Below are 48,856 nucleotides of genomic sequence, written 5' to 3' on the forward strand. Positions count from 1 at the left end.
GTCCGTGATTTCGGGGTAGAACCCGCCCTAGAGGCAAAGCTGCCTGCCGCTCCTGATGGATCTACCTACAAGTACCTTAATCCATTTCGCTGTCCTCATTGCTCCGAGCCATTTATTGATTTCGAGGCAAATCCTGGCTCCCGATCGGCTGAGTACTACGGCAACTACCTAGCTAGCTCCGAGTTGCTGCGGTATGAACCGGCTGAGGGGTGAATTCAACCACCAAGTGCGACAACGCTGATCAGCCGAACAGGTGTTGTTGTGGCCTGTTCTTTCAGCTCCCAACAACCACTTCGCAGGGGCGCTTTGCGGCGCGGCCCGAGCCGGCCGATAGCGCTGATGCTGGCATCTCAAATCGGCTGCTTCAAACGAGAAGCAGCCAGGTAGCTCGTCTAGAGCTTGAACAACGGCTGCAACTGGCGCGCTACCCAGCCCGAGAACCGCAGCGGCGCATTCAAGGCCGACACGCAGATGCAGGCGGTGCCCGGCACGGTCACCGGCTGGTGTTCGACGCTGCTGTCCAGGTCGGCCACGTCGCCCGGCGCGAAGTGCCCCAGTGCGTCGTGGTAGGCGCCACGCAGGATCTGGGTCAGTTCGGCGCCGCCGTGGCTGTGCACCGGCATGCTGCGCCCAGGGCCAATCTTCAGCAGTAGCAGCGTACCGGTGCGGGTGCCAGAGGCGCGGATGCAATGCACGCCCGGAGCCATCCAACGCCACTTCAGGGCGCGGTACGACGTGCCGAAGTACGGATGCAGCGGCGCGGGCAGGCGGTCCTCTTCCTCGTATGGGGTGCTGCGTGCAGGTGCTGGAGGGAGGGCAGGGGTCGCGTCGTCCAGTTGTCGCAGCATCGCGTCGCGCAGCTGTGCTTGCCGCTGTTCGGGCAAGGGGGAGGGCACCGGCTGTTGTTGTTCGAGCAGGCAGCCGCCGATTCGCTCGGCTTCCTGCAGCCGCTCGCGGCAGTGGGCGCAGGTCGCAAGGTGGGTGGCGGCCACTACAGCCATTTCCACGGCCAGCGCTCCCGCCGCGTAGCTGACCAGGGTGGACAGGTCGAGGTGATGGTGCGGGTTCACGGTGCACCTCGCAGTTGTCCCTGCAGGCGCTGGAACGCGCGGCGCAGGTGTGATTTCACAGTGCCCAAGGGCATGGCCAGTTCGTCGGCAATTTCCTGGTGGCTCTTCGCCTCGAAGTAGGACATCCGCATCAGCCGTGCCTGCGTTGCGGGCAGGTCGTCGATGCGGCCCTTGAGGTGGGCGTGCTCGGCATAGTCCTCGGCGCTGGTAAAAGGCCGCACCGCATCGTCATCGGTCTCGGCATGGCCGTCTTCCAGCACGTGCGCCCAGTGGGGCTCGCGGCGGATGCGATCGATGTGCAGGTTGCGGGCGATGCGGAACAGCCAGGTCGACACCGCGGCCTGTTGCGGGTCGTACAGCGCGGCCCGCTGCCAGAGGCGCAGCAGGGACTCCTGCGCCAGGTCCTCCGCCACGGCTTCCGGGTTGCCCAGGCCACGCAGGTAGAGGCACAGGCGCGGCATGAAGTGGTCGTAGATGCGCATGAAGCTGCCACGGTCGCGCAGGCGCGCCACCGCGACCAGTTCGCCGGACCAGTCGTGGGTGTCCTTGGCGGAAGCCGTGGGCGTGGACATGGGCCGTCTCGCCCCGGGGGGCGCAGCACTCCTGGTGAACCTGACCGGCATGGTAAGCCACGTCTCTGCTGGTGACCGTGATTGCCTGTGCATACGCAGCGACGGGCGGTTTGGATGCAGCGGCTGGTGCGATCTGGCGCGCGGCAGCTGCATCCGTCCGGCCTTTGGCTGCGTACACCGGTTGATCCTGGCCCGAGGGACAGCGCATGTACCCAAGCACCCGCCCATCCGCCCTGTTCGTGGGCTTGCTCGTGATGCTGTGCGCCGCTCCCGTGGGTGCGCGCGCCTCCGTCCACCTGCAGGACGCGCTGGCCCACGCCCGTGACGGTGGGGCGCTGCTGTACCGCGAGTCGCATTGGCAATATCGCCAAGGGGACATGGTGCGGCGCCTGGTGCTGTACCGCTGCCCCGACGGCCGCGCGTTCGCCCGCAAGACGGTGGTGGAGCGGGGGGCGCCGCACGCCCCTGACTTCGACTTCGAGGACGCGCGCGATGGCTACCGGGAGGGGGTGCGCAGCACGCCGGCCGGCCGTTGGGTGTATGTGCGCCCGCGGGCCGGGGCCCCGATGCGCGAGCGGCGGGTGGATGTGCCCCCCAATGGGGTGATCGATGCCGGATTTGACGCCAGCGTGCGGCAGCACTGGGGCCGGCTGAGGGCGGGACGCGAGCTGGCGCAACCTTTCCTGGTGCCCAGTCGGATGGATTTCATCCCGGTGCGGGTGCGGCCCGGTGCGGCAGTGGATTGGCGCGGCATGCCGGCGCAACGCATGACCATGCGCCTTGACCGCTGGTACGGCTTCGCCGCCCCGGCGATGGAGCTGACGTACGCCCTGGCGGACCGCCGGCTACTCGAATTTGCCGGCATCGCCAGCATCCGCGACGCAAAGGGTGACCATCAGGACGTGCGCATCACGTTTCCCCAGGCGCCGGTACTGGCCGATGCAGGCAAATTGCAGCAGGCGCTGGCGGCCCCGCTGGTGCGTGACTGCGGCGCGTGAGCCTTCGTTGCATCCAAACCGCCTCCGGGCGCGTATGGGGCATCAACGCAATGGAGAGATGCGCGATGCCTGCCCCGATGCCACACCCAGCCTCGCCCGCCACGCGCGCATGGAACGCTGCCGCGCGGTGGTTCGATACGCAGGCGCCAGTCGGTGACGATCCCGCACTGGCCAGCCGCATCGACTGGCTGCGCGCACTGCCATTCATCGGCATGCATCTGGCTTGCGTGGGGGTGCTTTGGGTGGGCGTGTCGTCCACCGCCGTGGCCGTGGCGGTGGTGCTGTACGCAGTGCGCATGTTCGCCATCACCGGGTTCTACCATCGCTACTTCTCGCACCGCACCTTCCGCACGTCGCGGGTGGTGCAGTTCGCGTTCGCACTGATTGGCGCGTCCAGCGTTCAGCGCGGGCCGCTGTGGTGGGCGGCGCATCACCGCAACCACCATCGGCACGCGGACACGCCGGGTGACCCGCACTCACCCACCCAGCGCGGCTTCTGGTGGAGCCACGTCGGCTGGTTCCTGACCTGCGAGGGCTTCCGGACCGACTGGGCGCGCATTCCCGACCTGATTCGCTATCCAGAACTGCGCTGGCTGGACCGCTACGACACCGTGGTGCCTGTGCTGCTGGCCGTCGCGCTATACGCCGTTGGGGAAGTGCTGCAGCAGGTGGCACCGCAACTGGGCACCAACGGACCACAGCTTCTGGTGTGGGGCTTCTTCGTCTCCACCATGGTGCTGTTCCACGTGACGGTCACCATCAACTCCCTGGCCCACCGCTTCGGCCGACGCCGCTTCGATACCCGCGACGACAGCCGCAACAACGTCTGGCTGGCGCTACTGACCTTTGGCGAGGGCTGGCACAACAACCACCACTTCTTCCCGGGTACGGCGCGACAGGGCTTTCGCTGGTGGGAGGTGGACATCACCTGGTACGGGCTGCGGTTGATGGCGGCGCTGGGGCTGGTGCACGAACTCAAACCGATCCCAGCCTGGGTGCTGGCCAAGGCGAGGGACTGAGCATGCGCATAGCAGTTGTAGGCTCGGGCATCGCGGGGCTGGCGTCGGCGTGGTGGCTGTCGCGACGCCACGAGGTGGTGTTGTTTGAAGGCAACGATTACCTCGGCGGCCACACCCACACCCACGACGTGGAGTTGGCGGGGCAGCGCTACGCCATCGACAGCGGCTTCATCGTGTTCAATCCGGACCACTATCCGTTGCTGAGTGCGTTGTTCGAGACGCTGGGCGTGGCGTCGCAGCCGACCACGATGAGCTTCTCGGTGCATAGCGAGCGAAGTGGCGTGGAGTACAACGCCACTTCGCTGGATGGCCTTTTCTGCCAGCGCCGCAACCTGCTTTCGCCGCGCTTCCTGGGCATGCTGGCGGACCTGGCGCGGTTCTACAGGCAGGCGCCCGCGCTGCTGGAGGTCGAAGGCCACGGGCCCACGCTGGGCGAATATTTGCGGGCGGGCGGCTATGGCAGCGCCTTCCGCGATGAGCACCTTGTGCCGATGGCTTCAGCGCTGTGGTCGTCGCCGCCGCAGCAGATCCTCGACTTCCCTGCACGCTACCTGGTGCAGTTCATGGCGCATCACCAGATGCTGTCGTTGGGGCGTCGTGCGCCTTGGCGGGTGGTGCAGGGCGGGTCGGCCAGTTACGTCATGGCGCTACGCGGACGCTGGGGCGTGCAGGAGCGCCTGCGCTGCCCGGTGCAGGCGGTGTGCCGCGACGAAGGCGGGGCCTGGGTGCAGACGCCTGATGGCCGCGAACGTTTCGATCAGGTGGTGCTTGCATGCCACAGCGACGACGCGTTGCGATTGCTTCACGATGCGGACGACCGCGAGCGGGCCATCCTCGGCGCGATCCGCTACCAGTCCAACGACACCGTGCTGCATACGGATGCGCGCCTGCTGCCGCGGCAGCGCAAGGCGTGGGCGGCGTGGAATGCCCACGTGCCCCGTGACCCCGAGGCGCCATGCACGGTCAGCTACTGCATGAACCTGCTGCAGGGGGTGGAGTCACCGGAGCCGTTCGTGGTGACGCTCAACCGCAGCGAGGCAATCGATCCGGCGCGGGTGCTCCGGCGCATGCATTACCGGCACCCGGTGTACGACCACGGCATGGTCGCCGCGCAGCGACGCCGAGGCGAGATCCAGGGCATGCGCCGCACGTGGTTTGCAGGTGCTTACTGGGGCTGGGGCTTCCATGAGGACGGGATCCGCAGCGCCCACGACGTCGTCGCCGCGCTGGATCGCCAATGCAACGCGCCTGCGCCCGTTCGTCGGGAAACGGCGGTGGCGCTGCCGGTGCTGGCATGAGCGCGCCCATCGCCAGCGCCATGTACGAGGGGGTGGTGCAGCACCGTCGCCACGCGCCGCGACCGCACGCATTCCAGTACCGGATGGCGCAGCTGTACCTGGACCTGGACGAGATCGAGTCAGTGTTTGCAACTCGCTGGTTCTGGTCGGTCAACCGGCGCAACATCGCCGAGTTCCGCCGCAGCGATTACCTCGGACCGGATGCACAGCCGCTGGCCGACGCAGTCCGCGACCGGGTGGCTGCCGACCTGGGGCACCGACCGGACGGCCCGATCCGCCTGCTCACGCACCTGCGTTACGCCGGTTACGTGTTCAATCCGGTGAGCTTCTATTACTGCTTCCAACGCGATGGCGCCACGCTGGAGGCGGTGCTGGCCGAGATCACCAACACCCCGTGGCGCGAGCGCCACAGCTACGTCTTGCCTGTGCGCGACGCCATTGCGCGGGGGGGCAGCTGGGAGTGGGGATTCGACAAGGCCTTCCACGTCTCGCCGTTCCTGCCCATGGCCTGCCGCTACCGCTGGCGCTTCAACACGCCCGATGAGGCGCTGCGTGTGCACATGCAGGTGGCCCATAACGACGGGTGCGAATTCGACGCGACCCTGTCCATGCAGCGTCACCTGCTGGACGGCGCGGCGCTTGCGCGCGTGCTTTGGCGTTACCCGTTGATGACCGCGCAGGTCATCGGCGGCATCCACTGGCAGGCGTTACGCCTGTGGCTCAAGCGTACGCCGGTCCACGATCACCCTCCCATTGCACGCGAGCGGCCATGAACGAGATTGCACATCCCACCACCACGATGGCCTCCTACGGCTCGCTGGAGCGCTGGCTGCGCGGCCAGCTGCTGGCGCGCTTTTCCGACCTCCGCGGCGGCGTGCTGGTGGTACACGACGCGCTGGGTGAACAACGCTTCGGTACGCCGGGGCAGGGCGGGCTGCCGGCTGTGCGCGTGCACGTGGATGACGGGGCGTTCTACCGGCTGGTCGCCGCGCAGGGCAGCGTGGGCGCAGGCGAGGCCTATCTGCAGGGCCATTGGCGCTGCGACGACCTGGTGTCCTTGGTGCGCCTGCTGGTGCGCAACCGTGCGTTGCTGGACGGCATGGAGGGCGGGCTAGCGCGCATGGGAGGGTGGGCCTTGCGCGGCTGGAATGCGCTGCGGCGGAACACCCGCGCCGGCAGTCGGCGCAACATCGCCGCGCATTACGACCTTGGCAATGACTTCTTCTCGCTGTTCCTCTCGCCAGACCTCATGTACTCCGCCGCCATGTACGAAGCGGAGGGCGACGCGTTGGAGGCGGCGTCGCGGCGCAAGCTCGACGCGGTGTGCACGAAGCTGGCATTGGGGCCGGGCGACCGGGTGGTCGAGATCGGTACCGGTTGGGGGGGCTTCGCGCTGCATGCGGCGCGGCACTACGGTTGCCACGTCACCACCACCACCATCTCGCGCGAGCAGCATGCGCTGGCCTGCCAGCGTGTGGCCGAGGCCGGTTTGCAGGATCGCGTGACGCTATTGTTGCAGGACTACCGTGACCTGCGCGGCGAGTACGACAAGCTGGTTTCCATCGAGATGGTCGAGGCGATCGGTGCGCACTACCTGGACACCTACTTTGGCCAACTGGGGAGGCTGGTGCGTCCGGGGGGGCGCGCGCTGCTGCAGGCGATCACCATCGAGGACCACCGCTATGAACAGGCGCGTGATTCGGTCGATTTCATCAAGCGCTTCGTGTTCCCGGGCAGTTTCATTCCGTCGCTGAACGCGCTTTACCAGGCCAAGACGCGCGCCAGCGACCTGCAGGTGCTGCACCAGGAGGATTTTGGCCTGTCCTATGCCTACACCTTGCGTGCGTGGCGGCACCGGTTCATGGCGCATTTGCCAGAGGTTCGAGCTCAGGGTTTCGATGAGCGCTTTGTCCGCCTCTGGGAGTTCTACCTGGCGTATTGCGAGGGTGGTTTCCTGGAGCGCTCGATCGGCGTGTCGCACCTGCTCATGGCGAGGCCGGAGCACGGCGTTGGAGCGGCCGGATGAGCCCGTATTTGGCGCTCGCGACCATTGGCGCGCTCACGCTTCTGGTTATGGCGTGGGGTTGGCAGTGGCAGCGCCGGCACGCGAACGCCGGCATCGTGGATGTGCTTTGGGCGGCCTGCGTCGGGGCCAGCGCGGTGTGGCTGGCAGCATGGGGCGACGGGGCCGTGGCCGCGCGGCTGGCGTTGGCGGCGCTCGGTGGGCTATGGGGCCTGCGCTTGGCGCTGCACCTCTGGCAGCGTGTGCGCCATGAGCCGGAGGACGGCCGCTACCGCCACCTGCGCGCCCACTGGCAGGGCAACCAAGGCAAGTTCCTGGCGTTCTTCGTCGGTCAGGCGCTGCTGGTGGTGCTCTTCGCGTTGCCGTTCGCTGCCGCCGCACGCAGTCCGGTGGCCACGTTCTGGCCTTGGATCGCCCTGGCGCTCGCCATCGGCGCGATGAGTCTGATTGGCGAAGCCATCGCCGACCGCCAGCTGGCGCGCTTCCGCGCCGACCCGGCCAACCGCGGCCGCACTTGCCGCGACGGACTGTGGCGCTACTCGCGACATCCCAACTACTTCTTTGAGTGGCTGCACTGGTTCGCCTACGCCGCTCTCTCGGTGGGCTCGCCGTGGGCCTGGATGGCGTGGCTGGGTCCGTTGCTGATGTACGTGTTCCTGCGCTGGATCAGTGGCATCCCCTACACCGAGGCACAAGCGCTGCGCACCCGCGGCGACGATTACCGCGCCTACCAGCGCTCCACCCCGATGCTGTTCCCGTGGCTCCCGCGGCCGCGCGCGAAGGACAAGACACCATGAACACGATGCACGCCGAATTGCCCCTCGACCGACCTGCCGACGGCCCAATGGGGCTTGCCGAACGCGGCCTGTTGCACGATGCCGTGGTGCGTGCCGGCATCCGCCGCCTGTGCGCCCGCCGCCTACAGGAGGAATACGCCGGCGGCGTGTCGGTGCAGTCAGGGCGTCTGAGCATGCGCCTGCATGAGCTGCGCCGGGGCGTGCTGGCGTTGCATACCGACGCGGCCAACCGCCAGCACTACGAGCTGCCGCCTGCGTTCTTCCAACACTGCCTGGGGCCCAACCTCAAGTACAGCAGTTGCCTGTACCCCACCGGCCGGGAGTCGCTGGAGCAGGCCGAGCAGGCGATGCTGGCGCTTTATTGCGAGCGTGCCTGGTTGGCTGATGGCCAGGACATCCTCGAGCTGGGCTGCGGCTGGGGCTCGCTGACGCTGTGGATGGCCGAGCGGTATCCCAATGCGCGCATCACCGCGGTGTCGAACTCACACTCGCAGCGCGCCTTCATCCAGGCCCGCTGCGCCGAGCGCGGCTTGGGCAACGTCCAGGTCATTACCTGCGATGTCAACGACCTGCAGTTCGAGGCGCAGCGCTTCGACCGCTGTGTATCGGTGGAAATGTTCGAACACGTGCACAATCACGCTGCCCTGATGCAGCGTATTCACCACGCACTGCGCCCGGGAGGCGTTCTGTTCGTCCACGTCTTCGCGCACCGCGTGCTGATGTATCCGTTCGAGACCGACGGCGACGACAACTGGATGGGTCGGCACTTCTTCACTGGCGGGATGATGCCGTCTGCCGACCTGCTGCTGTTCTTCCAGGAGCACCTGCAGTTGGAGCAGCGTTGGCTCATTGATGGCACGCATTACGAGCGCACGGCCAACCATTGGCTGGCGCGGCACGACCAGCAGCGCGACGCGATCATGGCGATCCTTCGCAAGGCTTACGGGACCGCGGCGCCGTTGTGGAACCAGCGTTGGCGCATGTTCTGGATGGCTTGCGCCGAACTGTTCGGTTATCGCGAGGGCCAGGAGTGGCTGGTTGCGCACTACCGCTTCGTTCGCCCGTGACCGGAGGGTTGCCATGACCCCGCTTCGACTGACCGTGCTGGTAGCCGTGATGATCGCCCTTGTCGCCTGTCGCTCCGGCAGCGTGAAACCCACGATTCCGCCGGTGGCCAACGTGGACATTCCCCGCTTCATGGGCGACTGGTACGTGATCGCGCATATCCCGTCGTACCCGGAACGGGAGGCGTACGCTGCAGTGGAATCGTACGCACTGCGCCCGGACGGGCGCATCCAGACCACGTTCCGCTACCGCAAGGGCGCGCTGGATGGCCCGCTGAAGGCGATGCACCCGATCGGAACCGTACGCGAGGGCAGCCAAGGTGCGGTTTGGGACATGCAGTTCGTCTGGCCGATCCAGGCCGAGTACGTCATCGTCTACCTGGGCGATGATTACCAGCAAACCATCGTGGGCCGCAGCAAGCGGGACTACGTATGGCTGATGGCTCGCACCCCGCGGATTCCGACAGCCGACTACGAGGCGCGGATCCGTCAGATCGCGGCATTGGGCTATGACGTGTCGCGTATCCGGAAGGTGCCGCACTGACGGCTCGGGTGTAAGGTTGACCTGCCCAGGAGGCGCATTGACCAAGCGGTGTGATCGCTGGCGGTTCATCCGAGCCGAACCCGATTCGCGGCTGGGATTTGACCAGCGCCATCCAGCCGGCCATCCACATGGAACGAGACGGAAGGCACGGCGCAAGTTCCACGCGCGCCGGCTACTTTCTCGCAGCCCCCACCGGTAATGCGCTCACACGGTGCATCTCATCACTGCCGAGTAGGTCAGGGTCGGCCAGATACGCATTCATGAAATCGGTGGCGTCAGCGCCCCAGAACAGTTGGCCGTCGACCAGGCACGTGGGCACGCCGAACACGCCGAGCTCCAGCGCACGCTCAGTTTCCCGCCGCAGTTGGAGCTTCACATCGTCGGACGTGAGTTCCGTGGGGTCCACGCCCAGCGAGTTTGCCAGCGCCGCCAGTACGTTGGGGTCGGCAGGGTCGGCGCCCGTCGTCCACAGCGCCTCGAAGATGCGACCGATGGCCTGTGGCGTGTTGCCCGCTGCGATGGCCAGCCGCAGGTACGGCAGCGGGTTGAACGGGTGCGCCGCCGGGAAGCGGAAGGGCACGCCATGCTGTGCCGCCCACCAAACGCACGCGCGGTAGGTCCATGTGCGTTTGGAGGGGATTTCCGCTGGCCCTTTGTGCCCATGGCGTTTCAGCAGCTCGGCGAGCAGCACGGGGTGGTAGCTGACGTTCACGTCGCCCAACTCGCGCAGGCGAAGGAAGCCGAAGTAGGCGAACGGCGAGATGAAGTCGTAGTACCAGTCGATGTGGTGCACGGGCGGCTGGCTCATCCGACCGCAGCCTTCAGCAATGCCACGATCCGCGCTTCCTCCGCTTTGCCCAGCGCGGTCAACGCAAACCCAGTGGGCCACAGGTGCCCATCATCCAGTCGCGCCTGGTCGCTGAAGCCCAGCGTGGCGTAGCGTGAGCCGAACTTGCCCGCGTCCTGGAAGAAACACACCACCTTGCCATCGCGGGCATAGGCAGGCATGCCGTACCAGGTCTTGGGGCTCAGCGTGGGGGCGTTGGCCTTGACCAGTTCGTGCAGGCGCTGGGCCAGCTTGCGGTCGGGCTCCGCCATCTCCCCGATCTTGGCCAGCACGTCCGCTTCGCCGGCAGCCTTGTCCTTGGCCAGGCGCGCTTCGGCCTTCAGCTCCCGCGCGCGCTCCTTCATGGCGGCGCGCTCCTCTGCAGTGAACCCATCAGTCGCCTTGGGGGAGGACGAGGTGGGGGCGATGGACTTCTTGGCGGATCGCTTTGTCGTTGCAGCCATGGGCATTCCTTTGGTTTTGGCACGTCAAAGGGGCAAGGTACACCCATGCCCGAGGCCACAGCTACCGCGGTCCGGAGGTTTCAATATGGCGCAGGCCAGCACGGGCACGGCCAGCCTTTGTCGCAGCCGCGACGGGGGCCATCGGTTCGCGTGGATGGATCGGGCCTCAGGGGGTCGCTATCCTGACCGCGTGCACGAAGCATCCACCGACGCAGGAAGTCTGGGGGCCGCGCTGCGGGACTACGGCGTTGCCGAGTTGACCCTGGCGCAGGAGCATCTGGCATTGCGGGGCGGCAGCGTGCACGACGGCATCCATCAGGCACGCAAGGCCATTCGGCGTGCGCGCGCCATGCTCGCCCTGGCCGGCGCTGCGCTGGGTCCTGGGAGCGACTTCGTGGATCGCGGATTGCGGCGCGCGAACCGTCGCTTGTCTCCGCTGCGTGATGCGCAGGCGCTGGTGGAGGTGCTCGATCGGTTGGATACCAAGGCGCGGAACGATGAAACCCGGGCCCTGTTGGCGCATGCGCGCCATGTGGCGGTGCGGCGCAGGGCCGCATTTGCCCGCGAGGCCGCATTCAAGCTGATATTGCATGAGCAGTGCAGCGTGTTGGCCGTGTTGCAGGCAGCTTTGCAGGGCCTGCCATGGGAGGCTGTCACCGCACCGGGGTTGACCGCCGCCATGGGGCGCACGTCGCACCGGGCGGACGCCCTGCGCGAGCGTGCGATGACGCACGACCATGCGGAGGATTGGCACCGCTGGCGCCGCTGCATGCGCCGGCTCTCGCAACAGCACCGGGCGGCTGTCGCGGCAGGCCTGGTGGTCCCGCAGTCGGAGTTCGACAAACACCTGACCGAGCAGCTTGGCGTGTTACAGGACTTGAGCCTGCTGATCGCGCATTGCCAAGGGGAATCGCCGTTCTCAAGCGCTACGCGCGTGGCTTTGCGGGCGTTCGCCGAGCGGTCGCTGGCACGCCAGCGCAAGCGCATCCGCTCGGTGTTGCCGCGTGACTGAAACTCGGAGACGCGGCCGGCGTGCGCCGGCCAGCGTCCGATAGCGGGTGGGTTACTTGTTGTTGGCGCTGTAGCTGCCTGGGCCCAGCAGTGCGACGCCCAACGCGCCCGCCAGGAACATGCCCTGCAGTTCCAGGGCCCAGCCGCCCTGTTCATTGAGTTGACCCAGCTGGCCCATGTGCGCCAGCCAGATGGCGACCAGCATGTTGATGGCAATGATGATGCCGCCGATGCGTGCATAGGCGCCGATCAGCACCATCACCGGCGCCAGCACTTCGCCGATGAGCACGCCGTAGCCGAACCAGCCCGGCAAGCCCTGCGCTTCCACCATGCCGACGATGCCGGATACGCCGCCCTTCAGTTTGGCGATGCCGTGCAGCAGGATCAGCACGCCCAGTGCAATGCGCAGGATGAGTTTGCCGAGGTCGGCCTGGGTGTTCGGATTCATGGTGCGAAGTCCCCTTGGTGGATGTTGGCGAGTGTGTGGGTTAACGAGGCGCGGTGTTGTGCCCTTGGATCAGCGTACCGGCACGCGCAGCCGGATGCCGTTCCACGCCAGCACCACACCGTCCTGATCGATGGCGGCGACCACGGCGTCGCCCACGCGGTCGCCTTCGCCCACGCGGTTGCCATCGATGATGGCGAAGCGTTTGCCGGCTTCCGCCCCCCACATATGCAAGCTCATCTTCAGCGGGGGCAGTTGTTGACGATCGGCGGTACTCAGGTCGGACAGGCGCAGCGGGCTGCTGGCGGAGTAGGGCGAGGACGGCGCGGGCGCAGCCGGCTCACGCGGTGGCGCCGCGGCCGTCTCACCGTCGTGGGACGGCGCCTGGCTCGGCACCGGGACTGCCATGGCGGGCGATGGGGTGCGCACGGCAACAGGCGGGGCGGCGAGCACCTGTGTCGTCGCTGCGTGGGCCGGCAGGGTCGCGGCCGCCGGTATCGCCGCCGCCGGTGCCCTGGGCGCCGAGGATGGTGCGGCCACCTGCGTCGCTGCGGGCACGTTGGCCGCAACCACGGGGGTAGCGGAGCCAGTGGTCGTGGCAGAGGGCGTGATCGTCTGGGGTGCGACTGATGGGGGCGCATCGCCGGCAGCCGCCGTAGGCAGGCCGAGCGCGGCGTCCGATGCATTGGCGCCGGGGAGCGTCGGGTCGCCGGTGTTGCCTTCGCCCACGCCGACGTCTGCAGGGGGCGCAGGGGGTGAAGCACCCGTTCCGGCGGGGCGCCCCAGCCACAACCAGGCCGTCAGCGCGACCGCGACCAGCGCCACGGTCGGCCACGCCCAAGCCGGCACGTCGCTCAGCGGGGAAGAGGGGGCACGCGTTACTTCGGCCAGCGCATCGCTGGCGACCTGCGCCTTGCGACGTTCGGCTTCCGACTTGCGCAGCGCGTCGAGGATCAGGGACATCGGCTACTCCAGCACGGTGCGCAGTCGCGGGCCACGATCGCGTGCGGCCAGGGCCATCAGGGTCTCCGGGCCGACGACCCCATCGGTGGCGATGCCGCGCGTGGCCTGGAAGTGGCGGATCGCGCCGAGCATGGCGGCGTCGAGCACTTCCGGGCCGGCGTACGCGGGTTGCAGCCGAGCGTGGATCCACTCCACGGCGGGTCCGTACTGCCCCACCACGAAGGGCGGCTGCACGTGTGCCGGCGCGCGCCAGAGCGCGGCGTACTCGCCCTGCCACACGCGCGCCAAGGCAATGCGGTCGATGTCCACGGTCTGGGGGCCCAGCTGCAGCCGCAGGCGGACCGCGTCGGCACCGAGCAGCAGCGCCCAGGCCGTATGCCCATCGGTGCGCAGCTTGAGCAGCACCGGCCGCCCCAGTGCGACCAGCGCATCCAGCTGCGATTGGCCCTGCAGGCAGCGCAGGCCATCGGACACCTGCGCGGGGCAAGCAGAGGCGGTCGCGGCGGCCGCGGCGTTGGACGGCTGCGACCAGGCCTGCAGCAGGTGTTGCCAAGCCAACGTCGGCGAGGAGGCTGCCGTGGCGATCGCGCCCTGGAGCCCGGTGGCGTCGAGTTGCGGAATCCTGCTGGCGGCGCGGGGCGCAGTGCCGGAGTTGGCGGTGTTGGAGATGGCCGCACCGCTGCCCGCGTCATCGGCAAGACCGGCTGTGGCTGCGGCATTCGCGCCAGACGCTGTGCCGGTGCCGCGATCCTGCGGCATCGTGGCGACAGACGCATCCCGGGCTACCGCATCCTGCCCACGCGGCCACCACCACAGCGTGGCAGCGAGCGCCACGACCGCGACCCCCGTGGCTGCCGCCATCGGCCAATGCCGCGCGTGACGCGGGGTGGGAGCGAGCGCCTCGCGGGCTGCTTCGTCCACCCACTTCGGGCCGATCATGCTCTCGTCGTGCGCATAGCCGGCCAGCAGCGCGCGCTCGGCAATGACATTGGTCAGCCGCGGCACGCCGCGCGACCAGGTATGGATGCGCCGCGTGGCGGTGTCGGTGAACGGAAAACGCTGCCCGCCGGCCACTTTGTATCGGTGGCGCAGGTAGGCGTCGGTCTCGGCGGTGCTGAGCGGGGTGAGGTGGAAGCGCGCGGTGATGCGTTGCGCCAGCTGCCGCAAGTCTTCGCGGGCCAGGATGGTGCGCAGTTCGGGCTGGCCGAGCAGGATGATCTGCAGCAGCTTCTGCGTGTCGGTCTCGAGGTTGGTCAGCAGGCGCACCTGTTCCAGCGCGTCCACCGACAGGTTCTGCGCCTCGTCGATGATCAGCACCACGCGCAGGCCCTGCGAATATGCGTCGAGCAGGTAGTGGTTGAGCAGGTCGACCAGTTGCTTGACGCTGCCGCGCCTGCCCTCCAGGTCGAGGTGCAATTCCTCGCAGATGGTTTCCAGCAGCTCGACCGGGCTCAGCCTTGGGTTCAGCACCAAAGCCACGCGGGCGTTGTCCGGCACCTGCTCCAGCAGCAGGCGTGAGACGGTGGTCTTGCCGGTGCCGACCTCGCCGGTCAGCTGCACGAAGCCGCCGCCGCCGCCTTGGCCGATACCGTACAGCAGGTGCGCCAACGCGTCCCGATGGCGCTCGCTGAGGAACACGAAGCGCGGATCGGGCGTGATCGAGAACGGCGGTTCCCTGAGGCCGTAATACTCGAGGTACATGCGAGCCAGCGTGGCGGCGGTGGCACTAGCCTGCCACGAAATGGCTCAGTCGGCGATGTGCTTGGCCTCGGCCGTGCCCAGCACCTCCGGATGGTCCACGGGGTGGCGGTTGGCGAGGCGGTTGAGCAGCGGCTGGGCGAACACCGCGGCCAGGATGATGACCACGCCCAGGTAGAATTGCGTGGTCAGCTCGTGCTGCTCGCCCAGCAGCACGATGGCCAGCAGGATGGCGTACACCGGCTCCATGTTCACCGCCATCTGTGCGGCGAAGGCGTTCATGTGCCGCAGCGCCACCAGCGACAGGGTGAAGGGCAGCAGCGTGCAGGCCATCGCCAACGCCAGCAGGTAGAGGGCGTCGCTGGTGGATGGCATGACGAACAGATCGCCGGCAAAAGTGGGGAAGATCGCCGGCATCAGCGGCGCCAGCAGGGTCAGGGTCAAGGCGCCGGCGCCGAGCTCCAGCGCGGTGACGGTCAGTGCGTCACCGTGCTCGACCATGCGCTTGTTGAGTGAACCGAACAGCGCCACGAACAGGGCCGACAGCGCGCCCACCGCGATGCCCAGCCGCATGTCCGCCGGTACGCCGCCCACTACCAGCGCCACGCCCGGCAGCACCGCGATGCCGAGGATCAGTTCGCGCTTGTAGAAGCGGGTACCCGCCAGCCACGGCTCCACCAGCGCGGTGAACACCGTGGCCAGCGCCATGCAGGTGGCGCCGACCGAGGCGTTGGACAGCTTGATCGAGCCGTAGAAGGTCAGCCAGTGCAGGGCTACCAGCGCGCCGATGCCGGAGTAGGCCAGGATCACCCGCGGCGGCATCGCGCGCAGGCCGCGCCATACGCGCGGCACCAGTGCCAACGCCGCCACCACCAGCGCCATGCGCCACCAGACCAGCGGCAATGCGGGCAGGGTAATGAGCTTGCCGAGGATGGCGGTGAAGCCCCACAGCAGCACGCAGAAGTGGATCTGGAACTGGGCTTTGGCGGCGGGGGTCATGGGCATGCGCCGATTATCCGGATGCGTGCCTACAATGCGAGTCATTCCATCGTCGGACGGATGCATGGACGGGGCAATGGGCAAGTGGCGTGGCGACAGGTGGGGGGCGATGGCCGTGGCCCTGGTGTCGGCCGCTTCGCTGGTGCTGCAGTACGTGATCCTGGTGCGCGCCACGGCGGACACCATCGGCCCGACGCTGGCCACGGTGCGCTTCTTCAGCTACTTCACCATCCTCAGCAACCTGCTGGTCACGGCGGTGGCCATGGCCGCCGTAGTGCAGGCCGATGGTCGTGCCGGACGCTGGCTGCGCCGGGCGCGCGTGCGTGGCGCGGCGGCGCTGTACATCGGCATGACCGGGCTGGTGTACGTGCTGATCCTGCGGCACCTGTGGCAACCGCAGGGCCTGCAATGGTGGGCCGATAGCGGGCTGCATTACGTCACGCCCGCGCTGTACCTGCTGTGGTGGCTGCTCACGCCGGGGCATGGGCGCCTGGGCTGGCGCGATGCCGTGGCCTGGTTGGCGTTTCCCGCGCTCTACGCCACATGGGTGGCGGCGCGTGGCGCGGTGGTACAGGAGTACCCGTACCCCTTCATCGACGTCGGCGCCCTGGGGTGGGCGAAGGCGGGCGGCAACGCCGGCCTGATGCTGCTGTTGTTCTGCATGGCCAGTGGCGTGCTGGTCGAAATCGACCGCCGGCTGGGCGCGCGCCTCGCACCGGCATGGCGGCGGGAGCCTGCGCGCGGCGAGTGACCCGCACGTGCGGCCGCGACGTGGTGGGCTGACCGGAAGCCGTGGCTCGCTCCGGCTAGTCCTTGGGCAGCGCCATCAGCCAATCCAGGAAGGTGCGTGCCGCCGGCCGTAGTCGCCGGTGCGAGGGGTACACCACGTAGTAGTTCCAGCGTGCCGGCAGCACCGGGCCGGGCAGTTGCACCAACCGGCCGCTGGCGAGGTAGTCGGTGGTGATGCGGTTGCGTGCGAGCATGGCGCCCAGTCCGCGCGCGGCTGCTTCCAGCGCATCGGTGGAGTCGCTGAAGACGTAGCGCGCATCGGTATCCACGCCGTGCACGCCGGCGGCGCGGAACCAGTCGGGCCAGCCTTGCCGCGCCAGGTCGGAGACCAGCGGCAGGCGGGCGATGTGTGCCGGCGCGGTGACGTCGGCCAGGCCGGGCAGGGTGGGCGACGCCACCGGGAACAGCGATTCGTCCATCAGCGGATGCGCGGTCAGGCCGGGCCAGTGGCCGGCGCCGTGGCGGATGCCCAGATCGGGGCCGCCTTCGTCGAAGCGGGTGAGGGCGATCTCGGTATCGACGTTGATCCGCAGCTCCGGGTGCGCTGCGGCGAAGTCCGGCAGGCGCGGCAGCAGCCAGGTGTAGGCCCAGGAATGCAGGGTGGTGATACGCACCCGCTCCTGCTCGTGGCGGGCGGTACGCAGGTGGCGCAGCGCTTCTTCCATGTCAGCCAGCGCGCTGCCGGCGGCGTCGGCCAGTTCGCGGCCTTCGGCGGTGAGCGACACGCCACGCGCGTGGCGCTGGAACAGCACCACGCCCAGCCGGCCTTCGAGTTTGCGTACGTGGTGGCTGACCGCGCTGGCGGTCAGATGCAGCTCTTCGGCGGCGTGGGCAAAGTTCTGGTGGCGGGCCGCCGATTCGAACGCCGCCAGGGCCGGGAGCCAGTCCGAGCGCAGGGCCATATGAGCCTCAAATATAGTTTGTGTCTGGCCGCGAAAGTATGCGCTTGTGCCCGGCCACGCGGGTAGCAGAATGTGCGCTCGGCAAGAGCCAGATTGGAGCCTTCCCCCATGAACAGCGTCGCGGTCCCCACCCTCGACACCCCCTCCAGCCACGCGTGGCTGACACCCGTGGAACTGGGCCTGCTCGGTGCCATCTGGGGTGCATCGTTCCTGTTCATGCGTGTGGCCGCACCGCACTTCGGCGCGATGCCGCTGGTTGAAGTGCGCCTGGCATTGGGCTCGTTGGTGCTGCTGCCGTTCCTGTGGCGCGCGCGGGCACAGTTTCCGGCACGGTTGTGGCCCAAGCTGGCGATCATCGGGGCGATCAACTCGGCGGTGCCGTTCATGCTGTTCGCCTGGGCGGCGCAGCGCGCGCCAGCCGGTGTCGGCGCAATCGCCAATGCGATGACGGTGCTGTTCACCGCGCTGGTGGGCTTCCTGTTCTTCGGCGAGAAGATTGGCACGCGCCGCGCGACGGCGTTGCTGGTGGGGTTTGCGGGTGTGGTGGTGCTGGCCAGCGGCAAGGCCGCGGGCGCCAGCATCTCGTGGGCCGTGGCGGCCGGCGCGGGCGCGGCTTTCCTGTACGGCATCGGCATCAACCTGGTGCGTCGCCACCTGACCGGGTTGCCGCCGGCGGCGGTGGCCTCGGCCACGCTGGGCGTGTCGGCGCTGCTGACCCTGCCGTTCGCGGTGGCCGCGTGGCCGCAGGCGCCGATTCCGGCGTCATCGTGGTTCTCGGCCGCGATGCTGGGCGTGGTCTGCACCGGCGCGGCCTTCGTCATGTACTACCGGTTGATCGCGCGCATCGGCGCCAGCCGCGCCTCCACGGTGACCTACCTGATCCCGGTGTTCGGCGTGGCGTGGGCGTGGATGCTGCTGGACGAGCCGCTGACCCTGACTATGGGCATCGCGGGTGCGCTGATCCTGGGCAGCGTGGCGTTGAGCCAGAAGAGCGCGTGAGCCCCGTGGAACACCGCGTCGTGTTCGACTTCGATATCCATTTCAGCAACGGTGGCGGTCTGCAGGGACAGGATTTCCGCCTGGATATCGAAGGCGACGAGATCGACGACGCGGCGTTGGCGGACTACATCGTCCGCGACCTGCGGTTGCTGATGGTCGGCGAGGTGCGCATCCTGAAGAAGCGCATCATCGTCGAGGCGCATAAGCGGCTGCCCGCGCGGCAGGCGTGAGCGGTCAGCCGGCGAGGCGCTGCAGCAGCGCCATCGCCGCCGCCGGGTTGCGTTCCTTGGCGGCACTGATGAAGTACACGAATACCTCGCGCGGCATGACCGGGGCCGCGTCCGCACCGACGTAGGGCAGGCCCTCGGGTTGCCTGCCACTGGCCCAGGTGCGGGCATGTCGCGCCCAGCGCTCCAGTTCATCCGCCGGGTAGCCGGTGGTGACCTCTGCGCGCGATCGCATCAGCCGCGCATAGACGAAGTCCGCGGTGACATCGGCGAAGGACGGATGCTCGTCGGAATCGGTGAACACCGTGGCCATGCCATGACGACGGGCGAGCGCGATGAAATCCGCGTCCACGAAGTCGCGGTCGCGCACGTCCAGCACGTGGCGCAGGCGGTGGCCGTTGGCGGTAGTGGGCAGCAGCGCAAGGAACGCGCTGAAGTCCTCGCGCTGCAGCCTGGAACCCTTGTCGAACTGCCACACGAGGGGCCCGAGGCGATCGCCCAGCGACGCGATACCGCCGACGAAGTCCTGCACCTGCGGCCCGGTCCTGGCCAGCACCTTGGATTGCATGATCCGCATCGGCGCCTTGGCGGAGAACACGAAGCCTTCTGGCGTTTCCGCGGCCCACTTGGCATAGGTTTCCGGCTTCTGCGTGCCGTAGTAGGTGCCGTTGATCTCGATGGCGGTGACGTGGCGGCTGGCGAATTCCAGTTCGCGACGCTGCACCAGCCCCTTGGGGTAGAAGTTGTCGCGCCACGGCGCATACACCCAGCCGCCGATGCCCACGCGGATCCCCGACGTGGGCATGGAGGCGCGATCGGGGGCGCCGGTGGACGGGGTGGCGAACAGGTCGCCGCCCGCGTCAGCACCAGTCTTGCGCGCCCTGCCGGTCACTTGATCGGCTCGTCCAGCAGCATCTGCCGCACGAAGCGCACCGGCGGCGCGCCGTAGGACAGCACGGCGTCGTGGTAGCGCTTGGCGTTGAAGCTGGCGCCTTCCTTCGCCTCCACGGCCTTGCGCATGTCGAAGTGCTCCTGTGCGCCGACGAAGTAGGTCGGCAACTGCGCGCTGGTCAGCTGCGCGCGCACCCACTTGCCCGCGGCCTCGCGCTCCTGCTGGAACGCGCCCTTGGTCATCAGCTCCATGGCCTGTTCGCGGGTCCAGTTGTCGACGTGCACGCCCTGGTCGAGGATCGCGTTGGAGATGGTGCGCAGGTAGAACTTCAGCTGCACCAGGCGGAACAGCGGGTCGTTGTCGAGGTAGCCGGCGTCGGCCATCACGTCCTCGGTGTACACCGCCCAACCTTCGGCGAACAGACCCGAACGCAGCACCGCGCGCAGCGTCGATTTGTTCTGCACCGAGTGCGCGCCTTCGAGGTAATGGCCCGGCATTGCTTCGTGGATCGACAGCAGGTGGATCATGCGGTCGTTGTATTCGCGCAGGAACGAGTCCACCTGCTCCTGCGACCAGTCATCCGGGATCGGCGAGATGGCGTAGTAGGTGTCCAGGCCCTTGTCGAGCGGGCCGGGCGAATCGCAGTAGGCCACCGCCACGCCGCGCTGGAACTCGGGCATGAGGATGATCTTGACCGGGTCGGCCGGCACGGTGACCAGGTCCTTGGCCTTGGTGAACGCGGTGGCGTCGGCCAGCGTCTGCTTGGCGAAGTCGACCACCTTGTCGCGCGCCGGGCGCTCGGCGTAGGCCAGTTCCAGCGCCGCTTCGATGGCGGCCTGTTGCTGCTCGGGATTGGGCCTGGCGGGCATCTCTGGCGCACCCGGCTTGTCCTTCAGCACCTGCTGGGCGATGGCGTACATCTCGGTGCGCACGCGGGTCATCTCGGCTTCGGAACGCTGCTTGATCTCGGCGCGCGACAGCGACGAGTTCAGCGAGAACTTCAGCTTCTCGTCGTACAGCGTCTGGCCCAGGCGGAAGTCGCCCTTGGCGGCCGGCACCAGGGTCTTGTCCAGCCACTCCTGCTGCTCGGCCACCGCCTTGCGCAGCGTGGAGACAGCGGCGTCCAGGCGCTTGCGCTCGGCGCCCTTGAGCTGGCCGGCGTTGGGCGTGATGAACGTGTCGATCAGGCTCAGCACGCCGGCATTCTGCTTGGCCACGGTCTCGGCGTGGATCTTGGGCACGCGCGCCGGATCCAGGTTCTCGCGCATCTGCTGGAACAGTGCCGGGATCTTCTCCATGCGCGCGGCGGCGGCATTCAGGCGCTGGGGCATCGGTGCGAAGTCTCGCGCCATCAGGTTGTAGATCGCGCCACCGGCCAAGCCGCTGTATGCCTGCGGGTCCCAAGCCCACGACTGCAGCGTCTCCATGCCCCAGAGATCGGCCTGCAGCTGGTTGCGCAGGATGGCCGCGTCGATCTGGTTTTCGCGCGAGAGGTGGTTGGTGTCCAGCGCATCCAGTTCGGCCAGCAGCTTCTTGCTGAAGTCCATGGCCTTCTGCCGGCCGGCGGCACTCAGGTCATCCAGCTGGTCGTCGAAACGGTGGTCGCCGATCTGGGTGGCCGCCACCGGGTTGAGCGGCAGCCAGCCGTCCAGCCAGCGCTTGGACAGCGCGGCGAACTGCTCGTCGGCCTGGGCATTGGGCGCCGTCACGGCCTTGGTGTCCGTGGCCGGGGCGGGCGGGGTGGAGGGCTGGCAGGCGGTGGCAATGGCGGCGGTCAGCACGGCCGCGGTCAGGGGCAGGAGCGAGGTGCGCATGGAGGGCTCGGGCAGGCGGCAGGGCCGCGACCGCCCGAGGATAGCCGCACCGCCGACGCGCCGCATGCGCCGGAGGTTGGGGACTACTCGTCCTCTTCCTCGAACTCCACCAGTACGTCCAGTTCGAAGGCCAACGCCTCCACCGCCTCGCGCACCTTGTGGGCAGTGGACGGGTTGGGGGCGTCGATCTCGATCTCGTGCATGTCCGGGCCGCTGGTGTCGCTGAGCCCGGCCGAGCTGGAATCGAAGTCGTCCATGTGCGGCATCAGGTCGCCGACCTCCTCGACATGCTCGATGCCATCCAGGCTGGTGAGCAGGTTGCCGATGGCGCGGACGTCGTCCTCGCTGCCGGTGACACGCAGGCGGAGCAGGGGCATGGGAAGGCTCGGTGGCGTGGGAAAGGTCAGGCTAGGCAGCCGCTGGCTAAGGCCGCGTGATGGCGTGGGCGCCTTCTGTCGAGGCGCTCCGGCGCGCGGGTCGACACCGGGAAAACGGCGTGCAGCCGCTGTACGGGCGTCGATGTGGCGTCAACCCGGCAGCGTGCGGCCGGTGTAGGCTGGCGCCATGGAAACGCCAACGCCCGCCCTGACCCTGCGGCCGCTCGAGCGCGGTGACCTGCATTTCGTGCACGTGCTCAACAACAACCGCAGCGTGATGGGCTACTGGTTCGAGGAGCCCTACGAATCGTTCGTGGAGTTGGAGGAGCTGTACCGCAAGCACATCCACGACCAGTCCGAGCGTCGCTTCATCATCCAGGACGCCGCCGGCGAACGGGTGGGACTGGTGGAACTGGTGGAGATCGACCACCTGCACCGGCGCGCCGAATTCCTGATCATGGTATCGCCCGAGCACCAGGGGCGGGGTTACGCGCGCATCGCCACGCGGCTGGCGATCAATTACGCCTTCCGCATGCTCAACCTCTACAAGCTCTACCTGCTGGTGGACGTGGACAATGCCCGCGCCATCCGCGTGTACGAGGGCGCCGGGTTCCGCCGCGAAGGCGTGCTGGTGGACGAATTCTTCAGCGACGGGCGCTACCACGACGTGCTGCGCATGTGCCTGTTCCAGCACGAGGTGCTGGGACGCTCGCGGAGTGGATGAAGTCGATCAAGTCCTAAGCAGGGGCGTTTTCGTCCGGCTGGGGCGCGCGCACCACGGTCACGGTGCACGTCGCCTCGGCCACCACGCGCGCCGATACGCTCCCCAGCAATCGGCGCACGCCGGTGATCCCGCGTGCGCCCATCACCAGGTGGTCCACGCGGTTGTTGCGCGCGAATTCGATCAGCGCTTCGGCCGGGTCGCTGTGCTCCAGCACGTGTACGGTCAGCGGGCGGTCGCCCAGCTTGAGCGCGCGCGCCCAGTGACGCAGCGCCAGCAGCCGCTTGACGTGGCGGTTGCGGCCCTCGGCGTCGATGTTGCTGTCCAGGCCGATGCGCGGCGTGCGCATCACGGTGACGCAGGCCAGCCGCGCCTTCGGGAAGGCCAGCAGCACGCGCTGCACCGCCAACTGCAACGCATCGGTGAGGCGCGAGTCGTGCTGCTTCAGGTCGACCGCGACCATCAGCAGTGGGGCTTCATGCAGTTGCTCGTCGGGGCGGCCGCGCGGGTCGTGCTCATGGCCCTTGCTGCGCCACCAGCGCTGCATCCGCGTCCAGCGGCCGGCGCGGTGCTCGCGTTCGGCGCGTTCGGTCAGTGGCACCTGGTCGGGGTGCTGCAGGTCGTTTGCCACCTGGGCGGCGGTGGTGTACCGCTGGTCGGGGTCGACTTCCAGGCAGTGCAGGATGATTTCCTGTAGCCAGCGCGGGATGTCCTTGCGCAGCGCGCGCGGCGGCACCGGGTCCTGGTACAGCCGGCGGCGCAGCCCCGCCGGGCTGGTCGGGTTGCCGAACGGCCGCTCGCCGGTGGCCATGTGGTAGAGCGTCACGCCCAGCGCGAACAGGTCGCTGCGCGGATCGTTGCGTACGCCCAGTACCTGTTCCGGCGCGATGTAAGGGGCGGTGCCGATGGGAATGTTGAACTGTTCGGCCAGCAGGTCAGGCAGTTGCGCGTGGTGCGAAAGGCCGAAGTCGATCAGGGCGATGCTGCCGTCGGCCCGGCGCAGCAGGTTGCTGGGCTTGATGTCCAGGTGCACCACCTGTTGGCGGTGCAGCGCATGAATGGCGGTGGCAGCTGCGGCACCCAGTTCGGCCACCTGCGCGGGCGGTAGCGGCGCGCGGTCAAGCAAGGGGCGCAGCGTTTCGCCGTGCAGGTGCTCCATCACCAGCCAAGGCTGGTCCTCGAAATCGCCGCTGGCAATGAAGCGTGGCACATGCGGGCCGTCGAGCGCGGGCAGGATCATCCGCTCAACCTCGAAGCCGACGATGTGCGTGGCGACCTCGCCATAGCCGATGCGCGGCAGCTTCATCAACAGCTCGTCGGCGTGGTCGGGGTGGCGCACGCGCCACAGCGTGGCCATGCCGCCTTCGTGCAGCGGGCCCAGCAACTCGAAGCCGCCGATCTGCATCCCTGCGTGCACGTGGACCGGCATGTCAGCGTCCTTCGCCCAGGCGCGCGGCAAAGCCGGGGGGCAGGCCGGCGCGCAGGATACGCGCGCTGGCGGCCTCGTGGTCGTACGGGACGCGCAGGCAGGTGAGAGTGTTGCGTTCGGTGTCCATCCAGCCGCAGCAGGCGGCGGGATTGCCGTCGCGTGGCTGGCCCACGGAACCGGGGATGGCGAGCCAACGCAGCGTGGGCGCCAGTGGAATCGGAAAGTCGCTGCGCGGGGTGAAGTGGCCGGCATCCAGCCCGCCCGGGCGGGTGTGGTACAGCGCCGGCTCGTGCATGTGCCCGCAGAAGGTTACGCGCTGGCGCGTGGCGGCCAGGCTCTGCGTGGCGGCACGCGCGCCGGTGATGTAACCCCAGTTGCCCGGTGCCCACGCATTGGCGTGCACGTACAGGCGGTCCTCGTCTTCCACGGTCAGCGGCAGGCCGGCAAGGAAGGCGCGCTGCGCGTCATCCAGTTGGTGGTGGGTCCATTCGATGGCGGCCCGCGCCTGGGCATGCATGTGCCCGGTGCCGCCGCGTAGGGCGGCTTCGTCATGGTTGCCCAGCACGGCCACGCCGCCGTCATCGACGAGGCGTTGCACGGTGTCCACCGTCCACGACGGATCGGCGCCGTAGCCGACCAGATCGCCCAGCACCACCGCGCGGTCGAAGCCGATCTTGCGCAGCCGCTTCAGGCAGGCTTCGAAGGCCTGGCGGTTGGCATGCAGGTCGGCGAAGAAGGCCAGGCGCATCAGTTGGGGTGGGCGATCGTGTCGACGTCGATGGTATGCAACCACCGAAGCCGACGCGATGCGGCTTTGGTCGCGCCGCTCAGCCGGCCGGCGGCGCCCGCGTGGGCAGCGGCACATTGCACACGTTGATGTGGCCGGCCGGGCGCTTGTAGAAGTCGTCACGGCGGTTGCGGCGCGCTTCGACCAGTTCGTCAAACAGTGCGGTGTCGGTGCGCAGCACCTGCAGCGGGGTGCGCTCGGCGGCGGGCACGTCCTGCGCCAGGCGGATGGCCTGGATGCCCACGTACTGTTCGGGCTTCTCGTAAAACCCCAGTGGGCCAGTGCCGCGCGGCAGTGCCGACAGCAGCTCCATACCCTTCACCACGCGGCCGACCGTGGTGATGTTGCGGTCCAGCTGGCGCGGCGATTGGCCGGTGACCACATACAGCTCCGCGCCAGTGCTGGAGTCCTCGTCATTGTTGCGGCCGGCACCGACCGCGCCGTAACAGTGCGCCAGCCACGCGCGGCCCGCCGTGGGGTCGCGGCCCACCGGGAAACCATCGACGAAGCCGGCCTGTGGCGCCCAGCCATCAGTGTCGGGCAGGGCGCGGAATGCCAGCCCCTTGGAAGTGCGTTCGAACTCGGCCGGCAGCTTCGGCTTCGCAGTGCCCATCGGTTTCTTCTTGGCCGCGTCGTCGGCATTGGGGTCGCCCCACTGCACCACGAAGTTGTCCTGCGAACGGATGATCGCCAGGCCGTTCCAGTAGCCCTCGTGCGCCAGCGTGGTGATGTTGGCCGCGTGCGCGGGGGCGAAGTCGGGCGCCAGTTCAATAATCACGCGGCCGCTGGCCAGCTCCATGTACAGGGTGCGCGCCGGGTCCAGCGTGCGCCAGTCCGAGGGCTGGCTGGCATCGAGGATCTCCTGCGTGCTGCGGGTCTTGGCCGGCGGGGTGGTGGCGAGCGCCAGCGGAGCCACCGCGCACGCGAGCAGGGCGGACAGGGCGAGCTTGGACAGGGTGGGCGGCGTCAGGCGCATCGGGTCGTTCCTTGGCGGAGTGCGTGGGCGATAGCCGTCGAGTGTAGACGCGGCCTCGCACGCAGACGAGGTCGACTGGCCGGCATGACTTTCGACCCGGATGACTAATGACAGGGGCGCTATATCGAAGTTGGTACTAGTATCTACTTCAAGCTAGTGGACTCCGCCATGACTGATCTCGACGCCCAACTCAGGAAGTTCCAGAAGGAGCTGAGCACCGGCACGGTCTCGCTGGCGCTGCTCGCGGTGCTGGCCGAAGCCGGTGAGCCGATGTATGGCTACCAGATCGCCAAGCGCCTGGAGCGCGATGGCGGCGGCGTGCTGACCGGCAAGCAGAGCGCGCTGTACCCGGTGCTGCGCAACCTGGAAGGGGCCGGGTTGCTGGGCAGCCATGTCGAACCGTCCGTGGCGGGGCCGCCGCGGCGTTACTACCAACTCACCGACGCGGGCCGCCTGGCCCTGCGTGACTGGGCCGCCGCGTGGCGCGCGACCCGCGATTCCGTCGATTCCGTACTCAAGGGGATACCGCAATGAATGCCTCCAGCACCTTTCCCGGTGGCCTGCCCACCACCATCCCCGAGTACCTGGACCGCCTGCGCGTGGCGCTGGCGGGTGCCGATCCGGCGCTGGTGCAGGACGCCCTGTACGACGCCGAGGAATACCTGCGTTCTGAACTGGCCGAGAACCCCGGCAAGAACGAGGCCGAGGTGATCGCCGCAGTGGCCGGCAGCTATGGCGCCCCCGACGAGGTCGCCGACATCTACCGCGACACCGAGGTCAAGGTGCAGGCCGCACTGCGCACGCCGATGTCCCCACCGCGCCGCTCGGCGCTGGGCCGATTCTTCGGCGTGGTGGTGGACCCAAGGGCGTATGCCGCGCTGTTCTACATGCTGCTGTCGCTGGCCACCGGCATCTTCTACTTCACCTGGGTGGTGGCCGGCGCGTCGGTGTCGCTGAGCATGCTGGTGCTGATCATCGGCATACCGCTGCTGCTGCTGTTCCTGGGTTCGGTGCGGGTGCTGTCGCTGGTCGAAGGTCGCCTGATTGAAGTGATGCTGGGCGAGCGCATGCCGCGCCGGCCGCTGTACGCCAATCGCGGCCGGCCGTGGCAGCAGCGCATTGCCGAGTTGTTCACCGATCCGCGTACCTGGGGCACGCTGCTGTACTTCGTGGCCATGCTGCCGCTGGGCGTGGGCTACTTCACCATCGCGGTGACCTTGTTGGCGCTGTCGCTGGCCTTCATTGCCGCGCCCATCGCGGTGTGGACCGGCCTGGCCACGGCCAATGTGGATTACGCGGGCTGGCAGGTGGTGGGCCTCGACGGCACCGCCTGGGGCACCTCGGCGGAGGCCTGGATGCTGCCGCTGATGCTGCTCGGTGGCGTGCTGTTGCTCTTCATCACCCTGCACGTGGCGCGCGGTATCGGTCGTCTGCACGGCATGCTGGCCAAGCATCTGTTGGTGAAGTCGGCGCAGTACAACTGATCGGCCGGGGCAGCCGTGGTTGCAGCCCCCCTCAAGAGTGAACGCTCCAACGAAAGGACGTTCCACCAGAAGCAGAAGGCCCGGCGTGATGCCGGGCCTTCTGCTTTTCAGACGCTGTGGTGCCGCTTACTTCGCGTACTGGGCGATGAAGTCGCGCACCTTCGGGTACACCTGCGTGCGCCAGCGACGCCCGCTGAAGATGCCGTAATGGCCGGCGCCCTGCACGGTCAGATGGTGCTGGTCCTGCTCGGGGATGCCAGTGCACAGCTTGTGCGCGGCGCGGGTCTGGCCCTGGCCGGAGATGTCGTCCAGTTCGCCTTCGATGGTCAGCAGCGCGGTGCCATTGATATCGCCCGGCTTCACGCGCTCGCCGCGCACGTCCCACAGGCCGCGCGGCAGCAGGTGCTCCTGGAACACGACGCGCACCGTGTCCAGGTAGTACTCGCCCGGCATGTCCAGCACGGCGTTGTACTCGTCGTAGAAGCGGCGGTGGGAGTCGGCGTCGTCGAGGTCGCCCTTGATCAGGTTCTGGTAGAAGTCCCAGTGCGATTCGAAATGACGCTCGGGATTCATCGCCACGAACCCGCTGTGCTGCAGGAATCCCGGGTACACGCGGCGGCCCGCGCCCGGGTAGTTGGACGGCACTGGATGCACCAGGTGCGACTCGAACCACCACAGCGGCTTCTGCGCCGCGAGGTCGTTGACCTGCGTCGGGCTCTCGCGCGTGTCGATCGGGCCGCCCATCATCACCAGCGAGCGCGGCGTGGCCTCGCCACGCGAGGCCATCAGCGACACCGCGGCCAGCACCGGTACGGTGGGCTGGCAGACGCTGATCACGTGCACCTTGTCGGCGCCGATGTGGCGGATGAATTCCTGGATGTAGGCGATGTAATCGTCCAGGTGGAACGGACCGTCGGCCGACGGCACCATGCGCGCGTCCACCCAGTCGGTGATGTACACCTTGTGGTCGCGCAGCAGCGTCTTCACCGTGTCGCGCAACAGCGTGGAGTGGTGGCCCGACAGCGGTGCCACCACCAGCACGGAAGGGTCGTCCTTCAGTTCGGTCAGGTTGCCGGCATCATCGGTGTAGCGCTTGAAGCGCAACAGCCGGCAGAACGGCTTGCGGATGATCTCCTTCTCCACCACCGGGTACGACGCACCGTCGATGTCGATGCTGTGGATGCCGAATTCCGGCTTCTCGTAGTCCTTTCCGATGCGGTACAGCAGCTCATAGCCGGCGGCGATGCGGGTCGCGCCCGGCACCGTCGACAGCCAGCTGCCCGACGCCGAGAACATCTTGGAACCGGCATCGGCCCAATAGGTCATCGGCGCCATCCAGGCGCGGCCAAGTTCGTGCATCTGGTAGAGGAACATCGGGTCCGCCCCTGTTCAACGGATCATGTTGCAGTGCAGCGTAACGGAATCGCGCGGCGCAAAGGTTAACGCGGGGTGGGGGTTGGGCCCCCCATCCCGTAGTGCGGCCCCTGGCTCCCCGTCACAGCAACGGCGCGAGGCGCTGGCGGCTGAACCGTTCAGGCGTTGTTGGGAAGTTCCAGCGCTGCAACGCCATCCCGCAGCGCGGGCGACAGCCAGAGGTGCGAGCCCAGCGGTACCAGGCCCACCGCCGCCAGCCGTTCCCGGTAGAAGCGGGCAGGGCGGCGCTTGAACCCGTGGGTGTCGCCGTCGATGCCGTCCTCGCGGGTGAAGGTCTCCACGAAGGCCACGCCCCCGCAGAGCTCGGCCAGGGCGGGCAGGCCGTGGTCCAGCTCCCGGGTATCCAGGTAATGCAGCACGTCGCTGCACACCAGCAGGTCCACGGGGGCGCAGGGGCGCAGGTGCTGGAAATCACCGAAGCGGGCCAGGTGCAGGTTGCGCCGCGCACCAAAACGCCCAATTGCATATTCGCTGCTGTCGAAGCCGAGATACTGCACGCGCGGGCGCAGCTTGCGCAGCGGCGCCAGCCAGGCACCTTCGCCGCAGCCGATGTCCAGCACGGTGCGGACCGGGCGTTCCAGGTGGTACTCGGCGGTGGCCACGGCCAACGCGACCTTACGTGCCAGCCGCGCGGTGCCGCCGATGGCCTGGTCCTTCAGCGCAGGATCGCGATACCAGCGTTGGAAATAGGCGGCGTCGTATTGCTTGGTCATCGCTGGGGCCTGGTGTGGGCGAAGGGGCGGGCGTCGCGGTCGCGTGCCGGGGCATGCGATCCTATCGCGTCGAATCCATACCCGGAACGCGCTGCATGCATACGTATCTCGTGCTCAAGACCGCCCACCTCGTGTTCGTGATGGCCTGGATGGGCGGGTTGTTCTACCTGCCCCGCATCCTGGTGAACCTGGCGGAGGCCGGTGAGGATGCGGCGGTACGGGCCCGGCTGGTGCTGATGGGGCGGCGTCTGTACCGCTTCGGCCACATCATGTTCGGGCTGGCATTCGTGCTGGGCCTGGTGCTGTGGCTGGGCTACCGCGTGTTCCCCAGCCTGCCGACCATGGTCGTGGCAGGCAGCGGTTGGCTGCATGCCAAGCTGCTGATCGTGGCACTGATGCTGACCCACTACATCGTCGCCGGCCGCTGGCTGAAGGGCGTGGACGCCGGCAAGCCGCTGCCCTCGTCGACGGCGCTGCGCTGGTTCAACGAAGTGCCGGTGTTGCTGCTGGTGATCGTGGTGTATCTGGTCCTCGCCAAGCCGTTCTGAGCCAGGACGCGCGCATCGGACACGTGTGGAACCGGGCCACGTCGCGTGGCCCGGCCATGCAAGTCTCAGGGCGTGGACGACGGGAACGCCGGTCGGGTTACCGGCACGCCCTCGGCGTTGCAGTTGCCCTGCGCGCATTGGGCGTCGCGCAGCGATGGCATCGCCTGCAGCATGAAGTGATAGATGGCGTTCTGCTCCACGCTGCCGCGCACCGCGTTGCTGCCGGGGCCGCGCGCCCAGATACCCACGTCATCGCCGCCGTGCGACTCGTTGGATAACGGCGCGATGGCTTCCTGCATGTAATCCGGATGCTCGGTGTCGACCTGGGTCAGGTCCGGGCGCCCCTTGGTAGCGGCCTGATAGCCACTGGTGAGGTGCGGGAAGGTCTTCGGCCCTTCCGGCTGTTGATGGGTGGCGCCGACATAGCCGGGACCGTTGGCGTAGCTGAGCGTGGTATAGGGCAGGCCCAGCGCGTCACGTGCAAGTTGTCCCGGTTCGCCTTCCTCGCCGCTGCTGCCGCGCACCTTGCCCAACATCGGATTGCCGCGCACCGGGTAGCCGACGAAGTTCAGCGTGTGTGCGTGGTCGGCAGTGACCAGGATCAGCGTGTCATCACTGGACGTCATCGCGTTGGCCACCTTGACCGCATCGCTGAGGGCGATGGTGTCGCCCAGCGCGCGGTGGGCGTTGCCCAGGTGGTGCGCGTGGTCGATGCGACCGCCCTCGACCAGCAGCACATAACCGTTGCGGTTGCCGCTCAGGCGGGTGATCGCCGCGCGCGTCATCTCGGCCAGCGAAGGCTCCCCGCCAACGTCGGCTTTTCGGTCATGTTCGTACTGCATGTGGTCGTACTCGAACAGCGCCAGCAGCGGCCCGCGTGCAGGCGCCCGCTGCAGTTGCCGGGCGTTCCACACGTACTGGCCCTGTGGGTGGCGCTGCTTCCACTCGGCGATGAGGTCGCGGCCATCCAGGCGTTGGCCGACCTTGTCCTCGTGCTCGGGGTCGCGTTGTGAGACGGGCATGAAGCCTCCGCGCCCGCCCCCCATCAGCACGTCCGGCCCGGTTCCGAAGCGCGTCTCGACCATCTGGCGGGCGATGTCGATGCAGCCGGCTGCCTTTGCCTCCTCCGGCAGGTCCGTGTCGTTTTCCCAGTTGCGGTCGGCGGAGTGGGCGAACGTCGCGCCAGGGGTGGCATGGGTGACGCGGGTGGTGGTCACCACGCCGGTCGCCAATCCCTGCGCGGCGGCCATTTCCCACAGCGAGAGCACGGGCGCGGCCAGCGCACCCGCGCAATCGCGACGTTGCACTTGTTGCCCGATGCTGAGCACGCCCAAACGCGTCTTCACGCCAGTGGCCATGGCGGTCATGGTGCCGGCCGAGTCCGGTGTCTGCGAGTCGGTGTTGTAGGTCTTGCTGAGTGCGGTGTAGGGGAACTGCTCCCAGCCGAGGCGGTTCTCCTCGCCCGGGTGACCCTGGCGCTGCCCCTCCAGGATGCGGGCGGCCGCCACGGTGGTCAGGCTCATGCCGTCGCCCACGAACAGGATCACGTTCTTCGCGCGGCCATCCATGGCGCCCCGGGCGGCTGCCTGTGCGGCGCCGTCGCTGTACCACCAGTCCGCGGTTTCGCCAGAGGGGCGGTCGATGGCGGGTACGTCCACGACATGTGTGGTCGACTTGGCCGAGGGAGTTGCCAGCAGGGTGCTGTCATGGGCCGTGCGAGGAAGGGTGGTACAGGCGCTGGCCAGGAGCAGGGGGGCGAACAGCAGGGCGCGCTGCGGCGCGGGCGGCAAGGGCATGGGGCGTTTCGATACAGGAGCGAATGGAATCCCCGATTATGCCCGCCCTTTGTTTCGAATCGCGGTCCCAAGTGTTGCAGCGGCGGCGTCGCGCCGGTGTGGCGGCTCGGTTATCGTTTGTCATTCGCCCTTCAAGGCATCTCCATGTCCCTGATCTCCGCTTGGTTCCGCATCCCGTTCTGGCAGCGTGTCGTGGGTGGTTTCGTACTCGGCGCTTTGGCAGGCTGGATCATGGGGCCTGCCGCCGAAGCGTGGTTCGGGCCCTTCGGCACGATGTACGTCACGCTTATCAAAATGATCGCCGTGCCGCTGGTGTTCTTCGCGGTGATGAACGCAGTGGCGTCGCTGCATGGGCAGAAATCGGTGGCGGCGCTGGGCGGACGGACGTTCCTGTGGTTCGGCATCACCGCCGCGCTGGCGGTGGGCGTGGGTCTGACGGTGGGCTGGGTGCTCAAGCCAGGCGTCGGCCTGAGCGGCCTGACGATGGCGCCGGATTACACCGTGCGCGAATTGCCGTCGCCAGTGGAGGTGCTGCTGGACATCATCCCCTCCAACCCGTTCCAGGCGCTGGTTGGCGCGGGCACGTACAAGGAGGACGGCGTCACCTACCTCACCAACAAGGGCACCATCCTGCAGGTGATCTTCTTCGCCGGGCTGGTGGGCTTTGCCCTGGTCAAGCTGGGCGAGAAGGTGGCAGGCATCCGCAAGCTGGTCGGCGAGGCCAGCGACGTGATGGTGCAGGTCACGCGCTTCGTGCTGGAAACCACCCCGATCGGCACCTTCGGCCTGATCGCCTCGCTGGTGGGCAGCTACGGTTTCGAGAAGCTGCTGCCGCTGGGAAGCTACGTGTTCGCGCTGTACCTGGCCTGCGCCTTCCACATCATCGTGGTGTACGGCAGCCTGGTGGCGGCGCACGGGCTCAACCCGCTCAAGTTCTTCCGCGGCGCGGCGCCGGGCATGCAGGTGGCATTCGTCAGTTCATCCAGCTTTGCTTCGATGCCAGCCGCCATCCGCTCCGTCACACACAACCTGGGCGTCGACAAGGACTACGCGGCCTTCGCGGTGCCGCTGGGCGCCAGCATCAAGATGGACGGCTGCGGCGCGATCTATCCCGCGCTAACCTCGGTGTTCGTCGCACAGTATTTCGGGCTGCACTTGGAGCCCAGCCAGTACTTCACCATCCTCGTCGCCTCGGTGCTGGGCAGCTTCGGCACCGCCGGCGTGCCGGGCACCGCCACGGTGATGGTGACGCTGGTGTTGTCGGCGGCGGGGTTGCCGCTGGAAGGTATCGGCCTGCTGGTCGCGATCGACCGCGTACTGGACATGATGCGCACCATGACCAACGTGACCGGACAGATGCTGGTGCCGGTGCTGGTGGCCAAGGAGACCGGCCTGCTCAACCAGGAGGTCTACAACGCCGCGTCCAGCAACGTCGGTCTGCAGGAAGGCGAGGAACCGGGGCGCGAGTCCGCTTGATTCATTGGTAAGTCACTCAAGGTAGGGAGTCGCATGCGAAGGATTGCATTTTTGGTGTTGGCGCTGACCGGCTGCGCCAGCGCGCCGGACCCCTCGACCGAGGTATCCTCCGGGCGGTCGGGAGCGGTGGGTATTCGAGAGATCACCGAGGCCGTGCCGGCTTCGGGGCGGCTCACGCTATCGCAGCAGGAATCGTTCCAGATGCCGTTGGCCGAGCAGGCACTGGCTTTGCCCAGTTACCCCGAGTCACTGCTGGCGCAGCGTTTGCCCCCGCAGATTGTGTGCCTGCGTGTCGGAATAGGTGCAGATGGCAAGGTGGTTGGCACGTGGCCGAGCCCGAATGCGGACGGTTGCCCGGGACCGGATGACGTGGACGCGCGCTTCCGTGACGCCGCGGCCGCCACTGCCGCGCAATGGCGCTTCGATCCCGCCTTCCGCTGTGTTTTCCCGGACGCGGCGACCAAAGCCCGTGCGGGGGCACTGGGGTGCCTGGGTGGCCGCGAAGTGCCGCAGGCCGTGACCCTGGCCTATCGCTTCGTCTTCGAACAGCAGGGCGGGCGTGGCAAAGTCAGGTTGGGCGACTGAGCGTCAGATCCTCGAGTAGTTCCACGAGACCATCCGCCCGTCGCGATAGGGCATCACGCCGTGGAAGGCGCGCGGGTCGCCGTCGAACACCAGCGGCAGGAAGTTGCGGTCGCCTTCCCACATCGGCAGTTCATCGATGCGCTCCAGCGGTATCCATTCCAGCGTGCCCTCGGCGTTGCTCGCCGGCGGCGTGCCGGTGAAGCCGGTGATCAGGAACACGAAGCCCAGCCAGTCCTCGCCGTGCTTGCCGAAACCGGGCCAGCTGATGGTGCCGCGCAGGGTCATCGCCGTGCAGTCGATGCCGGCTTCCTCATGGATCTCGCGGCGCATGCCGGCCACCACGTCTTCGTCCGGCTCCAGCTTGCCGCCCAGGCCGTTGTACTTGCCCAGGTGCTGGTCGCCGGGTCGCGCGTTGCGGTGCACCAGCAGCACCTCGCGCCCGTCCGGCGAGAGCACGTAACCCAGGGTGGCGACGATGGGCGTGTAGGGCATCAGGGCGTGGCCTTGCGCTGGGCGTCGAGTTGCGCGTCGAACTTCTGTTCGGCCCTGTCGGCGTATTGGCGGCAGGTCATCGACTTGGCATGCGGCATGGCAGTGCCCGGCGCCCATCCGCTGGCATCGGCGTGCGGGGTGATCAACACGTCGCAGGGCAGGGCGCGCACCTTGGCGAAGGTGGTGCGGTAGTCCTCGACGATGCGCGGATAGCGCGCGTGGCCGATGAGGTCGTAGCCCGGTGCGGTCAGGCTGTCCACGTAGGCGATGCGCACGGCCTTGCCATCGCGCGTATCCGTCCAGGTCCAGCTCAGGCTGCCCGGGGTATGTCCCGGAGTGAAGTGCGCGGTCAGTTTCACGTTACCGAGATCGATCGCTTCGCCATCCAGCAGCATGCGGTCGGCCTTGACCGGCGGGAAGGCGATGCTGTCGCCAAAGTGCAGATCGTCGCTGCCGCCACGCGCCAGCAATACCGAGGATTCGGCGTTGGTGGCCACGCGTGCGCCGGTGGCACGCTGCACCTCTGCCAATGGGCCGGAATGGTCGGCGTGCGCGTGGCTGTGCACGATCCACTTCAACTGGCCATCGGCAATGCCCACGTCGCGCAGGTTGCGCAGCAGCATGTCCGCGGCCTGCGGCATGCCGCCATCGACCAGCACGGTGCCCGCATCACCCACCACGACGAGTGCGCTCAGGCCCGCGGTGCCGATGTACCAGGTACGGTCAGCGATCTTGAACGGGGTGACCGGCTGCCGCCAGTGGCTATCCACCTCGTAGGCCTGGAGTTGTGGCAGCGGGGCCTCGGCGGCGGACGATGAGGCGCCGGTGGCGAACAGCAGGCTGGCAAAAAACGCGACGCGGGGCAGTGACATGGTGGGAACGGGATGGGCGGGGCGACAGTGTCGGTCATCCGACGAATGGCGGCTAGCGCCCTCGCTCAGTGAACGAGGAAATCGGCCCATGATCGGCCCATGAAAGGACGCAAGCGATTGCGCTAGAGTGCTGGCTTCCATTGGATTAAGGAGTGTCCATGCGCAAGCGCCCCGTTTCGGTGCTGCTGGCGGGTCTGGTGATGGCATCGGCAGCTACGTTCAACGCGAACGCTGCCCCGGATGCCGATCGCTGGAGCGTGCCGGTTGCGGTCAAGAAGCTCGACAACGGTCTGACCGTGGTCGTGTCCGAGGACCACAGCTCGCCCACGGTGGGCGTGAGCGTGGTCTACCACGTCGGCATGCGGCTTGAGCCGCGCAACCGCACGGGCTTCGCCCACCTGTTCGAGCACCTGATGTTCGAAGGCACGCCCAACGCGGGTGAGGGCGTGTTTGACCGCGTGATCACCGGCGGCGGCGGTCGCAACAACGGCTCCACCCGCCCGGACTTCACCAACTACATCGAGGTCGCGCCGGTGTCCGCGCTGGAGCCGATCCTGTGGCTGGAAGCCGACCGCATGAAGACGCTCGACTTCAACCCGGTCACGCTCAAGAACCAGCAGGATGTGGTCAAGGAAGAAATCCGCGTCAACGTGAAGAACCAGCCGTACGGCGGCTTCATGTGGATCGACATCGGCCAGCATTCGTTCCAGAAATGGGAGAACAACCACGATGGTTACGGCAGCTTCCAGGACCTGGAAAATGCCAGCCTGCAGGACGTGGCCGCGTTCCATCGTGACTACTACGGCCCCAACAACGCGGTGATCGCGCTGGCCGGCGATGTCACACCGGCCCAGGGTTTCGCGTTGGCCGAGAAGTACTTCGGCGGGATTCCCGCGCGCCCGACACCCAAGGCGCCAGATGTCCGTGAGGGCCTCAACACGGCGGAAAAGCGCGTCACCCAGTCCGATGCACTGGCGCAGGTGCCGGCCATCGCCACCGCGTGGAAGATCCCCGACCGTGGCAGCAAGGATCAGGCACCGTTCGCCGTGCTGGGCGAGGTCCTGTCCGGGGGCGATGCGTCGCGCCTGTACCAGGGGCTGGTCAAGGGCCGTGAATTGGCACTCAACATCGAGTCGTTGTACGGCCTGACCGATCCGTGGACCTACGACGGCCCGACGCTGTTCACGACCTTCGCGTTGTACAAGCCGAACTCCAACGCCGATGCACTGCTTACCGCCATCGACGAGGAGATCGCTCGCGTCATCAAGGACGGCGTCAGCGATGCCGAACTCAAGCGGGTCAAGACCCGCATGCTGGCCGACTGGTACAACGGCAACGAGAGCTTCATCAGCCGCGCCGACACCCTGGCCAAGCTGCAGACGTTGTGGGGTGACGCCAACGTGGTCAACAAGATCCCCGGGTGGATCGAGGCCGTAACCTCCGCCGACATCCAGCGCGTGGCCCGTACCTACCTGACCAAGGCCAACCGCACCACCATCGACCGCAAGCCTGCGGCGATGCTGCAGGCCGCGCCGGCCGCCGGCCAGAAGAACTGAGGAGCGCGACGATCATGAAGATTGCCAAGACCCCGATCGCGTCCGCGATCGCCATGCGGTTCGCTGCTGCTGCGCTCTCCACCCTGATGATGGGCGCAGCCGTTGCGGGCCCCAAGGCCGAGTTGCCCAAGGATCTACCGCCGTATGCGCCGGACAGCCAGTTGCCGGTGGCCGTCATCGCGCAGAAGACGCTGGCCAACGGCATGACCGTGTGGGTGGTGCCGCGCGATGGTCTGCCGCGCGTGGACTACGTGCTGGCGTTGCGCGGCGCCGGCTTCTCTGCCGATTCCGCCGACGCCCCTGCTTTCGCGTCGATGCTTGCCGGGCTGTTGACCGAGGGCACCACCAAGCGCGACTCCAGGGCCATTGCCGAGGCCGCGCAGGGCTTTGGTGGCAGCGTCGGTGCCGGTGCCGGCAACGACGGCGTCACCCTGTTCGGCAACGCGCTGTCGTCGCACCGCGAAGGCATGCTCGAGCTGTTGGCCGAGGTCGCCCGCCAGCCCTCGTTCCCGGACAAGGAAGTGACGTTGGCCCAGGCCAACGCGCTGCAGGGGCTGAAGGCCTCCGAGGCGCAACCGGGCTTCAAGGCCACGCGTGCACTGCTGGCCGCCACCTACGGCGACCACCCGTATGCGCGCGTGCAACCCACCGAGGCCGGCATCACCGCGGTGACTGCCGGCAAACTGCGCAGCGAGCACGCCCGCCGCTTCCGTCCGGAGCGAGCCTTGCTGGTGATCACCGGCAAACTGACCCCGGACGAAGGCTTCGCGTTGGCCGAGCAGGCGTTCGGCGACTGGAAGGCCAGCGGCACCGCACCCGCTGAAATCGCTCCGGCGCGCCGCGAGGCCAAGCCGGCCTACGTGCTGATCCAGCGTGACGGCAGCGTGCAGTCCGCGTTGGCGCTCGGCCGTCCGGCCCTCCCCGCGACTGACGGCGATTACATCCCGGCACAGCTGGCCGGCATCGTGCTGGGCGGCGGTTTCAGTAGCCGCGTGATGCAGAACCTGCGCGAGGACAAGGGTTACACCTACGGAGCGCGGGCTGGCCTGGCCGTCGCCCGTGCGGGTGGCCGTGTGTCGGCGGGCGCGGACGTGCGCAATGAAGTCACCGGTGCGGCCATCAAGGAGTTCTTCCACGAGTTCGATCGCCTGGGCAGCGAACCGGTGCCCGCGACCGAACTGGAGGACACCAAGCGCTACGTCGCCGGCGGCTACCTGATCACCAACCAGATGCAGGGCGCCGTGGCGGGCACGCTGGCCAACAATTGGCTGTCGGGCCTGCCCGCGGAGTTCCTGGGCGAGTACGTGCCGAAGATCCGCGCGGTTGACGCGGCACAGGTGCAGGCGATGGCGAAGAAGTACTTCGCGCCCAAGGACCTGTCGATCGTCGTGGTGGGCGATGGCAAGGCCGTTGCAGAACAGCTCAAGGCCTACGGCGACTTCGAGCGTCGCGACAAGTAGGCTGGGGTTGCGACCGACCGGGGGGCGTCCCTTCCCGGCGATCAGGGCAAAGAAGCCGGCCCCGGAATGGACCGGCTTCTTCTCTTTATCGGGTTGGTCAAACAGGGCTGGTCAGAGCTTGGGCAGCAGCTTGGGCCGGTGTACCAGGCGCGCCGCCAGCAGCGCCGCCGGAATCGGCAGCAGCAGGCCGGCCGCTGCCAACCAAGTCGGGTGCGGCACCTTGACGATCATGCCAACCACTCCGGACATCACCACTAGCGCGACGAAGATCGCGGCGGCGTTCTGGTGCCGGGCGATCTTTGCCGCAACCAGGCCGCCCACGAACGCACCGGCCACCCACGCCAGTGCCAGCACCAGCTTGCCCATCAACGGCATCTGCAGCACGAACTGCGCGAACGCGGCTTCATGCGCGGGATTCATCGGGTCCAGCCCCGGCGGGGGCGGGTAGGCCAGGTGGCCCAAGGCCTCGATGCCCATGATCGTCACGAACATCACCACCACGCCTGCCACCATGCCCAGGATTGTCCGGCCCATCGCGTTCTTCCCTATAAGGTGTGGCCAGCATGGCGCCGTCGACCGGACTCCCGCAACTCCAGGGCGCCAGGGCGCCAGGGCGGGCGTTCGCGTAGCCCATTGATCCCGCAGGCGCGTCCGGCGGCTTCCGTCGCCATAATGGCCCAGAACGCCGCCCTTTCTTCCGGATGGAGCCCCTCATGAGTGGCCAGCAACGCGAACTGACGATGCGCTTCCTTGCCGAGCCGACCGACGTGAACTACGGCGGCAAGGTGCACGGCGGCATGGTGATGAAGTGGATCGACCAGGCCGGCTATGCGGCGGCCGTGGGCTGGAGCGGACGCTACAGCGTCACCGTGGCGGTCGGCGGCATCCGTTTCGTGGCGCCCATCCACATCAGCGACCTGGTCACGGTGCACACCAAGCTGGTCTATACCGGCACCAGCAGCATGCACTTCGCCGTGGACGTGAAAGCGCGCGACCCCATGGGCGGTGAAGACCGCCTGTGCACCCACTGCATCATCGTGTTCGTGGCGATGGAGCAGCAGGAGCCGGCCAAGCCCGTCGCCGTGCCCCCGTGGACGCCGACCAGCGAGGACGACAAGCGCCTGGCCGAGTACGCACTCAAGGTGATGGAGCTGAGCAAGGGCATCGAGGCGACGATCGAGGCGTTCGCCGGGTAAAAAACAGAAAGGCCGCCCTCGAGGCGGCCTTGTCGTGTCATCCCGATCCCGGGGTTGACCCGGGCGGAAATCGTTCAGATGCCGTCGACGCGGCGCGCTTCCATGAACTTGCCGCTCCAATAACCGGTCTCCATGCTGGACACGGTCACGTCCTTGCCCTTGCTCGGGGCGTGGACGAAGCGGCCTTCGCCCACGTAGATGCCCACGTGGTCCACCCGGCCCTTGCGGCCGAAGAACACCAGGTCACCGGCGGCCAGCTGGGCGCGGTCGGTGATGGCGCGGCCGGTCTTGGCCATGTCGCGGGACACGCGCGGCAGTTCGATACCCAGTGCGTTGCGGAACACGTAGCCCACCAGGCCGCTGCAGTCAAAACCGTCCGGCGTCGTGCCACCCCAGCGGTACGGAGTGCCCAGCAGCGCCAGCGCGCGCGACAGCACCGTCTTCACGCCGGTCGATTCGGCTGCGTCGGCCTCGGTACGGTTGGCCAGGCCCACGCCGGGGACCAGCAGGCGGTTGAGGTCGCCGGCCAGCATCAGGGCGCGGTCGGAGAAGCTCAGGGAATCGCTGACGCTGGTGCGCGGAGCGGGGCCATCGGCCGAATCTGCCGCCATCGGGCCCGCGACCGGGGCCTGCTGGGCAAACGCCGGCACGGCCGCAATGGCCAGCAGCAACGAGAAGAGGAGACAGCCATACCCACGCTTTGCGTGGGTGAGGCAGACGGCGCCGAGGCGGCCGTGGCGAGGGTTGGGATTCGTCACGCGGTCATCATTTGGTCGTCACGCGGCGATGATGCCCGCGAACCACGACCATTTGGTTCAGAAAATGTTAAATCATCGTTAAAAACTGGGCCGGAAGTACCAGTTCGGGCCGGAAGTCAGTTCAGAACCCGTTTCGCGCCGGTGTAGTGGTCTCGCCAGTAATGGCCATCCAGATGGTCCAGCCGGACCGTTCCCCCGGAAGTGGGGGCATGTACGAACCGCCCTTCGCCCACGTAGATGCCCACGTGGTTCACCCCGTCCCCGTTACCGAAGAACACCAGGTCGCCGGGAGCCAGCCGCTCCGGCCGGATCCGCTTGCCCTGGTACTCAGCCAGCGCCCGGGAGGTGCGGGGCAGGCTGAGTGACAGCACGTCGCGGTAGACGTAGTTCACCAGCCCGCTGCAGTCGAAGCCGCTCTCCGGGGTGTTGCCACCCCAGCGGTAACGGGTGCCTACCAGGCTGATGGCGCGCATGAGCACGGCATTGGCGGCAACCGGGTCGGCGGGGGTCACGACCGGCCACTGGCGGGCCGTGGGTGGCGCGGAGGTCCGCACGACTTCTTTGTGTCCCCCGCAGCCGGCCAGCCCCGAGGCAAGCCCCATCGCCAGCAGCAACGGCCGCCATCCGGCGAAGGCAAGGGCGCTGCGCGAACCGCCAGAGCAACGAGTCAGTGCCCCGCGTGCTGGCGCGGGGACGGGCTTGCCGGGATAATGCGCATCCTTCGTCACGGCCGTTAGCTTGGCCGGTCACGACGGGCCCGGCAACCCCGGGTCACCGCCCGGCGGCCGCAACCGCGGTCCTGCCTGTCCACTCCGTTCTGCCGCCTGCCGGCACCCAGTCCCTGCGAAGACCACCATGAATATCGAGAAAGACCGCGTCGTCCTGTTTCACTACTCCGTTTCCGAACAGGGCCAGGAACCGCTGGAGTCGTCCGAGGGCCGTGACCCGCTGGCCATCCTGATCGGTCACAACAACATCATCCCGGGCCTGGAGAAGGCGATGGAAGGCAAAGCCGCCGGTGACAAGTTCGAGGTGGACGTGGCCGCAGCCGATGCCTACGGCGAGCGCCGCGAGGGCATGATCCAGCGCGTGCCGAAGAAGCACTTCGAGGGCGCCAAGCTGGTGCCGGGCATGCAGGCCGTGCTGCCGACCAATTTCGGCCCGCGCGCCGTGACCATCCAGAAGGTGGGCATGAGCGTGGTGGACGTGGACCTGAACCACCCGATGGCCGGCAAGGACCTGCACTTCGCCATCGAGATCGTGGAAGTGCGCGAGGCCAGTGCCGAGGAAGTCGAGCACGGTCACGTGCACGGCGCCGGTGGCCACCAGCACTAAGTAATGTGTCGGCAACCGGTCGTTTGACCGGCGACTGTCACCCTCGACGGCCCGCGCAAGCGGGCTGTCGTCGTTTTGGGCGTTGGGAGCCCTCGCGCCGGTTGTACGCGCGGGGTGCGGCAGGTCGCGGCATGGGTGCCGGGACCGACAAAAGAAACGGCCCGCTTGCGCGGGCCGTTCCAATGTCCGGCGGACCGGACCAGCCTAGGGCGCAGGCTTAGTTGACGCTGACCGCGCTCCACGAGGCCGCAACGGCGTTGTACTCGGCCGAGCCGATGCCGTAGATGTCCTTGGCGGCATTCAGCGTAGCCACGCGGGCCTGCGGGTACGTGGTGCTGGAGGTGAAGTACAGGTCAAGCGCGCGGTACCAGATCGCGGCGGCGGCGTCGCGGCCAATGCCGGTGACCGTGGTGCCATTGCAGGTCGGCGAGGTATGGGTCACGCCGCCAAAGGTCTTGCTGCCGCTGCCTTCCGCCAACAGGTAGAAGAAGTGGTTGCCCACGCCCGAGCTGTAGTGCGGGTCCATCGAGGCGACGCTGCTGGAGTAGCAGCTGACCGAACGGGTGTCCTTGGCCGGGTCGTACATGTAACGCAGCGCCTTGGTGCCGGCCGGGTTGGAGATATAGATCTCCTCGCCGATCAGGTAGTCACCCGGGTCGTTGGCGTTGTTGGCGTAGAACTCGACCATGGCGCCGAAGATGTCGGAGTTGGCTTCGTTCAGGCCGCCGGCGTCGCCGGAGTAGACCAGGCCGGAGGTGGCCTGGGCCACGCCGTGCGACATTTCGTGGCCGGCCACGTCGAGCACGGTCAGCGGCTTGTAGGTCACGCCGTCGCCGTCGCCGTAGAACATCGCGCTGCCGTTCCAGAAGGCATTGACGTAGTTGCGGTTGATGTGGACGTAGCTCTTCACGCCCTTGCCGTCGTTGAAGATGCCGTTACGACCGTGGGCGTTCTTGTAGTAGTCCCATGTCATCGCCACGCCGTAATGGGCTTCGGCGCCGGCCGAGGCGCGGTCGGTGTTGGTGTAGTCGCCCCACGCGTTGTCGGCATCGCTGAACACCACGCCCTTGCGGGTGGCCATGCGGTCGCTGTTGTTCAGCGCGTCCAGGGTCGAGCCGCCACCGCGGCTGTTGTCCACCATCTGGAAGCCGCCGCTCACCGAGTTGGTGGTGATGGCCACGTCGCCGTAGGAAATGGTCTTGCCGGTGCCGGTGGCGTTGGCGGTGTGGATGGTGTCCCACTTGTCCAGGATGCGGCCGGTCTTCGCGTCGACGAAGTAGTGCATGTCGGTCGGCGTCTGGTCCTTGCGGGTACCCGACATCACGACTTCATACGCCAGCACCGGCTGGGCGCCGCGGGCGTAGACCACCAGCTTGGCGCTGGGCACGCCGTTGAAGCCGGTACCGAAGGCCACGCCGGCCTCGACGATGGCTTCGTCCGCACTGAGCTGCGGGGTGATGTTGGGGCGGCCCTGGGTCTTCATGGTCAGGCTGGCCGACTTGAACTGGCCATTGCGCGAGTGGATCACCACGTCGCCGCCGATCACCGGCAGGCCGCGGTAGGTGCGGTCCATGCGGACGTGCTCGGTGCCGTCGCGGTCGACCGAGACGTAGCGGGCGGAGAAGGCGTCGGCATCGGCGCGGTGGACGGCTGCGGCGGCCGGGCCGTCGATCAGGCCCTTGGCGCGGATGGCGGCGGAAGCATTGTTGGCGTTGCCGGCGAGGGCCGGCGCGGAAACAGCGAGCACGGACGCGATGGCCGCGCCGAGCAGGCGAGACTGCAGAGACATACTTAGGTTTTCCCCGAAGAAAAGTACGAAATAGCCCAGCATCTACTGGGCTAGCATCGCCGCCGGAGGGCCCGCGAGGGGTTCTGACGGAGGCGGCCACTGGGCTCGCCGTCGACGTCCTGTCGGCGCGGTCGGGCTGAGGGCGGCAAACAATAAGATTCATAAGCCGTTCATGTCATGCTGCGATGCAGCACAAGCGGCTTTGCTGCATGTGCTCCCCAGCTTGCGGTCATCCGAGCCTGTTACCCCAAAGTCTGGGGGCTGCCCGGCTCCTGCAAACGAACTGCCGACCTTAAACTTCCCGTATGGAGCAACGCGACGACGTGGTGGTGATCGGGGCAGGCGTGTCCGGGCTGGCCAGCGCATTGGCCCTGCTGGAAGCCGGCCGCCGGGTACGGGTGATCGATGCCCTACGGGTCGGGGGCGGCGCCTCCCATGGCAACTGCGGGACCATCACCCCGAGCCACGCGCCACCACTGGCAGCACCTGGCACCGTGCTGCGCGCATTGAAGTGGATGTTGACCCCCGACGCGCCGCTGTACATTCCGCCACGCGTGGACCCGTTGCTGTGGCAATGGCTGTTGCGTTTCGCACTGCGCTGCAATCCCCGCGATTGGCAGCGCAGCGCCCGTGCCAAGGCGGCGATGCTCAACGACGCGCGCGCGCGCCTGCCCGGACTGATCCAGCGGCACCACCTGGCCTGCGAGTTCGTCGAGTCGGGCGAGGACTATGTGTTCCGCGATCCAGCGGCGTTCGCACACGGGCAGCGGGAGCTGGGCCTGCTGCGCGAGCTCGGCATCGACTTGGAGTTGATCGAAGGGGCGGCCTACGAGGCACAGGAACCCGCGGTAAAGCCGGGCGTGGCCGGGGCGATCCGTTTCTCGGGCGACGCGGCCCTGCGCCCCGACCGCTATGTGGCCGAGCTCGCGCGTGCGGTCCGGGAGCTGGGGGGCGTCATCGACGAGCAGCGCCCCTTGCAGGCACTGGTTGCGGACACCGACGGCTGGCGGATCGATACGCCAGCTGGAGTATTGCGCGCACGCGACGTCCTCGTGGCCACGGGCGCCTGGTCACCGCGGTTGGCCAAGGCGATTGGCGTGCCGGCATTGCGCCACGCGATGCAGCCGGGCAAAGGCTACTCGATCACGTACTCCCCGCCATCGCTGGTGCCGCGTCGACCACTGGTATTGCGCGAACGCTCGGTGTGCGTGACCTCGTGGGATAGCGGTTACCGCCTCGGCAGCACCATGGAATTCTCCGGTTTCGACGACACGCTCAACGCGCGCCGGTTGGCCGCGCTGGAGCACGGCGCGGCCGAGTACCTGCGCCATCCGGTAGGCCCCGAGGTGCGCGAACGCTGGTTCGGCTGGCGGCCGATGTCGGTCGATGACATCCCCATCATTGGGCCTGTCCCGGGTCGCAAGGGCCTGTGGCTGGCCACCGGGCACGGCATGATGGGCGTGGGCATGAGCGCCGCGACGGGGCAACTGGTCGCCGATCTGGTCACCGGGCGTGCGCCCGCGATCGACCCCACGCCCTACCGTGTCGACAGGCTGCGCTGAGCCACACCCGATCCGCTGGAGTACGTCGCGCTGGAATTTGGCCGGCGAGCTGCTGCAGGCGCTGCGCAGCCCGGCGACGTTGTTCGTGCGGGGCGCTCGGAGATCCCAGGGGTTTGGGGTGGCCTTTCGCCGCGGGATCACCTTGCAGGACCTGCGCGACGCGGTCGCGATCCACACCACCAGCGCCAAGGAAGTGGTGCTGATGCGCTTAGCATGATCCGGCGGCTTACACTGTGCGGACTTTCACTTCATGCCTCGTGCCATGCACCACGATTCCGCCAGCGACATCGTCACCCTGCATCGCGGCACCGCGCCGTTGCTGGTGAGCCTGCCGCACGACGGAAGCGCCATTCCGCCGGAGTTGGCTTCGCGCATGACGCCGGAGGCACGTCGTGCGCCGGATACCGACTGGCATGTCTCGCGCCTCTACGCCTTCGCCCGGGAGTTGGGTGCGTCGGTGCTGGTGCCGAAGTACTCGCGCTATGTCGTCGACCTCAACCGGCCAGAGGATGACACCTCGCTGTATCCGGGCCAGAACACCACCGGCCTGTGTCCGGCCGTGCGCTTCACCGGTGAGCCGGTCTATCTGGAAGGGCAGGTGCCGTCAGCCGATGAAGTGGCGGCCCGCGTCGAGCGCTACTGGCGCCCGTACCACCAGGCGCTGGCGGCGGAGATCGCGCGCTTGAAGGCGGATCATGGGCGCATGGTGCTATGGGAAGGCCACTCCATCCGTGGGAGCGACCTGCCGTTCCTGTTCGAAGACCGGTTGCCCGACCTCAATCTGGGTACTGCGGCCGGTGCGAGTTGCTCGCCTGCTTTGCAGCAGCGCCTGGAGTCGGTGCTCGGCGCGCAGACGGATTACGACTGGGTGGCCAACGGCCGCTTCAAGGGTGGCCACATCACCCGCCACTACGGCCGCCCCGCCGAAGGCGTGGAGGCCGTGCAGCTGGAGATCAGCCAGCGCAACTACATGGACGAAGACTCGTTCCAATACGATGACGCCAAGGCCGAGCGCCTGCAGCGCGTGCTGCGAATGCTGCTGGAAGCTGCGCTGGTCGCGCCGCGGTAGTCCTGCCGCCGTGGGGCAACGTGCGGGCCATTGCCTCGGCTGTATGTAATGAATGGCCGCGCCACGAAGGCCATTCCGCCACGAATACGCACGGGGCCGTCGCAGCGGCCACACGTGCAACGAACCGTGGTGATCAGACTTCCAGCGAGGCGAGATCGCCCTTCGTTTCCAACCAGGTCTTCCGGTCCGAGGCGCGCTTCTTCGCCAGCAGCATGTCCATCAGCGAATGCGTCTCGGCGTTGTCGTCCACGGTCAGCTGCACCAGCCGGCGCGTGTCCGGGTGGATCGTCGATTCGCGCAACTGCGAGGGATTCATCTCACCCAGGCCCTTGAAGCGCGTGACATTCACCGCACCACGGATCTTCTCGCGTTCGATCTTCTCCAGCAGGATGCGCTTTTCTTCCTCGTCCAGCGCATAGAACACCTGCTTGCCCACGTCCACGCGGAACAGCGGCGGCATCGCGACGAACACGTGGCCGGCCGCGACCAGCGACGGAAAGTGCCTGAGGAACAGCGCGGTCAGCAGCGTGGCGATGTGCAGCCCGTCGGAGTCGGCGTCGGCGAGGATCACGACCTTGCCGTAGCGCAGGCCGCTCAGATCGTCCTTGCCCGGATCGCAGCCAATCGCCACCGCCAGGTCATGCACTTCCTGCGAGGCCAGCACGCTGCCCGAGGCCACTTCCCACGTGTTGAGGATCTTGCCACGCAGCGGCAGGATCGCCTGGAAGTCCTTGTCGCGCGCCTGCTTGGCACTGCCGCCCGCCGAGTCGCCTTCCACCAGGAACAGCTCGGTGCGCGACAGGTCCTGCGCGGTGCAGTCGGCCAGCTTGCCGGGCAGGGCGGGGCCCTGGGTGACCTTCTTGCGGGTGACCTGTTTCTCGGTCTTCAGGCGGGCCGACGCGCGTTCGATGGCCAGCTGCGCGATCTTCTCGCCCAGTTCCACGTGCTGGTTGAGCCACAGGCTGAAGGCGTCGTGCGCGGCGCCCTCGACGAAGCCCGCGGCCTGGCGCGACGACAGCCGTTCCTTGGTCTGCCCGCTGAACTGCGGGTCGGTCATCTTGATGCTGAGCACGAAGGCGACGCGATCCCACACGTCTTCCGGCGCCAGCTTGACACCGCGCGGCAGCAGGTTGCGGAAGTCGCAGAACTCGCGCAGCGCCTCGGTGAAGCCGGTGCGCAGGCCGTTGACGTGCGTGCCGTGCTGCGCGGTGGGGATCAGGTTGACGTAGCTCTCCTGGACCAACTCGCCGTCGGGCACCCACGCCACCGCCCAGTCGGCGGTTTCGGTGTCCTTGGCCAACTTGCCGACGAACAGGTCGGGCGGCAGCAGCTCGCGCTCCGACAGTTCGCCGCGCAGGTAATCGCGCAGGCCGTCCTCGTAATACCACTCCAGCTTCTCGCCGCTGGCTTCGTCAAACAGGCGCACGGTCAGGCCGGGGCACAGCACCGCCTTGGCGCGCAGCAGGTGCTTGATCGCACGCAGGTTGAACTTGGGCGTGTCGAAGTACTTCGCGTCCGGCCAGAAGCGCACGCGGGTGCCGGTGTTCTTCTTGCCGACCGTGCCGACGACTTCCAGCGGGCTGGCGCGGTCGCCGTCGCGGAAGGTCATCCGGTACTCGTTGCCGTCGCGCTTGATGTGCACTTCCACCAGCGTGGACAGCGCATTGACCACACTGACGCCCACGCCGTGCAGGCCGCCGGAGAATGCGTAGTTCTTGTTGCTGAACTTGCCGCCCGCGTGAAGTCGCGTGAGGATCAGTTCGACGCCCGGGATGCCTTCCTCTGGGTGGATGTCCACGGGCATGCCACGGCCGTCGTCGGACACCGCGCAGCTGCCGTCGGCGTGCAGGGTGACCTCGATGGTCCTGGCGTGCCCCGCCAGCGCCTCGTCCACGCCGTTGTCGATGACCTCCTGCGCCAGGTGGTTGGGGCGGGCGGTGTCGGTGTACATGCCCGGGCGGCGCTTGACCGGGTCCAACCCGGAAAGGACTTCGATGTCGGCGGCGTTGTAGCGATTGTTCATGCGGGTACTGCCGATGGCGTAGGGGCGAGCGGAGCGGCGAGGATGGCGAGGTGGGCCGGGCGGGTCAAGCGCGGCAGATCCAGTGTGCGCCCCCCGCATCGCATGCGCTGAGATGGGCGCTCGTTCAGGCAGCGGCCACCCGGTTGTGGATAACGTATGCGCGTCACACAACGATGCGACTGGCAGCGGCCCGCCGGGCCACCCACCGCACCGGAGGACCCGCATGAACTTCCGCAAGCTCCTGATCCTCGGCCTGACCGCGACCGCGCTGATGACGTCGATGGCCGCAATGGCCCAGCAGGCCCCTACGCCGCCGGAGCCAGCCAAGGCCGATGCCGCCAAGGCAAAGGCGGACGAAGCGGCCGCGCGCCAACAGGCCGAGGCCAAGCAGAAGGCGGAGGCCAGTAAGGCCAAGTCGGCCAAGGCCGCCGCCGCGCGCAAGGCCGTGGCGGGCCAGGACGAGCCGGAGGAAGAGGGCCGCTAAGCCCCTTCCACGCAATTCTGTCGACCCGACGCCCCGGCCATGCCGGGGCGTTTTCGTTTGTTGCCGCGTGTTCAGTTGACGGCGCGCGTGCAAGTTGCTGAATCAAAAAGACTTGGGCGCGCGCACCCGGCAAGCCCGGCCGCTGGGCAATCCGGGAAATCCCTCACCCGCGATTCGCGGTTCATCGGCCGGCGGGGTGGGGCTGCCTACGGTCGGCACGTCGTCGACGGCTGCGGCCGCGACACGCCCCGAACCATAACGAAGGAGTCCCACCATGAAACAGCGCACGTATCTCCTCTCGATCCTCCTCGCCACGACCGCCGTGGTGCCCGTGGCATCCGCCCAGGTGCTGGGCGGTGGCGTGAACATCGGCGGTGGCGCTGGTATCCAGACCGGCCCGGTCAACCTCGGAGGCGCCGCCGGCGCACGCGGTGAGCTGGGCGCAGACACCCGCGCCGTCGAGCGCACCACCCGCGCCGCACGTCGGGCAGCCGCTCGCGCGGAAGCCGAGGGTCGGGCG

Annotated in this window: 50 protein-coding genes and 3 pseudogenes; 28 read left to right on the forward strand and 25 right to left on the reverse strand. The window is 67.8% G+C overall.

What is annotated here, in order from left to right:
• Positions 1-213 (forward strand): annotated as a pseudogene (locus N800_RS16350) (hypothetical protein); the annotation flags it as partial.
• A gap of 179 nt (positions 214-392) precedes the next feature.
• On the opposite strand, the gene N800_RS11545 reads toward N800_RS16350, so the two are convergent.
• Positions 393-1,070, reverse strand: a complete 678-nt coding sequence (locus N800_RS11545; RefSeq protein WP_036138654.1) for a ChrR family anti-sigma-E factor — start codon at positions 1,068-1,070, stop codon at positions 393-395.
• Complete coding sequence (locus N800_RS11550) at positions 1,067-1,642, reverse strand: sigma-70 family RNA polymerase sigma factor (protein WP_036138657.1); 576 nt, start codon at positions 1,640-1,642, stop codon at positions 1,067-1,069. The genes N800_RS11545 and N800_RS11550 overlap by 4 nt, the downstream gene beginning before the upstream one ends.
• Before the next feature lie 206 nt (positions 1,643-1,848).
• Here N800_RS11550 and N800_RS11555 point away from each other — a divergent pair, with 206 nt between their 5' ends.
• The 8 genes from N800_RS11555 to N800_RS11590 all read left to right on the forward strand — a co-directional run bounded on the left by N800_RS11555 (position 1,849) and on the right by N800_RS11590 (position 9,385).
• Positions 1,849-2,640, forward strand: a complete 792-nt coding sequence (locus N800_RS11555; protein ID WP_036138660.1) for a hypothetical protein — start codon at positions 1,849-1,851, stop codon at positions 2,638-2,640.
• 65 nt (positions 2,641-2,705) lie between these two features.
• On the forward strand, positions 2,706-3,659 hold the full coding sequence (locus N800_RS11560) for an acyl-CoA desaturase (protein WP_232227632.1): 954 nt from the start codon (positions 2,706-2,708) through the stop codon (positions 3,657-3,659).
• A 2-nt stretch (positions 3,660-3,661) separates the two neighbouring features.
• Positions 3,662-4,957: an NAD(P)/FAD-dependent oxidoreductase gene (locus N800_RS11565; RefSeq protein ID WP_036138662.1), complete on the forward strand. Its 1,296-nt coding sequence runs from the start codon at positions 3,662-3,664 to the stop codon at positions 4,955-4,957.
• Complete coding sequence (locus N800_RS11570) at positions 4,954-5,730, forward strand: DUF1365 domain-containing protein (protein WP_036138767.1); 777 nt, start codon at positions 4,954-4,956, stop codon at positions 5,728-5,730. The genes N800_RS11565 and N800_RS11570 overlap by 4 nt, the downstream gene beginning before the upstream one ends.
• Positions 5,727-6,983, forward strand: a complete 1,257-nt coding sequence (locus N800_RS11575; protein ID WP_036138665.1) for an SAM-dependent methyltransferase — start codon at positions 5,727-5,729, stop codon at positions 6,981-6,983. The genes N800_RS11570 and N800_RS11575 overlap by 4 nt, the downstream gene beginning before the upstream one ends.
• Positions 6,980-7,777 (forward strand): DUF1295 domain-containing protein, encoded by a 798-nt coding sequence (locus N800_RS11580; protein ID WP_052108192.1) that lies wholly within the window; start codon positions 6,980-6,982, stop codon positions 7,775-7,777. The genes N800_RS11575 and N800_RS11580 overlap by 4 nt, the downstream gene beginning before the upstream one ends.
• Complete coding sequence (locus tag N800_RS11585; RefSeq protein WP_036138668.1) at positions 7,774-8,844, forward strand: SAM-dependent methyltransferase; 1,071 nt, start codon at positions 7,774-7,776, stop codon at positions 8,842-8,844. Before N800_RS11580 ends, N800_RS11585 begins: the two co-directional genes overlap by 4 nt.
• Before the next feature lie 13 nt (positions 8,845-8,857).
• On the forward strand, positions 8,858-9,385 hold the full coding sequence (locus tag N800_RS11590) for a lipocalin family protein (protein ID WP_036138670.1): 528 nt from the start codon (positions 8,858-8,860) through the stop codon (positions 9,383-9,385).
• Between the two features lie 172 nt (positions 9,386-9,557).
• Here N800_RS11590 and N800_RS11595 read toward each other — a convergent pair whose 3' ends face one another.
• Both N800_RS11595 and N800_RS11600 read right to left on the reverse strand, forming a co-directional pair.
• Positions 9,558-10,193: a 2-hydroxychromene-2-carboxylate isomerase gene (locus N800_RS11595; RefSeq protein WP_036138673.1), complete on the reverse strand. Its 636-nt coding sequence runs from the start codon at positions 10,191-10,193 to the stop codon at positions 9,558-9,560.
• Positions 10,190-10,675 (reverse strand): iron chaperone, encoded by a 486-nt coding sequence (locus N800_RS11600; protein ID WP_084087575.1) that lies wholly within the window; start codon positions 10,673-10,675, stop codon positions 10,190-10,192. The genes N800_RS11595 and N800_RS11600 overlap by 4 nt, the downstream gene beginning before the upstream one ends.
• An 85-nt stretch (positions 10,676-10,760) precedes the next feature.
• On the opposite strand from N800_RS11600, the gene N800_RS11605 reads away from it, so the two are divergent.
• Positions 10,761-11,687 carry a CHAD domain-containing protein gene (locus tag N800_RS11605; protein ID WP_198032536.1) on the forward strand — a complete coding sequence of 309 codons (927 nt, stop codon included), beginning with the start codon at positions 10,761-10,763 and terminating at the stop codon, positions 11,685-11,687.
• A gap of 51 nt (positions 11,688-11,738) precedes the next feature.
• Here N800_RS11605 and N800_RS11610 read toward each other — a convergent pair whose 3' ends face one another.
• From N800_RS11610 to N800_RS11625, 4 genes are all read right to left on the reverse strand, one after another.
• Positions 11,739-12,134, reverse strand: a complete 396-nt coding sequence (locus tag N800_RS11610; RefSeq protein ID WP_036138680.1) for a DoxX family protein — start codon at positions 12,132-12,134, stop codon at positions 11,739-11,741.
• 69 nt (positions 12,135-12,203) lie between these two features.
• Entirely contained in the window at positions 12,204-13,094 is an 891-nt protein-coding gene (locus N800_RS11615) for a general secretion pathway protein GspB (protein ID WP_036138682.1), read from the reverse strand.
• Between the two features lie 3 nt (positions 13,095-13,097).
• On the reverse strand, positions 13,098-14,795 hold the full coding sequence (locus tag N800_RS11620) for an AAA family ATPase (RefSeq protein ID WP_036138685.1): 1,698 nt from the start codon (positions 14,793-14,795) through the stop codon (positions 13,098-13,100).
• A 45-nt stretch (positions 14,796-14,840) separates the two neighbouring features.
• A complete protein-coding gene (locus tag N800_RS11625) occupies positions 14,841-15,797 on the reverse strand; it encodes a DMT family transporter (protein ID WP_036138688.1) in 957 nt (318 codons plus the stop codon).
• Positions 15,798-15,900: 103 nt separating this feature from the next.
• On the opposite strand from N800_RS11625, the gene N800_RS11630 reads away from it, so the two are divergent.
• On the forward strand, positions 15,901-16,542 hold the full coding sequence (locus N800_RS11630) for a Pr6Pr family membrane protein (protein WP_156962979.1): 642 nt from the start codon (positions 15,901-15,903) through the stop codon (positions 16,540-16,542).
• Here N800_RS11630 and N800_RS11635 read toward each other — a convergent pair.
• Positions 16,501-17,482 (reverse strand): annotated as a pseudogene (locus N800_RS11635) (LysR substrate-binding domain-containing protein); the annotation flags it as partial. The gene N800_RS11630 and the pseudogene N800_RS11635 overlap by 42 nt on opposite strands.
• Before the next feature lie 108 nt (positions 17,483-17,590).
• Here N800_RS11635 and N800_RS11640 point away from each other — a divergent pair.
• Together N800_RS11640 and N800_RS11645 are read left to right on the forward strand one after the other, a co-directional pair.
• Positions 17,591-18,481 (forward strand): DMT family transporter, encoded by an 891-nt coding sequence (locus N800_RS11640; protein WP_036138693.1) that lies wholly within the window; start codon positions 17,591-17,593, stop codon positions 18,479-18,481.
• Complete coding sequence (locus N800_RS11645; RefSeq protein ID WP_232227633.1) at positions 18,478-18,711, forward strand: cyclase; 234 nt, start codon at positions 18,478-18,480, stop codon at positions 18,709-18,711. Before N800_RS11640 ends, N800_RS11645 begins: the two co-directional genes overlap by 4 nt.
• Before the next feature lie 4 nt (positions 18,712-18,715).
• Here N800_RS11645 and N800_RS11650 read toward each other — a convergent pair whose 3' ends face one another.
• From N800_RS11650 to N800_RS11660, 3 genes are all read right to left on the reverse strand, one after another.
• Positions 18,716-19,513 (reverse strand): DUF72 domain-containing protein, encoded by a 798-nt coding sequence (locus N800_RS11650; protein WP_036138776.1) that lies wholly within the window; start codon positions 19,511-19,513, stop codon positions 18,716-18,718.
• 83 nt (positions 19,514-19,596) lie between these two features.
• Positions 19,597-21,414, reverse strand: coding sequence for a DUF885 domain-containing protein (locus N800_RS11655; protein WP_036138697.1), 1,818 nt, complete (start codon positions 21,412-21,414; stop codon positions 19,597-19,599).
• 83 nt (positions 21,415-21,497) lie between these two features.
• Complete coding sequence (locus N800_RS11660; protein WP_036138699.1) at positions 21,498-21,791, reverse strand: hypothetical protein; 294 nt, start codon at positions 21,789-21,791, stop codon at positions 21,498-21,500.
• Between the two features lie 187 nt (positions 21,792-21,978).
• Here N800_RS11660 and speG point away from each other — a divergent pair, with 187 nt between their 5' ends.
• Complete coding sequence (gene speG / locus N800_RS11665) at positions 21,979-22,515, forward strand: spermidine N1-acetyltransferase (RefSeq protein ID WP_036138702.1); 537 nt, start codon at positions 21,979-21,981, stop codon at positions 22,513-22,515.
• Positions 22,516-22,528: 13 nt separating this feature from the next.
• Here the strand turns inward: speG and N800_RS11670 are convergent, their stop codons facing one another.
• The 3 genes from N800_RS11670 to N800_RS11680 all read right to left on the reverse strand — a co-directional run bounded on the left by N800_RS11670 (position 22,529) and on the right by N800_RS11680 (position 25,704).
• Positions 22,529-23,941, reverse strand: a complete 1,413-nt coding sequence (locus N800_RS11670) for a bifunctional serine/threonine-protein kinase/universal stress protein (protein ID WP_036138705.1) — start codon at positions 23,939-23,941, stop codon at positions 22,529-22,531.
• Between the two features lies 1 nt (position 23,942).
• The gene (locus N800_RS11675) at positions 23,943-24,689 is read right to left on the reverse strand and encodes a metallophosphoesterase family protein (RefSeq protein ID WP_036138708.1); all 747 of its coding nucleotides are present in this window, start codon (positions 24,687-24,689) and stop codon (positions 23,943-23,945) included.
• Between the two features lie 79 nt (positions 24,690-24,768).
• Entirely contained in the window at positions 24,769-25,704 is a 936-nt protein-coding gene (locus N800_RS11680; RefSeq protein ID WP_036138711.1) for a peptidylprolyl isomerase, read from the reverse strand.
• 168 nt (positions 25,705-25,872) lie between these two features.
• Here N800_RS11680 and N800_RS11685 point away from each other — a divergent pair, with 168 nt between their 5' ends.
• Positions 25,873-26,238 carry a PadR family transcriptional regulator gene (locus N800_RS11685; protein ID WP_036138713.1) on the forward strand — a complete coding sequence of 122 codons (366 nt, stop codon included), beginning with the start codon at positions 25,873-25,875 and terminating at the stop codon, positions 26,236-26,238.
• The gene (locus tag N800_RS11690) at positions 26,235-27,188 is read left to right on the forward strand and encodes a sensor domain-containing protein (RefSeq protein ID WP_036138717.1); all 954 of its coding nucleotides are present in this window, start codon (positions 26,235-26,237) and stop codon (positions 27,186-27,188) included. Before N800_RS11685 ends, N800_RS11690 begins: the two co-directional genes overlap by 4 nt.
• 126 nt (positions 27,189-27,314) lie before the next feature.
• Here N800_RS11690 and N800_RS11695 read toward each other — a convergent pair whose 3' ends face one another.
• Both N800_RS11695 and N800_RS11700 read right to left on the reverse strand, forming a co-directional pair.
• A complete protein-coding gene (locus N800_RS11695; protein WP_036138720.1) occupies positions 27,315-28,562 on the reverse strand; it encodes a polyhydroxyalkanoate depolymerase in 1,248 nt (415 codons plus the stop codon).
• A gap of 158 nt (positions 28,563-28,720) precedes the next feature.
• On the reverse strand, positions 28,721-29,335 hold the full coding sequence (locus N800_RS11700) for a class I SAM-dependent DNA methyltransferase (RefSeq protein ID WP_036138722.1): 615 nt from the start codon (positions 29,333-29,335) through the stop codon (positions 28,721-28,723).
• A gap of 95 nt (positions 29,336-29,430) precedes the next feature.
• Between N800_RS11700 and N800_RS11705 the strand changes: the two genes are divergently transcribed.
• A complete protein-coding gene (locus tag N800_RS11705) occupies positions 29,431-29,883 on the forward strand; it encodes a CopD family protein (RefSeq protein WP_036138725.1) in 453 nt (150 codons plus the stop codon).
• A gap of 65 nt (positions 29,884-29,948) precedes the next feature.
• Here the strand turns inward: N800_RS11705 and N800_RS11710 are convergent, their stop codons facing one another.
• Positions 29,949-31,679 (reverse strand): alkaline phosphatase, encoded by a 1,731-nt coding sequence (locus tag N800_RS11710; RefSeq protein WP_052108194.1) that lies wholly within the window; start codon positions 31,677-31,679, stop codon positions 29,949-29,951.
• Positions 31,680-31,823: 144 nt separating this feature from the next.
• On the opposite strand from N800_RS11710, the gene N800_RS11715 reads away from it, so the two are divergent.
• On the forward strand, positions 31,824-33,155 hold the full coding sequence (locus tag N800_RS11715; protein WP_036138728.1) for a dicarboxylate/amino acid:cation symporter: 1,332 nt from the start codon (positions 31,824-31,826) through the stop codon (positions 33,153-33,155).
• A 33-nt stretch (positions 33,156-33,188) separates the two neighbouring features.
• Entirely contained in the window at positions 33,189-33,740 is a 552-nt protein-coding gene (locus N800_RS11720; protein WP_156962980.1) for a hypothetical protein, read from the forward strand.
• Between the two features lie 3 nt (positions 33,741-33,743).
• On the opposite strand, the gene N800_RS11725 is transcribed toward N800_RS11720, so the two are convergent.
• Both N800_RS11725 and bla read right to left on the reverse strand, forming a co-directional pair.
• Entirely contained in the window at positions 33,744-34,232 is a 489-nt protein-coding gene (locus tag N800_RS11725; RefSeq protein ID WP_036138733.1) for an NUDIX hydrolase, read from the reverse strand.
• Positions 34,232-35,104 carry a subclass B3 metallo-beta-lactamase gene (bla, locus tag N800_RS11730; protein WP_036138736.1) on the reverse strand — a complete coding sequence of 291 codons (873 nt, stop codon included), beginning with the start codon at positions 35,102-35,104 and terminating at the stop codon, positions 34,232-34,234. The genes N800_RS11725 and bla overlap by 1 nt, the downstream gene beginning before the upstream one ends.
• 158 nt (positions 35,105-35,262) lie before the next feature.
• Here bla and N800_RS11735 point away from each other — a divergent pair, with 158 nt between their 5' ends.
• The gene (locus N800_RS11735) at positions 35,263-36,660 is read left to right on the forward strand and encodes a M16 family metallopeptidase (RefSeq protein ID WP_036138738.1); all 1,398 of its coding nucleotides are present in this window, start codon (positions 35,263-35,265) and stop codon (positions 36,658-36,660) included.
• A gap of 14 nt (positions 36,661-36,674) precedes the next feature.
• Positions 36,675-38,120 (forward strand): M16 family metallopeptidase, encoded by a 1,446-nt coding sequence (locus N800_RS11740; protein WP_052108195.1) that lies wholly within the window; start codon positions 36,675-36,677, stop codon positions 38,118-38,120.
• Positions 38,121-38,231: 111 nt separating this feature from the next.
• Here the strand turns inward: N800_RS11740 and N800_RS11745 are convergent, their stop codons facing one another.
• Entirely contained in the window at positions 38,232-38,654 is a 423-nt protein-coding gene (locus tag N800_RS11745; RefSeq protein ID WP_156962981.1) for a hypothetical protein, read from the reverse strand.
• A gap of 179 nt (positions 38,655-38,833) precedes the next feature.
• Here N800_RS11745 and N800_RS11750 point away from each other — a divergent pair, with 179 nt between their 5' ends.
• Positions 38,834-39,316, forward strand: a complete 483-nt coding sequence (locus N800_RS11750) for an acyl-CoA thioesterase (RefSeq protein WP_036138744.1) — start codon at positions 38,834-38,836, stop codon at positions 39,314-39,316.
• A gap of 74 nt (positions 39,317-39,390) precedes the next feature.
• Here N800_RS11750 and N800_RS11755 read toward each other — a convergent pair whose 3' ends face one another.
• Positions 39,391-39,987, reverse strand: a complete 597-nt coding sequence (locus N800_RS11755) for a C40 family peptidase (protein ID WP_425476516.1) — start codon at positions 39,985-39,987, stop codon at positions 39,391-39,393.
• Between the two features lie 203 nt (positions 39,988-40,190).
• Entirely contained in the window at positions 40,191-40,802 is a 612-nt protein-coding gene (locus N800_RS11760) for a C40 family peptidase (protein ID WP_425476515.1), read from the reverse strand.
• A 127-nt stretch (positions 40,803-40,929) separates the two neighbouring features.
• Between N800_RS11760 and N800_RS11765 the strand changes: the two genes are divergently transcribed.
• A complete protein-coding gene (locus tag N800_RS11765; protein WP_036138747.1) occupies positions 40,930-41,409 on the forward strand; it encodes an FKBP-type peptidyl-prolyl cis-trans isomerase in 480 nt (159 codons plus the stop codon).
• A 217-nt stretch (positions 41,410-41,626) separates the two neighbouring features.
• Here the strand turns inward: N800_RS11765 and N800_RS11770 are convergent, their stop codons facing one another.
• Positions 41,627-43,192 carry a M4 family metallopeptidase gene (locus N800_RS11770; protein ID WP_036138790.1) on the reverse strand — a complete coding sequence of 522 codons (1,566 nt, stop codon included), beginning with the start codon at positions 43,190-43,192 and terminating at the stop codon, positions 41,627-41,629.
• 311 nt (positions 43,193-43,503) lie between these two features.
• Between N800_RS11770 and N800_RS11775 the strand changes: the two genes are divergently transcribed.
• From N800_RS11775 to hutG, 3 genes are read left to right on the forward strand one after another with little or no spacing between them, the layout of a single operon-like run.
• Positions 43,504-44,760 carry an NAD(P)/FAD-dependent oxidoreductase gene (locus N800_RS11775; protein WP_036138749.1) on the forward strand — a complete coding sequence of 419 codons (1,257 nt, stop codon included), beginning with the start codon at positions 43,504-43,506 and terminating at the stop codon, positions 44,758-44,760.
• A 37-nt stretch (positions 44,761-44,797) separates the two neighbouring features.
• Positions 44,798-44,977 (forward strand): hypothetical protein, encoded by a 180-nt coding sequence (locus N800_RS11780; RefSeq protein ID WP_036138751.1) that lies wholly within the window; start codon positions 44,798-44,800, stop codon positions 44,975-44,977.
• 45 nt (positions 44,978-45,022) lie between these two features.
• Complete coding sequence (gene hutG, locus N800_RS11785) at positions 45,023-45,829, forward strand: N-formylglutamate deformylase (protein WP_036138754.1); 807 nt, start codon at positions 45,023-45,025, stop codon at positions 45,827-45,829.
• 133 nt (positions 45,830-45,962) lie between these two features.
• On the opposite strand, the gene parE is transcribed toward hutG, so the two are convergent.
• Entirely contained in the window at positions 45,963-47,852 is a 1,890-nt protein-coding gene (gene parE, locus N800_RS11790; protein WP_036138757.1) for a DNA topoisomerase IV subunit B, read from the reverse strand.
• Between the two features lie 223 nt (positions 47,853-48,075).
• Between parE and N800_RS16115 the strand changes: the two genes are divergently transcribed.
• Both N800_RS16115 and N800_RS11800 read left to right on the forward strand, forming a co-directional pair.
• On the forward strand, positions 48,076-48,336 hold the full coding sequence (locus N800_RS16115; RefSeq protein WP_036138759.1) for a hypothetical protein: 261 nt from the start codon (positions 48,076-48,078) through the stop codon (positions 48,334-48,336).
• A gap of 274 nt (positions 48,337-48,610) precedes the next feature.
• Positions 48,611-48,856: pseudogene (locus N800_RS11800) on the forward strand (hypothetical protein); the annotation flags it as partial.

The sequence above is a fragment of the Lysobacter daejeonensis GH1-9 genome (assembly GCF_000768355.1).
GTDB classification, from domain to species: domain Bacteria; phylum Pseudomonadota; class Gammaproteobacteria; order Xanthomonadales; family Xanthomonadaceae; genus Aerolutibacter; species Aerolutibacter daejeonensis.

Excerpts from the sequence above, each read along its gene's own strand:
- N800_RS11550 (WP_036138657.1), bottom strand. The coding sequence starts at position 1,642 with ATGTCCACGCCCACGGCTTCCGCCAAGGACACCCACGACTGGTCCGGC.
- N800_RS11555 (WP_036138660.1), top strand. The coding sequence starts at position 1,849 with ATGTACCCAAGCACCCGCCCATCCGCCCTGTTCGTGGGCTTGCTCGTG.
- N800_RS11560 (WP_232227632.1), top strand. The coding sequence starts at position 2,706 with ATGCCTGCCCCGATGCCACACCCAGCCTCGCCCGCCACGCGCGCATGG.
- N800_RS11565 (WP_036138662.1), top strand. The coding sequence starts at position 3,662 with ATGCGCATAGCAGTTGTAGGCTCGGGCATCGCGGGGCTGGCGTCGGCG.
- N800_RS11570 (WP_036138767.1), top strand. The coding sequence starts at position 4,954 with ATGAGCGCGCCCATCGCCAGCGCCATGTACGAGGGGGTGGTGCAGCAC.
- N800_RS11575 (WP_036138665.1), top strand. The coding sequence starts at position 5,727 with ATGAACGAGATTGCACATCCCACCACCACGATGGCCTCCTACGGCTCG.
- N800_RS11580 (WP_052108192.1), top strand. The coding sequence starts at position 6,980 with ATGAGCCCGTATTTGGCGCTCGCGACCATTGGCGCGCTCACGCTTCTG.
- N800_RS11585 (WP_036138668.1), top strand. The coding sequence starts at position 7,774 with ATGAACACGATGCACGCCGAATTGCCCCTCGACCGACCTGCCGACGGC.
- N800_RS11590 (WP_036138670.1), top strand. The coding sequence starts at position 8,858 with ATGACCCCGCTTCGACTGACCGTGCTGGTAGCCGTGATGATCGCCCTT.
- N800_RS11595 (WP_036138673.1), bottom strand. The coding sequence starts at position 10,193 with ATGAGCCAGCCGCCCGTGCACCACATCGACTGGTACTACGACTTCATC.
- N800_RS11600 (WP_084087575.1), bottom strand. The coding sequence starts at position 10,675 with ATGGCTGCAACGACAAAGCGATCCGCCAAGAAGTCCATCGCCCCCACC.
- N800_RS11605 (WP_198032536.1), top strand. The coding sequence starts at position 10,761 with ATGGCGCAGGCCAGCACGGGCACGGCCAGCCTTTGTCGCAGCCGCGAC.
- N800_RS11610 (WP_036138680.1), bottom strand. The coding sequence starts at position 12,134 with ATGAATCCGAACACCCAGGCCGACCTCGGCAAACTCATCCTGCGCATT.
- N800_RS11615 (WP_036138682.1), bottom strand. The coding sequence starts at position 13,094 with ATGTCCCTGATCCTCGACGCGCTGCGCAAGTCGGAAGCCGAACGTCGC.
- N800_RS11620 (WP_036138685.1), bottom strand. The coding sequence starts at position 14,795 with ATGTACCTCGAGTATTACGGCCTCAGGGAACCGCCGTTCTCGATCACG.
- N800_RS11625 (WP_036138688.1), bottom strand. The coding sequence starts at position 15,797 with ATGCCCATGACCCCCGCCGCCAAAGCCCAGTTCCAGATCCACTTCTGC.
- N800_RS11630 (WP_156962979.1), top strand. The coding sequence starts at position 15,901 with ATGGCCGTGGCCCTGGTGTCGGCCGCTTCGCTGGTGCTGCAGTACGTG.
- N800_RS11640 (WP_036138693.1), top strand. The coding sequence starts at position 17,591 with ATGAACAGCGTCGCGGTCCCCACCCTCGACACCCCCTCCAGCCACGCG.
- N800_RS11650 (WP_036138776.1), bottom strand. The coding sequence starts at position 19,513 with ATGCCCACGTCGGGGATCCGCGTGGGCATCGGCGGCTGGGTGTATGCG.
- N800_RS11655 (WP_036138697.1), bottom strand. The coding sequence starts at position 21,414 with ATGCGCACCTCGCTCCTGCCCCTGACCGCGGCCGTGCTGACCGCCGCC.
- N800_RS11660 (WP_036138699.1), bottom strand. The coding sequence starts at position 21,791 with ATGCCCCTGCTCCGCCTGCGTGTCACCGGCAGCGAGGACGACGTCCGC.
- speG (WP_036138702.1), top strand. The coding sequence starts at position 21,979 with ATGGAAACGCCAACGCCCGCCCTGACCCTGCGGCCGCTCGAGCGCGGT.
- N800_RS11670 (WP_036138705.1), bottom strand. The coding sequence starts at position 23,941 with ATGCCGGTCCACGTGCACGCAGGGATGCAGATCGGCGGCTTCGAGTTG.
- N800_RS11675 (WP_036138708.1), bottom strand. The coding sequence starts at position 24,689 with ATGCGCCTGGCCTTCTTCGCCGACCTGCATGCCAACCGCCAGGCCTTC.
- N800_RS11680 (WP_036138711.1), bottom strand. The coding sequence starts at position 25,704 with ATGCGCCTGACGCCGCCCACCCTGTCCAAGCTCGCCCTGTCCGCCCTG.
- N800_RS11685 (WP_036138713.1), top strand. The coding sequence starts at position 25,873 with ATGACTGATCTCGACGCCCAACTCAGGAAGTTCCAGAAGGAGCTGAGC.
- N800_RS11690 (WP_036138717.1), top strand. The coding sequence starts at position 26,235 with ATGAATGCCTCCAGCACCTTTCCCGGTGGCCTGCCCACCACCATCCCC.
- N800_RS11695 (WP_036138720.1), bottom strand. The coding sequence starts at position 28,562 with ATGTTCCTCTACCAGATGCACGAACTTGGCCGCGCCTGGATGGCGCCG.
- N800_RS11700 (WP_036138722.1), bottom strand. The coding sequence starts at position 29,335 with ATGACCAAGCAATACGACGCCGCCTATTTCCAACGCTGGTATCGCGAT.
- N800_RS11705 (WP_036138725.1), top strand. The coding sequence starts at position 29,431 with ATGCATACGTATCTCGTGCTCAAGACCGCCCACCTCGTGTTCGTGATG.
- N800_RS11710 (WP_052108194.1), bottom strand. The coding sequence starts at position 31,679 with ATGCCCTTGCCGCCCGCGCCGCAGCGCGCCCTGCTGTTCGCCCCCCTG.
- N800_RS11715 (WP_036138728.1), top strand. The coding sequence starts at position 31,824 with ATGTCCCTGATCTCCGCTTGGTTCCGCATCCCGTTCTGGCAGCGTGTC.
- N800_RS11720 (WP_156962980.1), top strand. The coding sequence starts at position 33,189 with ATGCGAAGGATTGCATTTTTGGTGTTGGCGCTGACCGGCTGCGCCAGC.
- N800_RS11725 (WP_036138733.1), bottom strand. The coding sequence starts at position 34,232 with ATGCCCTACACGCCCATCGTCGCCACCCTGGGTTACGTGCTCTCGCCG.
- bla (WP_036138736.1), bottom strand. The coding sequence starts at position 35,104 with ATGTCACTGCCCCGCGTCGCGTTTTTTGCCAGCCTGCTGTTCGCCACC.
- N800_RS11735 (WP_036138738.1), top strand. The coding sequence starts at position 35,263 with ATGCGCAAGCGCCCCGTTTCGGTGCTGCTGGCGGGTCTGGTGATGGCA.
- N800_RS11740 (WP_052108195.1), top strand. The coding sequence starts at position 36,675 with ATGAAGATTGCCAAGACCCCGATCGCGTCCGCGATCGCCATGCGGTTC.
- N800_RS11745 (WP_156962981.1), bottom strand. The coding sequence starts at position 38,654 with ATGGGCCGGACAATCCTGGGCATGGTGGCAGGCGTGGTGGTGATGTTC.
- N800_RS11750 (WP_036138744.1), top strand. The coding sequence starts at position 38,834 with ATGAGTGGCCAGCAACGCGAACTGACGATGCGCTTCCTTGCCGAGCCG.
- N800_RS11765 (WP_036138747.1), top strand. The coding sequence starts at position 40,930 with ATGAATATCGAGAAAGACCGCGTCGTCCTGTTTCACTACTCCGTTTCC.
- N800_RS11775 (WP_036138749.1), top strand. The coding sequence starts at position 43,504 with ATGGAGCAACGCGACGACGTGGTGGTGATCGGGGCAGGCGTGTCCGGG.
- hutG (WP_036138754.1), top strand. The coding sequence starts at position 45,023 with ATGCACCACGATTCCGCCAGCGACATCGTCACCCTGCATCGCGGCACC.
- parE (WP_036138757.1), bottom strand. The coding sequence starts at position 47,852 with ATGAACAATCGCTACAACGCCGCCGACATCGAAGTCCTTTCCGGGTTG.
- N800_RS16115 (WP_036138759.1), top strand. The coding sequence starts at position 48,076 with ATGAACTTCCGCAAGCTCCTGATCCTCGGCCTGACCGCGACCGCGCTG.